The organism is Streptomyces sp. NPDC101234 (assembly GCF_044767525.1).
Taxonomy (GTDB): domain Bacteria; phylum Actinomycetota; class Actinomycetes; order Streptomycetales; family Streptomycetaceae; genus Streptomyces; species Streptomyces sasae.
This window is the reverse complement of the sequence record NZ_JBIWOA010000002.1, coordinates 1-57,671: the sequence shown is the minus strand read 5'-3', so window position 1 is coordinate 57,671 and position 57,671 is coordinate 1. Positions and strand designations below refer to the sequence as shown.

Annotated in this window: 47 protein-coding genes and 1 tRNA gene (1 of these 48 running past the window's edge); 23 read left to right on the top strand and 25 right to left on the bottom strand. The window is 68.8% G+C overall.

Annotated elements, in window-relative coordinates; all coding sequences use genetic code 11:
* A protein-coding gene (locus ACIRR9_RS03530; protein WP_365351107.1) for an amidohydrolase family protein crosses the window boundary here: on the bottom strand, positions 1-204 show its 5' end (the start). The gene continues 1,008 nt to the left of window position 1, outside the view; 204 of the gene's 1,212 nt are visible here — the first part of the coding sequence; the start codon lies at positions 202-204; the stop codon falls past the left edge of the window.
* A 184-nt stretch (positions 205-388) separates the two neighbouring features.
* Here ACIRR9_RS03530 and ACIRR9_RS03525 point away from each other — a divergent pair, with 184 nt between their 5' ends.
* The 5 genes from ACIRR9_RS03525 (at position 389) to ACIRR9_RS03505 (ending at position 6,385) form a co-directional block, all read left to right on the top strand.
* Positions 389-838, top strand: coding sequence for a DoxX family protein (locus tag ACIRR9_RS03525; RefSeq protein ID WP_385673461.1), 450 nt, complete (start codon positions 389-391; stop codon positions 836-838).
* A gap of 37 nt (positions 839-875) precedes the next feature.
* Positions 876-1,133, top strand: coding sequence for a hypothetical protein (locus ACIRR9_RS03520; protein WP_403747107.1), 258 nt, complete (start codon positions 876-878; stop codon positions 1,131-1,133).
* Positions 1,134-1,174: 41 nt separating this feature from the next.
* Positions 1,175-1,435, top strand: coding sequence for a hypothetical protein (locus tag ACIRR9_RS03515; protein WP_403747105.1), 261 nt, complete (start codon positions 1,175-1,177; stop codon positions 1,433-1,435).
* A 74-nt stretch (positions 1,436-1,509) separates the two neighbouring features.
* Positions 1,510-1,971 (top strand): hypothetical protein, encoded by a 462-nt coding sequence (locus ACIRR9_RS03510; protein WP_403747103.1) that lies wholly within the window; start codon positions 1,510-1,512, stop codon positions 1,969-1,971.
* A gap of 382 nt (positions 1,972-2,353) precedes the next feature.
* On the top strand, positions 2,354-6,385 hold the full coding sequence (locus ACIRR9_RS03505; RefSeq protein WP_403748151.1) for an AAA family ATPase: 4,032 nt from the start codon (positions 2,354-2,356) through the stop codon (positions 6,383-6,385).
* 145 nt (positions 6,386-6,530) lie between these two features.
* Here ACIRR9_RS03505 and ACIRR9_RS03500 read toward each other — a convergent pair whose 3' ends face one another.
* The 10 genes from ACIRR9_RS03500 to dnaA form a co-directional block, all read right to left on the bottom strand.
* Entirely contained in the window at positions 6,531-7,919 is a 1,389-nt protein-coding gene (locus ACIRR9_RS03500) for a PA14 domain-containing protein (protein WP_403747101.1), read from the bottom strand.
* 176 nt (positions 7,920-8,095) lie between these two features.
* Positions 8,096-8,172, bottom strand: a tRNA-Ile gene (locus ACIRR9_RS03495).
* A gap of 111 nt (positions 8,173-8,283) precedes the next feature.
* A complete protein-coding gene (locus tag ACIRR9_RS03490; RefSeq protein WP_365339296.1) occupies positions 8,284-9,072 on the bottom strand; it encodes a DUF3566 domain-containing protein in 789 nt (262 codons plus the stop codon).
* A 19-nt stretch (positions 9,073-9,091) separates the two neighbouring features.
* Positions 9,092-11,686: a DNA gyrase subunit A gene (gyrA, locus tag ACIRR9_RS03485; protein WP_385673472.1), complete on the bottom strand. Its 2,595-nt coding sequence runs from the start codon at positions 11,684-11,686 to the stop codon at positions 9,092-9,094.
* A 42-nt stretch (positions 11,687-11,728) separates the two neighbouring features.
* On the bottom strand, positions 11,729-13,792 hold the full coding sequence (gene gyrB, locus ACIRR9_RS03480) for a DNA topoisomerase (ATP-hydrolyzing) subunit B (RefSeq protein ID WP_123975713.1): 2,064 nt from the start codon (positions 13,790-13,792) through the stop codon (positions 11,729-11,731).
* A gap of 385 nt (positions 13,793-14,177) precedes the next feature.
* Complete coding sequence (locus ACIRR9_RS03475; RefSeq protein ID WP_403747098.1) at positions 14,178-14,717, bottom strand: DUF721 domain-containing protein; 540 nt, start codon at positions 14,715-14,717, stop codon at positions 14,178-14,180.
* Positions 14,714-15,835 carry a DNA replication/repair protein RecF gene (gene recF / locus ACIRR9_RS03470; RefSeq protein ID WP_403747096.1) on the bottom strand — a complete coding sequence of 374 codons (1,122 nt, stop codon included), beginning with the start codon at positions 15,833-15,835 and terminating at the stop codon, positions 14,714-14,716. The genes ACIRR9_RS03475 and recF overlap by 4 nt, the downstream gene beginning before the upstream one ends.
* Positions 15,836-15,875: 40 nt before the next feature.
* Positions 15,876-16,751, bottom strand: a complete 876-nt coding sequence (gnd, locus tag ACIRR9_RS03465) for a phosphogluconate dehydrogenase (NAD(+)-dependent, decarboxylating) (RefSeq protein ID WP_403747093.1) — start codon at positions 16,749-16,751, stop codon at positions 15,876-15,878.
* 179 nt (positions 16,752-16,930) lie between these two features.
* On the bottom strand, positions 16,931-18,061 hold the full coding sequence (gene dnaN, locus ACIRR9_RS03460; RefSeq protein ID WP_403747092.1) for a DNA polymerase III subunit beta: 1,131 nt from the start codon (positions 18,059-18,061) through the stop codon (positions 16,931-16,933).
* 958 nt (positions 18,062-19,019) lie between these two features.
* On the bottom strand, positions 19,020-20,966 hold the full coding sequence (gene dnaA / locus ACIRR9_RS03455; protein ID WP_403747089.1) for a chromosomal replication initiator protein DnaA: 1,947 nt from the start codon (positions 20,964-20,966) through the stop codon (positions 19,020-19,022).
* Positions 20,967-21,340: 374 nt separating this feature from the next.
* Between dnaA and rpmH the strand changes: the two genes are divergently transcribed.
* The 9 genes from rpmH (at position 21,341) to ACIRR9_RS03410 (ending at position 28,315) form a co-directional block, all read left to right on the top strand.
* Positions 21,341-21,478, top strand: a complete 138-nt coding sequence (gene rpmH, locus ACIRR9_RS03450; protein ID WP_015659252.1) for a 50S ribosomal protein L34 — start codon at positions 21,341-21,343, stop codon at positions 21,476-21,478.
* A 21-nt stretch (positions 21,479-21,499) separates the two neighbouring features.
* Positions 21,500-21,871 carry a ribonuclease P protein component gene (gene rnpA, locus ACIRR9_RS03445; protein ID WP_123975719.1) on the top strand — a complete coding sequence of 124 codons (372 nt, stop codon included), beginning with the start codon at positions 21,500-21,502 and terminating at the stop codon, positions 21,869-21,871.
* Positions 21,868-22,233, top strand: coding sequence for a membrane protein insertion efficiency factor YidD (gene yidD / locus ACIRR9_RS03440; RefSeq protein WP_123975720.1), 366 nt, complete (start codon positions 21,868-21,870; stop codon positions 22,231-22,233). The genes rnpA and yidD overlap by 4 nt, the downstream gene beginning before the upstream one ends.
* A gap of 3 nt (positions 22,234-22,236) precedes the next feature.
* A complete protein-coding gene (gene yidC, locus ACIRR9_RS03435; RefSeq protein ID WP_403747087.1) occupies positions 22,237-23,520 on the top strand; it encodes a membrane protein insertase YidC in 1,284 nt (427 codons plus the stop codon).
* A gap of 15 nt (positions 23,521-23,535) precedes the next feature.
* Positions 23,536-24,048 carry a R3H domain-containing nucleic acid-binding protein gene (locus tag ACIRR9_RS03430; protein WP_283287794.1) on the top strand — a complete coding sequence of 171 codons (513 nt, stop codon included), beginning with the start codon at positions 23,536-23,538 and terminating at the stop codon, positions 24,046-24,048.
* 116 nt (positions 24,049-24,164) lie between these two features.
* A complete protein-coding gene (gene rsmG, locus ACIRR9_RS03425) occupies positions 24,165-24,881 on the top strand; it encodes a 16S rRNA (guanine(527)-N(7))-methyltransferase RsmG (protein ID WP_365339278.1) in 717 nt (238 codons plus the stop codon).
* A gap of 298 nt (positions 24,882-25,179) precedes the next feature.
* The gene (locus ACIRR9_RS03420) at positions 25,180-26,253 is read left to right on the top strand and encodes a ParA family protein (protein ID WP_123975723.1); all 1,074 of its coding nucleotides are present in this window, start codon (positions 25,180-25,182) and stop codon (positions 26,251-26,253) included.
* Positions 26,250-27,362, top strand: a complete 1,113-nt coding sequence (locus tag ACIRR9_RS03415) for a ParB/RepB/Spo0J family partition protein (protein WP_384560816.1) — start codon at positions 26,250-26,252, stop codon at positions 27,360-27,362. Before ACIRR9_RS03420 ends, ACIRR9_RS03415 begins: the two co-directional genes overlap by 4 nt.
* 335 nt (positions 27,363-27,697) lie before the next feature.
* Entirely contained in the window at positions 27,698-28,315 is a 618-nt protein-coding gene (locus ACIRR9_RS03410) for a GNAT family N-acetyltransferase (protein WP_403747084.1), read from the top strand.
* Between the two features lie 104 nt (positions 28,316-28,419).
* Here ACIRR9_RS03410 and trxA read toward each other — a convergent pair whose 3' ends face one another.
* The 7 genes from trxA to ACIRR9_RS03375 form a co-directional block, all read right to left on the bottom strand.
* Positions 28,420-28,752: a thioredoxin gene (gene trxA / locus ACIRR9_RS03405; RefSeq protein WP_123975726.1), complete on the bottom strand. Its 333-nt coding sequence runs from the start codon at positions 28,750-28,752 to the stop codon at positions 28,420-28,422.
* A 47-nt stretch (positions 28,753-28,799) separates the two neighbouring features.
* Entirely contained in the window at positions 28,800-29,768 is a 969-nt protein-coding gene (gene trxB / locus ACIRR9_RS03400; RefSeq protein ID WP_403747082.1) for a thioredoxin-disulfide reductase, read from the bottom strand.
* 194 nt (positions 29,769-29,962) lie between these two features.
* Positions 29,963-30,868, bottom strand: coding sequence for an anti-sigma factor family protein (locus ACIRR9_RS03395; protein ID WP_403747080.1), 906 nt, complete (start codon positions 30,866-30,868; stop codon positions 29,963-29,965).
* Entirely contained in the window at positions 30,865-31,590 is a 726-nt protein-coding gene (sigM, locus tag ACIRR9_RS03390; protein ID WP_384560809.1) for an RNA polymerase sigma factor SigM, read from the bottom strand. Before sigM ends, ACIRR9_RS03395 begins: the two co-directional genes overlap by 4 nt.
* Positions 31,591-31,625: 35 nt before the next feature.
* On the bottom strand, positions 31,626-33,344 hold the full coding sequence (locus tag ACIRR9_RS03385; RefSeq protein ID WP_403747078.1) for a serine/threonine protein kinase: 1,719 nt from the start codon (positions 33,342-33,344) through the stop codon (positions 31,626-31,628).
* A 119-nt stretch (positions 33,345-33,463) separates the two neighbouring features.
* Positions 33,464-35,770 (bottom strand): murein biosynthesis integral membrane protein MurJ, encoded by a 2,307-nt coding sequence (gene murJ / locus ACIRR9_RS03380; RefSeq protein ID WP_403747076.1) that lies wholly within the window; start codon positions 35,768-35,770, stop codon positions 33,464-33,466.
* A 46-nt stretch (positions 35,771-35,816) separates the two neighbouring features.
* Positions 35,817-38,234, bottom strand: coding sequence for a DUF6049 family protein (locus tag ACIRR9_RS03375; RefSeq protein ID WP_403747074.1), 2,418 nt, complete (start codon positions 38,232-38,234; stop codon positions 35,817-35,819).
* Between the two features lie 288 nt (positions 38,235-38,522).
* Here ACIRR9_RS03375 and ACIRR9_RS03370 point away from each other — a divergent pair, with 288 nt between their 5' ends.
* Positions 38,523-39,989, top strand: a complete 1,467-nt coding sequence (locus ACIRR9_RS03370; protein ID WP_384560803.1) for a CCA tRNA nucleotidyltransferase — start codon at positions 38,523-38,525, stop codon at positions 39,987-39,989.
* 91 nt (positions 39,990-40,080) lie between these two features.
* Here ACIRR9_RS03370 and ACIRR9_RS03365 read toward each other — a convergent pair whose 3' ends face one another.
* The 3 genes from ACIRR9_RS03365 to ACIRR9_RS03355 all read right to left on the bottom strand — a co-directional run bounded on the left by ACIRR9_RS03365 (position 40,081) and on the right by ACIRR9_RS03355 (position 43,297).
* Entirely contained in the window at positions 40,081-41,358 is a 1,278-nt protein-coding gene (locus ACIRR9_RS03365; protein ID WP_403747072.1) for an MFS transporter, read from the bottom strand.
* 129 nt (positions 41,359-41,487) lie between these two features.
* Positions 41,488-42,570: an inositol-3-phosphate synthase gene (locus ACIRR9_RS03360; RefSeq protein ID WP_384560799.1), complete on the bottom strand. Its 1,083-nt coding sequence runs from the start codon at positions 42,568-42,570 to the stop codon at positions 41,488-41,490.
* 43 nt (positions 42,571-42,613) lie between these two features.
* Positions 42,614-43,297 carry a helix-turn-helix transcriptional regulator gene (locus ACIRR9_RS03355; protein ID WP_403747071.1) on the bottom strand — a complete coding sequence of 228 codons (684 nt, stop codon included), beginning with the start codon at positions 43,295-43,297 and terminating at the stop codon, positions 42,614-42,616.
* 363 nt (positions 43,298-43,660) lie between these two features.
* Here ACIRR9_RS03355 and ACIRR9_RS03350 point away from each other — a divergent pair, with 363 nt between their 5' ends.
* Both ACIRR9_RS03350 and ACIRR9_RS03345 read left to right on the top strand, forming a co-directional pair.
* On the top strand, positions 43,661-46,303 hold the full coding sequence (locus tag ACIRR9_RS03350) for a transglycosylase domain-containing protein (RefSeq protein ID WP_403747069.1): 2,643 nt from the start codon (positions 43,661-43,663) through the stop codon (positions 46,301-46,303).
* A gap of 133 nt (positions 46,304-46,436) precedes the next feature.
* On the top strand, positions 46,437-47,936 hold the full coding sequence (locus ACIRR9_RS03345) for a glycosyltransferase family 87 protein (protein WP_403747068.1): 1,500 nt from the start codon (positions 46,437-46,439) through the stop codon (positions 47,934-47,936).
* A gap of 87 nt (positions 47,937-48,023) precedes the next feature.
* Here ACIRR9_RS03345 and ACIRR9_RS03340 read toward each other — a convergent pair whose 3' ends face one another.
* The 3 genes from ACIRR9_RS03340 to ACIRR9_RS03330 all read right to left on the bottom strand — a co-directional run bounded on the left by ACIRR9_RS03340 (position 48,024) and on the right by ACIRR9_RS03330 (position 50,712).
* Complete coding sequence (locus tag ACIRR9_RS03340; RefSeq protein ID WP_365339250.1) at positions 48,024-49,055, bottom strand: alanine racemase; 1,032 nt, start codon at positions 49,053-49,055, stop codon at positions 48,024-48,026.
* A 68-nt stretch (positions 49,056-49,123) separates the two neighbouring features.
* Entirely contained in the window at positions 49,124-50,245 is a 1,122-nt protein-coding gene (gene femX, locus ACIRR9_RS03335; protein ID WP_123975739.1) for a peptidoglycan bridge formation glycyltransferase FemX, read from the bottom strand.
* Between the two features lie 164 nt (positions 50,246-50,409).
* A complete protein-coding gene (locus tag ACIRR9_RS03330) occupies positions 50,410-50,712 on the bottom strand; it encodes a hypothetical protein (RefSeq protein ID WP_403747065.1) in 303 nt (100 codons plus the stop codon).
* A gap of 264 nt (positions 50,713-50,976) precedes the next feature.
* On the opposite strand from ACIRR9_RS03330, the gene rpsF reads away from it, so the two are divergent.
* The 4 genes from rpsF to rplI all read left to right on the top strand — a co-directional run bounded on the left by rpsF (position 50,977) and on the right by rplI (position 52,688).
* Positions 50,977-51,267, top strand: a complete 291-nt coding sequence (gene rpsF / locus ACIRR9_RS03325) for a 30S ribosomal protein S6 (protein ID WP_005482942.1) — start codon at positions 50,977-50,979, stop codon at positions 51,265-51,267.
* A gap of 74 nt (positions 51,268-51,341) precedes the next feature.
* Positions 51,342-51,938, top strand: a complete 597-nt coding sequence (locus ACIRR9_RS03320) for a single-stranded DNA-binding protein (RefSeq protein ID WP_403747063.1) — start codon at positions 51,342-51,344, stop codon at positions 51,936-51,938.
* Between the two features lie 48 nt (positions 51,939-51,986).
* On the top strand, positions 51,987-52,223 hold the full coding sequence (rpsR, locus tag ACIRR9_RS03315; protein ID WP_006381652.1) for a 30S ribosomal protein S18: 237 nt from the start codon (positions 51,987-51,989) through the stop codon (positions 52,221-52,223).
* An 18-nt stretch (positions 52,224-52,241) separates the two neighbouring features.
* Positions 52,242-52,688 carry a 50S ribosomal protein L9 gene (rplI, locus tag ACIRR9_RS03310; RefSeq protein ID WP_123975742.1) on the top strand — a complete coding sequence of 149 codons (447 nt, stop codon included), beginning with the start codon at positions 52,242-52,244 and terminating at the stop codon, positions 52,686-52,688.
* 139 nt (positions 52,689-52,827) lie between these two features.
* Here rplI and ACIRR9_RS03305 read toward each other — a convergent pair whose 3' ends face one another.
* A complete protein-coding gene (locus tag ACIRR9_RS03305; RefSeq protein WP_403747061.1) occupies positions 52,828-54,165 on the bottom strand; it encodes an MATE family efflux transporter in 1,338 nt (445 codons plus the stop codon).
* 459 nt (positions 54,166-54,624) lie between these two features.
* On the opposite strand from ACIRR9_RS03305, the gene dnaB reads away from it, so the two are divergent.
* Both dnaB and ACIRR9_RS03295 read left to right on the top strand, forming a co-directional pair.
* Complete coding sequence (dnaB, locus tag ACIRR9_RS03300) at positions 54,625-56,100, top strand: replicative DNA helicase (protein WP_123975744.1); 1,476 nt, start codon at positions 54,625-54,627, stop codon at positions 56,098-56,100.
* A 58-nt stretch (positions 56,101-56,158) separates the two neighbouring features.
* The gene (locus ACIRR9_RS03295; RefSeq protein WP_403747059.1) at positions 56,159-57,544 is read left to right on the top strand and encodes a serine hydrolase domain-containing protein; all 1,386 of its coding nucleotides are present in this window, start codon (positions 56,159-56,161) and stop codon (positions 57,542-57,544) included.
* The last annotated feature ends 127 nt before the right edge of the window (positions 57,545-57,671 follow it).

The window sequence follows — 57,671 nt, the reverse complement described above, 5'->3', positions numbered from 1 at the left end:
GATCTGGCCCTCGGGGTCGGTGGTGAACCGGTACTTGCCGCCGACGTAGGCGAGTTCGCCGATGCCCGCGGTGAACGGCTTGGGTCCCTTGTCGCGGTACTTGCCCGGCAGCCACTTCTCGAAGAGGTGCGCGGGCTCGATCACGTGGTCGTCCACGCTCACGACCCTGGGCAGATCCTGGGTGCCGGTCGCGTTCTCTGCCATGCCTACCCCCTGCTGCCTGCTTGGACTCTCGATCAACTGACGGTCCATCAGATTCCGGTATGGCATTCAGGCTAGGCCCAGGAGCCGGTGCCAGCAAGGGCCGCCGGACCTCTTGCGACCCGCGCCGCCTTCCGCTGAACTGACGGATCGTCAGATGAGTTGGAGGATCCGGGAGGGGTGCGGGATGCGAACAGCCTTGCTGAGCGGTGCCGAATGGTTCGCGGTGCTCCGTATCGGGCTCGGTCTGTGGTGGCTGGAGAGCTGGCGGCACAAGGACAAGAAGCAGTGGTTCGGCGGCGGGGGCATCAGGTGGGCGGCCGGTGTCGCGGAGAAGCACCGCTGGCCCGTGGTCAGGCGGGGCTTCGACACCGTCGTCGCGCCACGGCCCCGGCTGATGGCCTACGTGGTGGCGTACGCGGAGCTCGCCCTGGGCCTCGGCCTGGTCTCCGGCTTCCTCACCCCGATCGCACTGGTGGCCGGGTTCCTGCTCAACCTGATCTACCTGGTCCTCATGATCCATGACTGGGCGGAGCAGGGGCAGAACCTGATGATGGCGCTGATCTCCCTGGTCGGCCTGTTCGCGGTCTGCTGGCAGAGCTGGTCGCTGGACTCGGCGCTGGGGCTGTTCGGGTAGCCTCACTGGTCGTCAGCGGGACACGGGGGAGGCCGAGTTGGGAGCCGGAGAGCAGCTGGTGACCGTGGGGGCGGTGCTGATCGGAGCCCTCTCCACTCATGTCACCAACCACCTCATGGAACGCAGCAGGAACCGCTACCAGCTGCTGACCCGCTGGGACGACAAGAAGGTCGAGGCGTACGGCGGCTATGTGGACGCGGCCAGGCTGCGGATCGCCGCCGCGGGCCGGGTCTACGAGCCCCGGAGGGGCTGCGCGAGGAACACCGGCCCGAGGAGGAACTGCGCGACGAGCTGACCGAGGCCAACCGGCGCTGGGGCTCGGCCTTCGAGCGGGTCATGCTGCTCGGCGGCGACGACGCCATCGAGGCGGGACACGAGCTGAACGCGGTGATCGCCGAGATCGAGTGGCAGGCCACCGGCCGGATCACCGGCACCCTGCCCGAGTGGCGTGAGCGGCACCGGACGGCCTTCCGGCTGATCAACGCCTTCCACGAGGCCGCCCGCGCCGACCTGGGCATACAGGGAAACGTCACCGGCGAGAAGCACCCACAGCGCGACCTGCTGCTGCCGGAGGCACCCAGGGCCCAGGAGAGCTGACGCCTCCGCCGTGTGTCTGGCTTCTTCACGGCCGGCATGGCACCCTGCCCGCGCCCGGGAACGAGGAGGCGGAGATGACCGGTCCTTCGGCGGAGCCGCTCAGCAAGCTGCACGCCACGCGTGCGCGCAGTGCGTACGAGCGTGCGGTGGCCGTCTGCCGGCACGCGGGGATCGGCCCTGACGCGGCGCAGACCGTCCCGACGAGCCCGGTCGGCCGGGCCGCGAACGCGCTGCGGCTGTCGGCCCGGTCCCTCGCCGCGCTCGGCGACACCGCACCCGACCCGGCGGCCGCCGCCCGCTGCGCCCGCAACGCCGCCGCCACCGCGGCACTGGCCGCACAGGTGGCCGGCGCCCTGGACGACCGTCCCGAGGCGGGTGCCGCGCTGCGCGCCGCCCTCACCGCGTCACAGGCGGCGGCGAAGGCGGCCGGCGGCGCGGCGGCAGGACAGGACCCGGCCCTGAACGAGGCGGCCGACGACGCTGAGGAGCACGCGGTCCGGACGGCACACGCGGCGGGCTGGACACGACAGGTCTGACATCCCGCCGACCCGTGTCGGCCGGTGGTCCCGTGCCGTTCGGCACCGGTCCCTCCCCACGTGGGGACCGGTGCCGAACGGCGCGGGTGGCGTCGGGCCGCGCCCTGTGGCGAAAGGGCCGCCCGGTCGGCGAGAGCGGCTGCGTCATCGCGCCACTCCGGCGGGTGACCGCCGGTGGAAGCTGACCGAGAACATGTGGTGCTGTGAGCCGTCTCTGGCTGTCTCTTCGAACGCTGAGCAGGTCGGCCTGTCCGGGCGCCGCCCGAGCACCGCGTCGCTGCGGCGAAATCCTGCCAGTCGAGGTGCATATCTGAGGAGGCCGGCCCGTCCGGTCCGGGGCTTCGCCGCAGGTCAGGCGTATAAAGTGAGTTTTCCGGTCCGGATGTCCGGCAGCGGCGGAAATAAGGGGTGGAGAACCTTGGGTCCCGACGCAGGGGCACGCACAGCTTTCGCGGAACGGCTCGCGTTGCTGTACAAGGAGGCCGGTAATCCTCCGCTCAAACGCGTCGCCGACGCGGTCGACCGACTGCATCGCGTCGACGAGCGGGGCCGTCCGGTGCGGGTCTCCGCCCAGCGGATCAGCGACTGGCGACGGGCGAAGAACGTACCCGCGCAGTTCGCCGCCCTCTCCGCCGTCCTCCATGTCCTCATCCCGCAGGCCCGGCGCTCCCAGCCGGCACCCGTCTCCTCCGGACTGTACGACCCGGCCCAGTGGCAGAAGCTGTGGGAGCGGGCCGTGGCCGACCCGGTCGGCGAACCGACCGAGCCGGAGACGGCGGAGGAGACGGAGGCACCGCCACCGGTCGACAGTGTCTGCCCGTACCGGGGTCTGGCCTCCTACCGGCGTGAGGACGCCCGCTGGTTCTTCGGCCGGGAGCGCAGCACCGACGCACTGGTCGCCCAGCTCCGCGCCACGAAGGACGGCGGCGGTCTGGTCGTACTGGTCGGCGCCTCGGGAGCGGGCAAGTCCTCGCTGCTGAACGCCGGTCTGGTCACCGCACTGCAGAACGGCGCCCTGGCCGACGAGGACGGCAACCGGCACAAGATCCTCCAGCTCGTGCCGGGAGCGGACCCGGTCAAGGAACTGACGCGCCGCATACCCGAGCTGGCCGATGTGACGGACCAGGACGATCCCGAGGCCGTACGGGAAGCCGTCACGGCCTGGGCCCGCCGTGAAACCGAGGATGTTTCACGTGAAACATCGCCCTCGGCGGCCGCCACCGCCCGTCCGGTCCTGATCGTGGACCAGTTCGAGGAGGCCTTCACCCTGTGCGCCGACGAGGCGGACCGGCGCACCTTCGTCCGCCTCCTCCACGCGGCCGGCAGGTCCGCCGGCCCCGCGGAACCCGCCCCCGCCCTGGTCGTCCTCGGCATCCGCGCCGACTTCTACGAGCAGTGCCTCGGCTACCCCGAACTGGCCGACGCGCTCCAGCACCGGCACATGGTGCTCGGCCCGCTGACCACCGCCGAGCTCCGTGAGGCCGTGACCGGTCCGGCCAGGGCGGTGGGCCTGGAACTGGAGCCGGGCCTCGCCGAACTGATCGTCCGGGAGGTGAGCGCCGACGGCCCGCGCGGTGCCCATGACGCCGGCGTCCTCCCCCTTCTCTCTCACGCCCTGCTCGCCACCTGGCAGCGCCGCAAGGCGGGCCGCCTGACCCTGGCCGGCTACCGGGCGGCCGGCGGCATCCAGGGCGCCGTCGCCGCGACCGCCGAGCGCGCCTGGTCCAGCCTCGACCCGGCCGCCCGCACCGCCGCCCGGCTGCTCCTGCTCCGTCTGGTCCGCCTGGGCGAGGACACCCAGGCGACCCGCAGACGCGGCACCCGGCGCCAGCTGGCCGCCGAGTCGACCGACCCGGGCAAGACGGAGGAGTCGCTCGAAGCCCTGGTCCGGGCCCGGCTGGTGACCCTCGACGCGGACACGGTCGAGATCACCCACGAGGCGCTGCTGCACGCCTGGCCCCGGCTGCGCGAGTGGCTCGACGAGGACCGCAACGGCAATCTGCTGCGCCAGCGCCTGGAGGAGGACGGCCGGGCCTGGGACGCCTCGGGCCACGACTCCGCGCTCCTCTACCGGGGCTCACGGCTCGAACAGGCCCACACCTGGGCGAAGTCGGCCGAGAACACCTCCCTGGCCCGCAGCGCGGTGGGGTTCCTGGCGGCCTCGGTACGGCTGCGCCGGCGCACGGTGTGGATCAGCCGGACCGCCGTCGCCGCACTGGTCGTACTGGCGGTGCTGGCCGCCGGCTCGGCGGTGATCGCCCGGCAGCAGCGGGACGACGCGATGTTCGAGCAGGTGGTCGCGGAGGCCGACCGGTTCCAGTACTCGGACCCCTCGCTCTCCGCCCAGCTCGACCTGGTCGCACACGGTCTGCGCAAGGACGACGAGGGCGCCAACAACCGCCTGGTGTCCATCGTCAACGCCCCGCTGGCCACCCCGCTGCTCGGCCACACCGGCGCCGTCTACCTCACCACCTTCAGCCCCGACGGCAAGGTCCTGGCCAGCGCCGCCTACGACCGCACGGTCCGGCTGTGGGACGTGAGCGACCCGACCCGGCCCAAGCCCCTCGGCAAGCCGCTGCTGGGCCACACCAGCTGGGTCTCCAGCGCGGTCTTCAGCCCGGACGGCAGGACGCTGGCCAGCGCCGGCGACGACGGCACCGTACGACTGTGGGACGTCTCCGACCCGAAGCACCCGGTGTCCCTGGGCACCCCGTCGACCGGCCACGACGGCACCGTCTACCTGGTCGCCTTCAGCCCCGACGGCCACACCCTGGCCGCCGCGGACGAGGACCGCACCGTACGTCTGTGGGACGTCCGCGACCCGCGCCACCCCGCGTCGCTGGGTACCCTGACCGGCCACACCGAGGCCGTGCGCTCCATCGCGTTCAGCCCCGACGGCCACACCCTGGCGGCCGGCGGCGACGACAACCTGATCCTCCTGTACGACGTCTCCGACCCCCGCCGGGCCCGGCGCATAGGCACCCCGCTGACCGGGCACACCGCGACCGTGCACTCCGTGGCCTTCAGCCCGGACGGCCACACCCTCGCCAGCGGCAGCAAGGACGACACCGTACGGCTGTGGGACGTCACGGACCCGAAGCACGGCAAGGCCCTCGGTGCCCCGCTCACCGGCCACACCGGGCCGGTCTGGTCGGTGGCCTTCAGCCCCGACGGCTCCATGCTCGCCGCGGGCAGCGCGGACTCCACGGCCAGCCTGTGGAACGTCGACAACCCGGCCTTCCCCTCCCAGGTGGGCGAGCCGCTCGCGGGCAGCAGCGGTGAGATGTACGCCGTCGGCTGGAGCCCCGACGGGCACACCCTCGCCACCGGCAGCGGGGACGGCAAGGTCCGGCTGTGGTCGATCCCGGGGTCGGACATGATCGGCGGGATCGGGACGTTCAGCCCGGACGGGCGGATCCTGGCCACGGGCGGCGGGGACGGCAGGGTCCGGCTGTGGAACGTGAGCGCCCCGGTGCGGCCCACGTCGCTGGGCGAGCCGTTCTCGGCCGTCGACCTGGACCTGCGGTCCATGGCGTTCACGCCCGACGGCCGCACCCTCGTCATCCTGACCGGCTCCGGCAACACGGTGCAGCTGTGGAACGTCGCCGACCCGGCCCACCCGGTCCGCTACAGCGAGCCCCTGGAGCTGCAAACCCGGTACGCGGGCGCCGACGCCCTGGCGCTGAGTCCCGACGGCCGCACCCTGGCCGCCGACTACGACGACCGCACGATCGAGCTTCTGGACATCAGCGACCCGGCTCACCCCCGGGCCCTGGGCAAGCACCTCACCGGCCACACCGGGTACGTCAACGCGCTCGCCTACAGCCCCGACGGCCGCACCCTGGCCAGCGGCAGCGCGGACGGCACGGTCCGCCTCTGGAACGTCTCCGACCCCGCCCGCGCCAGGTCCCTGGGCACCCCGCTCAAGGGCCATCTGGGCCCGGTCAACACTCTCGCCTACAGCCCCGACGGGGCCACCCTGGCCAGCGGCAGCGACGACGACACGGTCCGCCTGTGGAACGTCTCCGACCCGGCCCGGGCGACCCGCCTGGGCGCGGCCCTCACCGGCCACACCGAGGCGGTCGTGTCCCTGACCTTCAGCCCGGACGGCAGGACCCTGGCCAGCGGCGGCAACGACAACACGGTCCGCCTCTGGAACGTGTCGTCCCCGTCCTCCGCGCACCCCATCGGCCAGTCCATGAGCCCCAACGCCAAGACGGGCAACTTCCTCTCCTTCAGCCCGGAGAACCACATGCTGGGCGTCTCCAGCGGTGCCGACACGGTCCGCCTCTGGAGCCTGGACGTCGACCAGGCGGTCACCCGCATCTGCTCGGTCACCCACAACGTCCTGACCCCGGCCAAGTGGAGCGAGTACCTCCCCCGCCTCGCCTACGACCCGCCCTGCGGCACCTGACCGCGCTTGAGTGATCCCGATCACAACTGCTCACTACGGCCGAGAAGTTGACTCCCACCGCACAGGCCACCTTGTTAGGCTGGCCACAGCCCGATCGCTGGTGCATCCCCCGTCGCCAGCGGTCGGGTCTTTTCGTGCGCCGAACTCAGCCGACCGTCACGGTCGTGGCGAGGATGTCGCTCTGCGGCGAGTGGTTCCCGGCCGCGTCATAGCTGCGGGCCCGGTACTCGTAGGTGCGCCCGTCGCCGGGCAGCGCGTCGCAGACGGTGGCCGTGGCCGGGTCGAGGCGCGGGTCGAAGGCCTTGTGCAGCACGACCGACCAGGCGGCCGTCCCCGCCTCACGGCGCTCGACCTCGAAGCCGATGAAGTCACGGATCGGGGCCGGTGTGTAGTCGGTGACGGTCGCCTTCACCCCGCTCTCGCACGTGCCCAGGCTCAGGTTCGGGGCATAGGCGGGGGCGATGCCGTCGGGGATGTCCAGCCAGAGCTCGTTCACGGCGTCGGCGTCGAGCCAGTTGGGGTTGTAGGTGGTGGTGCCGCCGTCGTTGGTGACGAGGACCCGGTAGTGGCGGGTCTCGCCGTCGGGGGTGACGGGACCGGTGGTCCAGGTGCCGGCCTTGGTGGTGCCGAGCGGGACCCACTTGTAGGTGCCGTCCACCCGGTCGTTGCTGAGGACCGTGTAGTGGTCGAACTGCGGCTCGGTGTCAAGGGGCCACTTCAGGGTGACCTTGCCGGTCGCCCTGTCGTAGGTGCCGGTGAGGGAGGTGACCGCCGGCAGCGGCTCGACAATGGTGTCCTTGCTGCCCGTCGAGGTGTTGCCCGCCTTGTCCCCGGCACGGACCTCGTAGTAGTACGGCGTGCGGTCGTCGGGGTTGACCAGAGGGTCGGTGTAGCCGCGGGCGGTGGTCGTGGTGACCTTCGTCCAGGTGCCGGAGCCGACGGGCCGCCGGTAGAGCGAGTAGTTCGCCAGGTCCATCTCCCTGTTGGCGGACCAGGAGACGGTCGTCCTGCGGACCCTGGTGTCGTAAGCGGTCTTCACTCCCGTCGGGGCGAGCGGCTTCGTCCTGTCGTACGTCGCCGAAGTACGGGGCGTGTACGAGTACTTGATCTTCGCGGCACCGGTCCAGTTCACGTGGTCGACGCGAAGGGTGTGCCTGCCGGAGCCGACGGTGAGATCGACCTTCTTCGAGCGGGAGGTGTCACCGGTGTTCTTCCACAGGTCGATCCTGCGGACGCCGTCCAGGTAGACGCGGACGCCGTCGGTGGCCGAGACGGTGAACGTGAAGGGGCCGCCGGAGCCGAAGTCACGGGTCACCGACCAGCGGACGCCGAAGCCGTTCGACGGCACACCGGAGGCCGGGCTGCCGGACCAGCTCTCGCTGATCCCGCTGTCGCAGTCGGTCCGCACCGGGGAGCCGGAGAACGAGGTGTTCTTGTAGAACGTCCGCTGGTAGACGTTCGCGGAACAGGTGACACCGGCGGCCTCCGCCTGCGGAACGGCGGCCAGCAGACCGCCGAGGACGACGGCGGACATGACCCCACCGGTCCGGACTGCGGCAGGACTCTTCGGATACACGGAAACCCTTCACGCTGTACGGGCAGGACGCTCAGCGTGAAGACTCACCACCGGAAAACAAGGTTGCACGGCACACCGATGCCGACCGAAAACGCCGAAGGCCCCCGATCCGTCCGGACCGGGGGCCTTCGTACTGGTGGGGCTAACAGGATTTGAACCTGTGGCCTCATCCTTATCAGGGATGCGCTCTAACCAACTGAGCTATAGCCCCGCCGCGCTTTGCGGTGTGTGTCCCGCGCGCTGACTCCTGAAGATTAGCGCACGACCGGGGCAGTCCCAAAATCGGTTGTCGGGGGACCGTCACGAGAGGTTTGAACCCCGGTTACTCGTCCTCGGCCAAGGTCAGCTCGATGCCGCCGACGAAGCCCGCGGAGAGGTTGTAGATGAACGCGCCGAGGGTCGCCAGCGCCGTCGCGAGGACGACGTCGATGACCGCGATGATCGACGTGAACATCAGGACGTGCGGCAGGGAGAGGAACGACTGCAGGTCGAAACCGTTCGACTCGTTGGAGCCGGTCGCCTCCGAGATCGTGCCGCCGACCGTCGAGAACACACCCATCGCGTCCAGGACCATCCACAGCACCGCGGCCGCCACGATCGAGCAGATGCCGAGCGCGATGGAGAGCAGGAAGCTGACCTTCATCACCGACCAGGGATCCGCCTTGGCGACCCGCAGACGGGCCTTGCGGGTGCGCGGGGCGGTGGGACGCGCACCCGCACCGGTACGCGGCCGCCGTACCGCCTCCGCGGGCGCCGGCGCGGCCTGCGCCGCCGGGTAGGCCTGCGGCGGGTGGTAGGGCCCGGCAGGCTGCTCCGGGCGCCGCTCCCCGGGCAGCGGGGACGGGGCCTGCGCCGGCTGCGCGGGCGCCGTCCGGTCGCCCGGCGCGGCCTGGCCTCGGCTGTCGGTCACGGTTCCCCCCTGGGTCCCCTCCGCGTCCGGCGCGGACGCCTTCGCGGGCGCCTTGATCGCCTTCAGCTGGGTGGTGTGCGTGTCCATCGGCTGCGCACCGCCCTCGGTGCCCCCGCCGGACGCGGCGGAGCCACGGCCGCCGCCGTCCGCCTCCGTACCCGTCGAGGTACCGGCCGATCCGGCGCCCGTGGCTCCGCTCACGATGACTCACTCCTCGTGCCTACTCGGCCGAGGGCGCCTCACCCTCGTCCGTGCCGGTGGTCACGGCATCCTCGGCGGTCTCGTCCACGGCGTCCTCGCCGTCGACTTCCTCCGCCTCGCTGCCGGCCTCGGCGTTACGTGCGATACCGACGACGGCATCGCGCTTGCCCAGGTTGATCAGTTGGACGCCCATGGTGTCACGGCCCGTCTCCCTGACCTCGTTGACTCGCGTACGAATCACACCGCCGGACAGAGTGATGGCGAGGATCTCGTCGTTCTCCTCGACAACCAGCGCGCCAACGAGCGAACCCCGGTCCTCCACGATCTTGGCGGCCTTGATGCCGAGGCCGCCGCGGCCCTGGACGCGGTACTCGTCGACACGGGTCCGCTTCGCGTACCCCCCGTCGGTGGCAGTGAACACGAACGTACCGGGTCGAACAACATTCATCGACAGAAGTTCATCGCCCTCGCGGAAACTCATGCCCTTGACACCGGAGGTGGCCCGGCCCATGGGGCGCAGAGTGTCGTCGGAGGCGGTGAACCTGATCGACTGTGCCTTCTTGCTGATCAGAAGCAGATCGTCGTCGGCCGAGACCAGTTCGGCGCCGATCAGTTCGTCGTCGGAACCGTCCTCGCGCTCACGCAGGTTGATCGCGATCACACCGCCGGTTCGGGGCGAATCGTAATCCTTCAGAGGCGTCTTCTTGACCAGACCGCCCTTGGTGGCCAGCACCAGGTAGGGCGTCGCCTCGTAGTCGCGGATCGCGAGGATCTCGGCGATCGCCTCGTCGGGCTGGAAGGCCAGCAGGTTCGCCACGTGCTGACCGCGCGCGTCACGGCCGGCGTCCGGCAGCTCGTACGCCTTCGCCCGGTACACCCGGCCCTTGTTGGTGAAGAACAGCAGCCAGTGGTGCGTGGTCGAGACGAAGAAGTGGTCGACGATGTCGTCTTCCTTCAGCTTCGTACCGCGCACACCCTTGCCGCCGCGCTTCTGCGCCCGGTAGTCGACCGTCTTGGTCCGCTTGACGTAACCGCCGCGCGAGACCGTGACGACGATGTCCTCCTCGGCGATCAGGTCCTCGATGGACATGTCACCGTCGTAGGGCACCAGCATGGTCTTGCGGTCGTCGCCGAACTTCTCCACGATCGCGGCCAGCTCGGTGCTGACGATCGCGCGCTGGCGCTCCGGCGAGGCCAGGATCGCGTTGTACTCGGTGATCTTCGCCTGGAGCTCGTCGTGCTCCTGGATGATCTTCTGGCGCTCCAGGGCGGCCAGCCGGCGCAGCTGCATCTCCAGGATGGCGTTGGCCTGGATCTCGTCGATCTCCAGGAGCCCCATCAGGCCGGTGCGCGCGATCTCGACCGTCTCGCTGGCCCGGATCAGCGCGATGACCTCGTCGATCGCGTCCAGCGCCTTGAGCAGACCGCGCAGGATGTGCGCCCGCTCCTCGGCCTTGCGCAGCCGGAACTTCGTACGGCGGACGATGACCTCGATCTGGTGCGTCACCCAGTGCCGGATGAACGCGTCCAGAGACAGGGTGCGCGGCACACCGTCGACCAGCGCCAGCATGTTGGCGCCGAAGTTGGTCTGCAGGTCGGTGTGCTTGTAGAGGTTGTTGAGGACGACCTTGGCGACCGCGTCCCTCTTGAGCACGATGACGAGCCGCTGGCCCGTGCGCGACGAGGTCTCGTCACGGACGTCCGCGATACCGCCGACCTTGCCGTCCTTCACCAGGTCGGCGATCTTCTGCGCGAGGTTGTCGGGGTTCACCTGGTACGGCAGCTCCGTGACCACCAGGCACTGGCGGTTCTGGATCTCCTCGACCTCGACGACCGCCCGCATGGTGATCGAGCCACGGCCCGTGCGGTAGGCCTCCTCGATGCCCTTGCGGCCGACGACCAGCGCGCCGGTCGGGAAGTCGGGGCCCTTGATCCGCTCGATCAGCGCGTCCAGGAGCTCCTCGTGCGAGGCCTCCGGGTTCTCCAGGTACCACTGGGCGCCGGCCGCGACCTCGCGCAGGTTGTGCGGCGGGATGTTGGTCGCCATGCCGACCGCGATGCCGGCGGAGCCGTTGATCAGCAGGTTCGGGAAACGGGCGGGCAGGACGGTCGGCTCCTGGGAGCGGCCGTCGTAGTTGTCCGTGAAGTCGACGGTCTCCTCGTCGATGTCGCGGACCATCTCCATCGACAGCGGCGCGAGCTTGCACTCGGTGTACCGCATGGCCGCCGCCGGGTCGTTGCCCGGCGAGCCGAAGTTGCCGTTGGAGTCGACGAGCGGCATGCGCATCGACCAGGGCTGGGCGAGGCGGACCAGGGCGTCGTAGATCGAACTGTCACCGTGCGGGTGGTAGTTGCCCATCACGTCGCCGACCACGCGCGCGCACTTGTAGAAGCCGCGCTCGGGGCGGTAGCCGCCGTCGTACATGGCGTACAGCACCCGGCGGTGGACGGGCTTGAGACCGTCCCGGACGTCCGGCAGCGCCCGGGACACGATGACGGACATCGCGTAGTCCAGGTACGAGCGCTGCATCTCCGTCTCGAGCCCGACGGGCTCGACACGCATCGCCAGTTCGCCGCCCTCTTCAGGGGTGACGGGAGTGTTCTCGTCGGTCATTGCTGGTGAAGATCCTTCCCTGTGCGGTCAGCTGAGACCGACTCAGATGTCGAGGAAGCGGACGTCCTTGGCGTTGCGCTGGATGAACGCGCGGCGGGCCTCGACGTCCTCGCCCATCAGGACCGAGAACAGGTCGTCGGCCTGGGCTGCGTCGTCCAGGGTGACCTGGCCGAGGACCCGGTGCTCCTGGTCCATGGTGGTCACGCGCAGCTCCTCCGCGTTCATCTCGCCGAGACCCTTGAAGCGCTGGATCGAGTCCTCGCGGACCCGCTTGCCGCGCTGGCGGCCCATCTCGATGAGCGCGTCGCGTTCGCGGTCCGAGTACGCGTACTCGACGTCGTCCCGGCCCCACTTGATCTTGTAGAGCGGGGGGCGGGAGAGGTACACGTGCCCGGCCTCGACCAGCGGCCGCATGAAGCGGAACAGGAAGGTCAGCAGCAGGGTGGAGATGTGCTGGCCGTCGACGTCGGCGTCCGCCATCAGGATGATCTTGTGGTACCGGAGCTTCGAGATGTCGAAGTCCTCGTGCACACCGGTGCCGAACGCGGAGATCAGCGCCTGGATCTCCTGGTTCTGCAGGATCTTGTCGATCCGCGCCTTCTCGACGTTGAGGATCTTGCCGCGGATCGGGAGGATCGCCTGGTACTGCGGGTTGCGGCCGGACTTGGCCGAGCCGCCGGCGGAGTCACCCTCGACGATGAAGATCTCGCACTTGGTGGGGTCGTTCGACTGGCAGTCGGAGAGCTTGCCCGGCAGCGAGGCGCTCTCCAGGAGGCCCTTGCGACGGGTCAGGTCACGGGCCTTGCGGGCCGCCACGCGCGCGGTGGCCGCCTGGATGCCCTTGCGGATGATGTCCGCCGCCTCGACCGGGTTGCGGTCCAGCCAGTCGTTCAGGTGCTCGTAGACCGCCTTCTGCACGAAGGTCTTGGCCTCCGTGTTGCCCAGCTTGGTCTTCGTCTGGCCCTCGAACTGCGGCTCGCTCAGCTTCACCGAGATGATCGCGGTCAGACCCTCGCGGATGTCGTCACCGGTGAGGTTGTCGTCCTTCTCGCGGAGCAGCTTCTTGTCGCGCGCGTACTTGTTGATCAGCGAGGTCAGCGCCGCGCGGAAGCCCTCCTCGTGCGTACCGCCCTCATGCGTGTGGATGATGTTGGCGAACGAGTACACGCCCTCGCTGTAGCCGCTGTTCCACTGCATGGCGACCTCGAGGGACAGGCTCTTGTCCTTGTCCTCCGCCTCCAGGTCGATGACGGTCGGGTGCACCACGTCGCCCTTGCGGGAGTTGAGGTACTTCACGAAGTCGACGATGCCGCCCTCGTAGTGGTACGTGACCGTCTTGACCTCGGACTTCTCGTCCGCACCGGCCTCGTCCGCCCCGGCGACGGCCTTCGCCGACTCGCGCTCGTCGGTGAGCCGGATCGTCAGACCCTTGTTGAGGAACGCCATCTCCTGGAAACGCCGCGACAGCGTCTCGAAGGAGTACTCGGTGGTCTCGAAGATGTCCGGGTCCGCCCAGAACGTCACCGAGGTGCCGGTCTCGCCCGTCTCCTCGTGCTGCGCCAGCGGAGCCGTCGGGACGCCCAGCTTGTAGTCCTGCGTCCAGCGGTGGCCGTCGGTCCTGATCTCGACCGAGACCCGGGAGGAAAGGGCGTTCACGACGGAGACGCCGACGCCGTGCAGACCACCGGAGACCGCGTAACCGCCGCCGCCGAACTTGCCGCCCGCGTGCAGCACGGTCAGCACGACCTCGACGGCCGGCTTGCCCTCGGACGCCACGATGCCGACCGGGATGCCACGGCCGTTGTCGACGACGCGCACGCCGCCGTCGGCCAGGATCGTCACGTCGATCGTGTCCGCGTGGCCCGCCAGAGCCTCGTCGACGGAGTTGTCCACGACCTCGTACACGAGGTGGTGCAGACCGCGCTCGCCGGTGGAGCCGATGTACATACCGGGTCGCTTGCGGACCGCGTCCAGCCCTTCGAGGACGGTGATGGCGCTGGCGTCGTAGGAGGCGGTGACCTCACCGTTCGCGCCGGCGTCGGTGGACGGGATGTTCTCGTTGGGGTTGCCGGAATCGGCCACGAAGCGCCCTTTCTGGCACAGCACGAGCCAGGCTCGTCGGCGGGTTGCCGGAGCGGCTGCGGCATGTTGCGTTGGTAAGCCTTGATCAGCGTTGCTCAGCTTTTCCCGGGCGGTCCCCACGTTCGGGGCGGGATTGGCTTCCAGTCTACCGGTAGCGCCGACAGTGATGGGGGTTTGCCGGTACCTGAGTCCGCATGTGCCGCCCTGAACCCGCCTCCGCCGACTCCCGATATACGGATGGGGGCTCAAAGAGGCTCACGGCGGCACTCAGCGCTTCCGGCTGTCAACCCTTGGCTACTCCGGGGTCAGGTCACGATTCGCAACCGCGTGTGGTTGTACGACGATCAGCCGAGGGGGCCGCACGAAGGCTCCGCACCCGGCTCATGGCGTGACGTAAGTCACCCGCACGTCACCCGTAGGTATCGCCCGGACCGGTGCTCCCAGGGGCCCGCAACGGGCCGTAGCGCCGGGCCGGACCCCCCGGATTCAGCACCTTGATCATGCGCACGGTGCCGTGCCCGAGGTCCTCGTTCAGACGGGCCACCAGCGCCGGCGCGAGATGCCGCAACTGGGTCGCCCACGCCGTCGAGTCGCACTGCACGACCAGCACCCGCTCGTCCTCGTCGTACCGCTGCGGCACACAGTGCTTGGCCAGGTCCTCGCCCACGATCTGCGGCCAGCGGCCCATCACCCCGCCGACCGCGGCCGGCGTCTCCCAGCCCCGCTCGGTGATCAGCCGGTTGATGGCCGACCCGAGCGCCATGGGGTCACGCCCGTCGGCACGCGCGCCGGAGCGCAGACCGCCGCCACGGCGCGCCTGCTTCTTCTGCTGCGCCGCGTCACCACGCGCGCGTGCCGCCTCCTTAGCCGCACGCAGCGCCACGCGCGCGAGATCGACACCCGAAGGCTCTGTCCTGTCACCCTTGGGGACGGGTCCGTCGGTGCTCATACGCGCTCCACCGTCTCGTCCGCCACCGCATACCGCGTACCCGTGAGGATGTGCGGCACATCGTCGTCCACAGCAGCCGTCACCAGCACCTGCTCCCCGGGCGCGACCAGCTCCGCCAGCCGCTCCCGGCGCCGGGCGTCCAGCTCGGCGAACACGTCGTCGAGCACCAGCACCGGCTCGTTGCCCTCGGCGCGCAGCAGGTCGTACGACGCGAGGCGCAGCGCCAGCGCGTACGACCAGGACTCGCCGTGCGAGGCGTACCCCTTGGCCGGCAGCTGCCCGAGCTTGAGGACCAGGTCGTCGCGGTGCGGGCCGACCAGGGTCACCCCCCGCTCGATCTCCTGCTTGCGGGCGTCCGCCAGGGCCGCCATCAGCTGGCCGTACAGATCCTCACGGGTGTGGGCCTCACCGGGCGCGGACGGCTTGTACTCCAGCGCGACCGGACCGCCGCCCGGCGCCAGCTGCTCGTACGCCTTGTCCGCGAGCGGCTGGATCGCGGCGACCAGATCGAGCCGCTGGGCGAGCAGCTCGGCACCGGCCCGCGCGAGATGCTGGTCCCACACGTCGAGCGTGGACAGATCGGTGGACCGCCCGCCGTGCCGCCGCGCCAGGGCGGCGGTCTTCAAGAGGGTGTTCCGCTGCTTCAGCACCCGCTCGTAGTCGGACCGCACCCCCGCCATCCGCGGCGACCGCGCGGTGATCAGCTCGTCCAGGAAGCGCCGCCGCTCACCGGGATCGCCCTTCACCAGAGCCAGATCCTCGGGCGCGAACAGCACGGTCCGCACGATGCCCAGCACATCCCGCGGCCTGACCTGCGAGGACCTGTTGATGCGGGCACGGTTGGCCTTGCCCGGGTTCAGCTCCAGCTCGACCAGCTGCTGCCGGTCGCCCTGCCGGACCTGCGCCCGGATGATCGCGCGGTCGGCGCCCATCCGGACCAGGGGCGCGTCGGAGGCGACCCGGTGGCTGCCGAGGGTGGCGAGATAGCCGACCGCCTCGACGAGATTGGTCTTGCCCTGGCCGTTGGGGCCGACGAAGGCGGTGACGCCCGGGTCGAGCGGGACCTCGACCCGGGCATAGGAGCGGAAGTCGGCCAGCGACAGATGCGTGACGTGCATGGGTGTTTCGCCGACCTCCCCGTGACCTGCTACTTCTTCTCTACTTCGCCTCTACGGCGTGGCCGCCGAACTGGTTGCGCAGCGCGGCGATCATCTTCATCTGCGGCGAGTCCTCCTGCCGGGAGGCGAACCGCGCGAACAGCGAAGCGGTGATCGCGGGCAGCGGCACCGCGTTGTCTATGGCGGCCTCCACAGTCCACCGGCCCTCGCCGGAGTCCTGTGCAAAACCCTTCAGCCTGTCCAGGTGCTCGTCCTCGTCGAGGGCGTTCACCGCCAGGTCGAGCAGCCAGGAACGGATGACCGTGCCCTCCTGCCAGGAGCGGAAGACCTCGCGCACGTCCGTGACGGAGTCGACCTTCTCCAGGAGCTCCCAGCCCTCAGCGTAGGCCTGCATCATCGCGTACTCGATGCCGTTGTGGACCATCTTCGCGAAGTGGCCCGCGCCGACCTTGCCGGCGTGCACCGAACCGAAGTCGCCCTCGGGCTTCAGCGCGTCGAACACCGGCCGCACCTTCTCGACGTCCTCGGCGGCGCCGCCGTACATCAGCGCATAGCCGTTCTCCAGGCCCCAGACACCGCCGGAGACACCGCAGTCGATGAAGCCGATGCCCTTGGCCGCCAGCTCCTCCGCGTGCCGCTCGTCGTCCGTCCAGCGGGAGTTGCCGCCGTCGACGACCACGTCACCGGGCTCCAGCAACTCGGCCAGCTCGTCGATCGTGGACTGGGTGGGCGCCCCGGCCGGGACCATCACCCACACCACGCGGGGCCCGCTCAGCTTGCCCACAAGCTCTTCCAGGCTGTGGACATCGGCGAGGTCGGGGTTGCGGTCGTATCCGACGACGGTGTGGCCCGCGCGGCGGATCCGCTCGCGCATGTTGCCGCCCATCTTGCCGAGGCCGACGAGACCGAGCTCCATCAGTTGTGATCCTTAAGGTTGCGGTGTGGCAGGAGAGGCACTTGCGTACCCGCGCCGAGCCTAATCGCGACCCTTTGTGCACAGTTGTGGGGTATAGCCGCTCACCTGGGGAAACTCACCGGATCACGGTGCCGGTCACCCACAGGGAGCGACCCGCACCGTGCACAGCTGTGGACAACTCAGCCGCTGAGACGCACCGGCATGATCAGGTACTTGTACGCGTCGTCCGACTCCGCGTCCAGCGCCGGCTTGCCACTGAGCAGCGCGGGTTTGGTGGACGTCGTGAACGACAGCTGGGCCACCGGCGAGTCGATCGCGCTCAGGCCGTCCAGCAGGAAGGTCGGGTTGAAGGCGATGGAGACGTCGTCACCCTCCAGCTGCGCGTCGACCCGCTCCACAGCCTGTGCGTCGTCGCTGGAACCTGCCTCCAGGATCAGCACACCCTGCTCGAAGCTGAGCCGCACCGGGGTGTTCCGCTCGGCGACCAGGGCGACACGCTTGACGGCCTCCACGAAGGGGGCGGTCTCGATCACGGCCACGGAGTTGAACTCGGTCGGGAACAGCGACCGGTACTTCGGCAGGTCGCCCTCCAGCAGACGCGTGGTCGTACGGCGGCCCGCGCCCTCGAAACCGATGAGGCCCTCGCCCGCACCCGAGCCGGAGAGCGCCAGGATGACGCTGTCGCCGCTCGTGAGGGCCTTGGCGGTGTCCAGGAGCGTCTTGGCGGGCACCAGGGCGACCGCGGAGGCCTCCGGGTTCTCCGGCTTCCACAGGAACTCGCGGACCGCGAAGCGGTAGCGGTCGGTGGAGGCCAGGGTGACGGTGTCGCCCTCGATCTCGATCCGCACACCGGTCAGCACCGGCAGCGTGTCGTCACGGCCGGCGGCGATGGCCACCTGGGAGACGGCGGAGGCGAAGACCTCGCCGGGGACCGTGCCCGTCGCGTTCGGCATCTGCGGCAGCGAGGGGTACTCCTCCACAGGCAGTGTGTGCAGCGTGAACCGGGAGGATCCACAGACCACCGTGGCTCGTACACCGTCTGTGGAAATCTCCACCGGCCGGTTGGGGAGCGCACGGCAGATGTCGGCGAGCAGCCGGCCGGAGACCAGCACGGTGCCCTCCTCCTCGACCTCGGTCTCGACGCTGACCCGCGCGGAGACCTCGTAGTCGAAGCTGGACAGGCTCAGCTGGCCGTCCTCGGCCCTCAGGAGCAGGCCGGCGAGGACCGGCGCCGGCGGACGGGCCGGGAGGCTGCGTGCCGCCCAGGCCACTGCCTCCGCGAGTACGTCGCGTTCCACCCGGATCTTCACCTAAGCCGCCTCCTGCTGTTGCCGGCGCTTCTCGCCCTGCTTCGCCTTCGTCGTCTGACTCGGTGTCGTGAGCCCCGGGGAGGGGAAGAACACCGGGGACCAGTCTGACGCACCGCACTGACAGCTGGTGCCTCTCGGGGTCAAGTCGTGACGAGGCGCGGTCAGAGGCCGGAGGGCGAGTTGTGCACAGGGCCCTCTTCGAAACGGATTCCCAGCTCTCTCTAGTTGTCAGTAGTAGTAGGGGCTGTGGATACCGTGGATAACCTCGTTTGCCCAGCTCAGGGGCGATATTTTGTCCACTGCCCCTGTGGGTGGGACCGGTGGACAACTCGGTGTCTCTGTGGAGAACAGAAAGTTCTGCACACACCATGCACAGCCCGAGGGGACTTCTCCCCAGCGCCGTCCCCAGCTTTACCCACGTTTCCCACAGGCCAACCCGGCACCTTCGTGTGACGCCTTTCACTCGCCTCGGTGAGCAGGCGCGTCGCGTTGCCGAACAGTGGACAGCCATGTGGAGAAGCTGCGGATCGCTGGGGACAACCACCCCTCGCCCTGTGGGCTACCGGTGGACAACTTCATGCACACCCTGTGGATCATTTCGTCGTCCACAGCCTGTGGAGATCCGTCATCCACGATTCCACAGCCACTTGAGCTGCCCTGATGCTCTTTCAACCCCCAGCCTGTGGACGACGTTCGGGACAACTTCACAGTCCCCAGGGTGTGGACGCAAGAAAGTCAGCAAATCTGTGGAGGACGGCCGTAACCAGCGCTGTATTCGAACAGCGAGGGACGTTTCCTTCGCGACCCCGTTCGCTGAAGCGCCCCTCCAGGGGCGCGGGGAACTGCGCGACAAGCCCCCACCGGGCCCGCGGCGACCCACTGCCGAACCGCCCCAGGACACCAAAAGGCGCCCCCGGGATCTCTCCCAAGGGCGCCCTGGACGCCGTGGAACCGTCGGCTACCCGTTCTTGATGCGGTTGGTCAGCTCCGTCACCTGGTTGTAGATCGACCGCCGCTCGGCCATCAACGCCCGGATCTTCCGGTCGGCGTGCATCACGGTCGTGTGGTCCCGGTTGCCGAACTGCGCCCCGATCTTCGGCAGCGACAGGTCGGTCAGCTCCCGGCACAGGTACATGGCGATCTGCCGTGCCGTGACCAGTTGCCGGCCGCGCGAGCTCCCGCACAGGTCCTCGACGGTGAGGCCGAAGTAGTCGGCGGTCGAGGCCATGATGGCCGTCGCGGTGATCTCCGGCGTGGTGTCCTGGCCGCCGGGGATCAGGTCCTTGAGGACGATCTCCGTCAGCCCGAGATCCACCGGCTGCCGGTTGAGCGACGCGAACGCCGTCACCCGGATCAGCGCGCCCTCCAGCTCACGGATGTTGCGGGAGATGCGGGAGGCGATGAACTCCAGCACCTCCGGCGGTGCGTTCAGCTGCTCCTGCACCGCCTTCTTGCGGAGGATCGCGATACGCGTCTCCAGTTCCGGCGGCTGGACGTCGGTGATCAGACCCCACTCGAAACGGTTCCGCAGCCGGTCCTCCAGCGTGACCAGCTGCTTGGGCGGCCGGTCGCTGGAGAGCACGATCTGCTTGTTCGCGTTGTGGAGCGTGTTGAAGGTGTGGAAGAACTCCTCCTGCGTCGACTCCTTGTCCGCGAGGAACTGGATGTCGTCGACGAGCAGGATGTCCATCTCGCGGTAGCGCTTGCGGAAGCTGTCGCCCTTGCCGTCGCGGATCGAGTTGATGAACTCGTTGGTGAACTCCTCCGAGCTCACGTACCGCACGCGCGTTCCCGGGTAGAGGCTCCGCGCGTAGTGCCCGATCGCGTGCAGCAGGTGTGTCTTGCCGAGCCCGGACTCCCCGTAGATGAAGAGGGGGTTGTACGCCTTCGCGGGCGCCTCGGCGACGGCGACCGCGGCCGCGTGCGCGAAGCGGTTGGACGCGCCGATGACGAACGTGTCGAAGAGGTACTTCGGGTTCAGGCGCGCGGTCGGCTCGGCGGGCCCGCCGGCCGGTGCGGGCTTCGAGCCCAGCGAGCCGGGCCCGCCGGCGCCGGGCAGGTCCGGGCGTCCGGGACCGCCCCGGTGTGCCTGGCCGCCCCCGCCGGGGGGCTCGGGCAGGTCACGGCGGCCGGTGTCGCGCTGGTCGTAGTCGGACCGGTCGTAGTCGGGGCGCTTGTCGTAATCCGGGCGCTTGTCGTAATCCGGGCGCTTGTCGTAGTCGGAGCGCTTGTCGTAGTCGGGACGCGGCGGTTCGTACTCGGCGCGCTGCTGTTCGTACGGCGGCCGGTCCATCGGCTGCTGGGGCCGGTAGTCCTGGGAGTAGGAGTCGCCGTAGCCGTCCGAGCGGTAGGTGTCCTGGGACGGTGAGGCGTAGGGGTCGCGTTCGGGGAAGCCGAGCCGCGGCTGCTGCCAGCCGTACTCGTCCTGCCCGGGGCGCGGCCAGGCGCCGGGCTCGGGGCGCTGGTACTCCGAGGGGTAGGCCGGGCGGGCGGTGGGGAGCTGGTCCCGTCCGCCCTGGTCCTCGGCGCGGTGACGGCCGTAGCCGCCCTCGTACGGGGACGAGGGGAGCTCGGGCTCCTCGTATCGCTGCTGCTGCACGGGCGGGGCCGGCGGAGCCGGGGGCTCCCCCGCCGACTCGTCCACGGTGATCGCGATCCGGATCGGGCGGCCGCACTCGCGGCTCAGGGTCTCGCTGACGATGGGGGCGAGACGGCCCTCCAGTACGTTCTTCGCGAATTCGTTCGGTACGGCGAGCAGGGCGGTGTCCGCGACCAGCGCGAGCGGCTGGCAGCGCCGGATCCAGTGTTCGTCCTTTGCCTCCACACCCTGACCGCGGCCCTCACCGAGGAGCTGCTCCAGTACTCGTGGCCACACTGCGGCAAGATCGGCAGGTACGTCAGCCACAGGGCACGCTCTCTCACAGGTCCCACGAACGTGTGGTTCGAGGACGGGTCGGGATGAAAATCAGGTCGGGCGGGGATAAAGGAACGAATCGGAGTTCAGCCACGGTAGTCAGCGTGGCGGCTGCGGTTCAAGTTGTTGTCCCCAGCCTGTGGATAGTGTCTCTCCGTCACCGCTGGTTTGACCGAATGGCGTAGCCCCGCGTACCGTAACCAGGTCGAGTTGTCGATGGCTGCTGCCGCCTGCCTCCGATGGGCACAGATCGCTGAAGGTGATCGGGAAGCGGTGCACTCGGGCGTGATGCGAGCTACTCGTGGGCGCACGGTGACAGCCAGGACGGCACCCGCCACCACCGATTTGATTTCTGGAGCCCCCGAGTGAGCAAGCGCACCTTCCAGCCGAACAACCGTCGTCGCGCGAAGACCCACGGCTTCCGCCTTCGGATGCGTACCCGTGCCGGCCGCGCGATTCTCGCGAACCGTCGTGCCAAGGGTCGCGCCAGCCTTTCCGCCTGATCCTGATCAGGTCATGACGTCGTGCTGCCTACCGAGCATCGGCTGAGGCGGCGCGAGGACTTCGCGACCGCGGTACGACGGGGTCGCCGGGCTGGTCGCCCGTCTCTCGTCGTCCATCTTCGTAGCGGTGCCACGGACCCGCACGCGCCTGGGGAGAGCGCTCCCCCGACGCGTGCGGGTTTCGTCGTGAGCAAGGCGGTGGGTGGTGCGGTCGTGCGCAACAAAGTGAAGCGCAGACTGCGCCATCTGATGCGTGACCGAGTCGCCCTGTTTCCCCCCGGTAGCCTGGTAGTCGTACGAGCGCTGCCCGGAGCGGGCGACGCCGACCATGCACAGCTGGCCCGAGACCTGGATGCCGCCGTCGAGCGGCTGCTGGGAGGGGGCGCGCGATGAAGTACCCGCTGCTGGCTCTGATCAAGCTGTACCAGTGGACGATCAGTCCGCTGCTCGGGCCGGTGTGCAAGTACTACCCGTCGTGCTCCCACTACGGCTATACGGCCATCGACCGGCACGGTGCGATCAAGGGGACGGCACTCACGGCCTGGCGCATCCTGCGGTGCAACCCGTGGTCGCTGGGTGGTGTGGACCACGTCCCGCCGCGCAAGCGCCCGCGGTGGCACGAAATGCTGCGTGACGCCTGGCGTGCACGCAAGGGCGGGCCCTCCGCCGCCGAACCGGCCACCGAAGAGAAGGCTCTCTCCGATCTTCCTTCGAGCCCGGCCGCAGAGACTTCGTCCCATGCCCAAGGAGCATGATTAGTGGACACGATTGCCAGCCTGTTCAGCTTCATCACGACACCCGTTTCGTGGGTCATCGTCCAGTTCCATTCCGTGTACGGGAAGATCTTCGGTCCCGACACGGGCTGGGCCTGGGGCTTGTCCATCGTGTCCCTGGTGATCCTGATCCGCATCTGCCTGATCCCGCTCTTCGTGAAGCAGATCAAGGCGACCCGGGCCATGCAGACGCTGCAGCCCGAGATGAAGAAGATCCAGGAGCGCTACAAGAACGACAAGCAGCGTCAGTCCGAAGAGATGATGAAGCTGTACAAGGAGTCGGGTACCAACCCGCTCTCCTCGTGCCTTCCCATCCTGGCGCAGTCCCCGTTCTTCTTCGCCCTGTACCACGTGCTCAACGGCATCGCGACGGGCACCACGATCGGTGTCATCAACGAGTCGCTGCTCGCCAGCGCCCGTAAGGCGCACATCTTCGGTGCCCCGCTCGCTGCGAAGTTCACGGACGGTTCGTCGAAGGTGGAGGCGCTCGGCGCCTCCCTCACCGACGTCCGGGTCGTCACCGCAATCATGATCGTCCTGATGTCGGCGTCGCAGTTCTACACGCAGCGCCAGCTGATGACGAAGAACGTCGACACCACGGTGAAGACGCCCTTCATGCAGCAGCAGAAGATGATGATGTACGTCTTCCCGGTGATGTTCGCCGTCTTCGGCATCAACTTCCCGGTCGGTGTTCTCGTCTACTGGCTGACCACCAACGTGTGGACCATGGGCCAGCAGATGTACGTCATCCGCAACAACCCGACCCCGGGTTCCAAGGCGCAGGCCGCCTACCTGGAGCGCCTCACCAAGCACGTCACGCACCACGGCAAGACCCGTCGCCGCAGTGAGAAGACCATCATCAAGGCGATCGTCGCCAAGGGCCGCGACCGTAACGAGTTCGAGCGCAAGTTCATCAATGCGCTGACCAAGTCGGGTCTTGTGGCCCAGACCGACGGCACCGTGGTGAAGGGTGAGGCTCCGGCCGTCGAGCAGACCGAGGACGGCGTCACGACCGCTGCCACCGCCAAGCGTCAGCAGCCCAAGCGCCAGACCAAGGCCCAGCGTCAGTCCGGCGGCCCGAAGGCTGCCGACGACGCCACGTCGGACTCTGCGGAGAAGACCACTTCGCTGGAGAAGTCCGACGAGCCGCAGGACGCCAAGCCGGCCGCAGGGGAGTCGCCGAAGGCCGGTTCCAACGGCCGCAGCAGGGCCCAGTCCGGTCAGCGCAAGGGCGGTCCGCAGCGCCCCAAGTCCCCGTCCAAGAAGTAAGAAGGAGTCCATCCCGTGACGGAAGGCACCACCTCCGCCGCTGCCGAGGGTGCAGACACCCTCACCCGCCTGGAGCAGGAGGGTGAGATCGCGGCGGACTACCTTGAGGGTCTGCTGGACATCGCCGACCTCGACGGCGACATCGACATGGACGTCGAGGCCGACCGGGCCGCCGTGTCGATCATCAGCGACGCCGGCGGCCGCGACCTGCAGAAGCTGGTCGGCCGTGACGGCGAGGTGCTGGAGGCGCTCCAGGAGCTGACCCGCCTGGCCGTGCACCGGGAGACCGGTGACCGCAGCCGTCTGATGCTCGACATCGCGGGCTACCGTGCCAAGAAGCGCGCCGAGCTCTCCGAGCTGGGCGCCAAGGCCGCCGCCGAGGTGAAGAACACCGGCGAGCCCGTGAAGCTCAAGCCGATGACCCCGTTCGAGCGCAAGGTCGTGCACGACGCGGTCAAGTCCGCCGGACTGCGCAGCGAGTCGGAGGGCGAGGAGCCGCAGCGGTTCGTCGTCGTGCTTCCCGCCTGATCGGTCCCCACATTTCACCGGCCCCGTCTGCCCGCAGGCGGGGCCGAACTTTGTCAGCCTGGTAGTTCTGGTGGCCGGTGCACGGAGCACCGGCGCTGTACGGAAGGACGGTCCCCGTGACGGAGGCTGCGGAGCTCCCCCCGACGCCCGAGCAGGCGCGGGAAGTGTTCGGCGAGCGCTTCGCCGATGCGGTCCGCTACGCGGAGCTGCTCGCCGAGGCAGGCGTGCAGCGTGGTCTGATCGGCCCACGGGAAGTGCCCCGCCTGTGGGAGCGGCATCTGCTGAACTGCGCGGTGCTCTCGGAGGCCGTCCCCGAGGGGGTGACGGTGTGCGATGTGGGCTCCGGTGCCGGCCTGCCCGGTATTCCGCTGGCGTTGGTCCGGGAGGACCTCAACATCACCCTTTTGGAGCCTCTGCTCCGGCGGACCAACTTCCTCACCGAGGTCGTCGAACTGCTGGGCCTGGACCATGTGACTGTCGTGCGCGGTCGTGCCGAGGAGGTCATGGGCAAGCTGCCTCCGGTGCATGTGGTGACGGCCCGTGCCGTGGCCCCGCTGGACCGGCTGGCCGCCTGGGGTATCCCGCTGCTGCGTCCCTACGGCGAGATGCTCGCCCTGAAGGGGGACACGGCGGAGGAGGAGCTGAAGGCCGCGGCGACCGCCCTGACCAAGCTGGGAGCGGTCTCCACGTCGATCCTGCATGTGGGTGAGGGCGTGGTGGATCCGCTGTCGACCGTCGTGCGTGTGGAGGTCGGGGAAAGCCCGGGCGGTGTGCGTTTCGCGGCCAAGCGAGCGAAGGCCGCTCGTACGGGGAGGGCGCGTAGGCGCCGCTGATCCGTCCTGAGGACGTGACGTACTCCACACAAGCTGCCAAACCTACGCATGACGGAGTGTCGCGGCTTTTCGGTACCGCGCGCTGTGCATCGTGTTTCACGTGAAACGTCGCTCACTGCTGCACGGCATCATCGGTCGAACCCGCGCCGCGGCCGAACCACGCGACCGAAAATCTCTCGGAGCCCTCGGAGAGGGGGCCTCTGGTGACACTCCGTCCCCCTTGAGGGGCACGGAGTTGTCCACAGAGGTGGATTTCTCCACAGAACAACAGGCCTCACTGGTTCACGACCCCGAAGACATGGGAGGCTCTGTTCATTGCGAGCCTGAAGTCGAGGAGAGTGAATCCTTGCGGTCCGACGCCAACATCGCGGGACCGATGACCGATCCGGTCCCCGGTCCCCGTACCGAGTCGATGGGGGCGGATGTTTCACGTGAAACACCGCCTCCGATGGACGACACTCCCATCGGTCGTGCTGCCCAACTCGCGGTGGAGGCTCTGGGCCGCGCCGGCGAAGGTCTGCCACGTCCGGAGCAGACCAGAGTCATCGTGGTCGCCAACCAGAAGGGCGGTGTCGGCAAGACGACGACCACCGTCAACCTTGCTGCATCGCTGGCCCTCCATGGTGGCCGCGTCCTGGTGATCGATCTCGACCCTCAGGGCAATGCGTCCACTGCGCTGGGGATCGACCACCACGCCGAGGTTCCGTCCATCTACGACGTGTTGGTGGAGAGTAAGCCGCTGGCCGAGGTCGTCCAGCCGGTGGTGGACGTCGAGGGTCTCTTCTGCGCCCCCGCCACGATCGATCTCGCCGGTGCGGAGATCGAGCTGGTGTCCCTGGTGGCACGGGAGAGCCGGCTCCAGCGGGCGATCCTGGCGTACGAGCAGCCGCTCGACTACATCCTCATCGACTGCCCGCCCTCGCTCGGCCTGCTGACGGTCAATGCTCTGGTCGCGGGCGCCGAGGTGCTCATCCCGATCCAGTGCGAGTACTACGCGTTGGAGGGGCTCGGCCAGCTGCTGCGCAATGTCGACCTGGTACGGGGGCACCTCAACCCCGACCTGCATGTGTCGACCATCCTGCTCACCATGTACGACGGCCGGACGCGTCTCGCCTCCCAGGTCGCGGACGAGGTGCGCAGCCACTTCGGCGACGAGGTGCTGCGGACGAGCATTCCCCGCTCGGTCCGTATCTCCGAGGCTCCGAGCTACGGGCAGACGGTATTGACCTACGATCCTGGATCGAGCGGTGCCCTCTCCTACCTTGAGGCGGCCCGAGAAATCGCGCTGAGGGGTGTCGGTGTCAGCTACGACCCGACGCAGGCCCATATCGGCGCACAGACGAATCCGAGCATGGTGGAGGGGATCCAGTGAGCGACCGACGGAGGATTGGCTTGGGCCGTGGTCTCGGCGCACTGATCCCTGCTGCCCCGACGGAGCGGACCCCGGCTCAGACCGCTGTGGAGGAGGCGGCCGTCGCTGCCCCTTCAGCGGGCCCGTCGCTGGCCGACCGAGGGGTCGCTGCGGCCAAGGTGGCCATGCTGCCGCCTGTTTCTCAGGAGGCCGAGGAGCCGTCGGTGTTCGGCGGAGGCATGGAGACCCCCGCTCCTCCGATGGGTGCCCATTTCGCGGAGATCCCCCTCGACGACATCACGCCCAACCCGCGTCAGCCCCGTGAGGTCTTCGACGAGGACGCGCTGCACGAGTTGGTCACCTCCATCCAGGAAGTCGGCCTTCTCCAGCCTGTCGTCGTACGGCAGTTGGGTCCCGCGCGTTACGAGCTCATCATGGGTGAGCGGCGCTGGCGGGCCTGCCGTGAGGCCGGCCTGGAGGCGATCCCGGCGATCGTCCGGGCGACCGACGACGAGAAGCTCCTTCTGGACGCGCTGCTGGAGAACCTGCACCGGGCCCAGCTGAACCCGCTGGAAGAGGCTGCCGCCTACGACCAGTTGCTGAAGGACTTCAACTGCACCCATGACCAGCTGGCCGACCGCATCGGGCGCTCCCGCCCCCAGGTCTCCAACACCCTGCGGCTGCTGAAGCTCTCGCCGGCGGTCCAGCGTCGTGTTGCCGCCGGTGTCCTGTCGGCCGGGCACGCCCGGGCGCTGCTCTCCGTCGAGGACTCGGAGGAGCAGGACCGGCTCGCCCACCGGATCGTGGCCGAGGGGCTGTCGGTCCGGGCCGTCGAGGAGATCGTGACCCTGATGGGTTCGCGGCCCCAGTCGACACAGCGCGCCAAGGGGCCGCGGGCCGGTGCCCGGGTCTCCCCGGCGCTGACCGATCTCGCGACCCGGCTCTCGGACCGTTTCGAGACGCGGGTCAAGGTCGACCTGGGGCAGAAGAAGGGCAAGATCACCGTCGAGTTCGCCTCGATGGATGACCTTGAGCGGATCCTCGGCACGCTCGCCCCGGGCGAGGGGCCGGTGCTCCACCAGGGCATTCATGACGGCGACTCCGCAGGCTCCGAGGAGTCCGGGGACTGACCGCCCCGGGTGTTTCCCGCCCGGTCGGTGTTCTGTCGTTCAGAGAGCGGATCGTGTCCGGTGTGTACCGGACACGATCCGCTCTTTGCGTTCAGGCGGTATCGATGGAATCGCTGTGTGGATACGATGCGACGGGTATGGCGCATCCACCTGACAGCTGGCAGCACCTCTGAGTGGGAGGCGGGGGCCATGCGATCGATGAGCCGCATCGGACTGATGGGCGCAGGCCTGGGCTTGGGCGCTACCGTCGGATTCGTCGGCAGTCTGCTCAAGGAACACAGCGCTCTGACAGCCGCTCGTGGCGCTGCGGGCGAAGGAAGCGAGGAACAGCCTTCATGGGGCGTCGGCTCGTACCGCTCACCCTGGACAACCTTCAGGACCTTCCCAAGCGCTGTCGCTCGTGTGTCTTCTGGGAGCTGGACCCCGTCAGCGGCGAGGCAGCGGTAAGGGCGGGCACGCCCGCGATGGAGAAGGAAGCGTGGATCTCCGCCGTCCTGCTCGACTGGGGATCGTGCGGCCGGGTGGTCTACGTCGACGACGTACCGGTTGGCTTTGTGCTCTATGCTCCGCCCGCCTACGTCCCGGGTTCCACGGCGTTCCCCACGAGCCCGATCTCACCGGATGCCGTCCAGCTCATGACCGGCTTCATCATGCCCGGATATCAGGGGCAGGGGCTTGGACGTGTGATGGTCCAGACGGTCGCCAAGGATCTGCTGCGACGGGGCTTCAAGGCGATCGAGGCGTTCGGCGACGCCCGCTACAAGGAGCCGGCCTGCCTGCTGCCCGCCGAGCATCTGCTCGCCGTGGGCTTCAAGACGGTCCGGCAGCACCCTGCGCATCCCCGGCTGCGGCTGGAGCTGCGGACGACGCTCTCCTGGAAGGAAGACGTGGAGCTGGCGCTCGACCGGCTTCTGGGGGCCGTACAGAAGGAGCCGGCGCTGCGGCCGCTGTGACTGGTGTGTCGGATCGGCCTTGGGGAGCGGTGTTTCGCAGTCGGTCTTTCAAAGCGAATGGGCCAACCCGTGGGGGTTGGCCCATTCGTGTTTCACGTGAAACATCACTCGGCGATGAAGTCCTCGAGGTCGCGGACGAGCGCGGCCTTCGGCTTGGCGCCGACGATGGTCTTGGCGACCTCGCCACCCTGGTACACGTTCAGGGTCGGGATCGACATGACGCCGTACTTGGCCGCCGTCGTCGGGTTCTCGTCGATGTTCAGCTTGACGATCTCGATCTTCTCGCCGTGCTCGGCGGCGATCGCCTCGAGCGACGGGGCGATCTGGCGGCACGGGCCGCACCACTCGGCCCAGAAGTCCACCAGGACGGGCTTGTCGCTCTTGAGGACGACCTCTTCGAAGTCGGCGTCGGTCACATGCTTCAGGGTGCCGGCCACGGCGGGCTCCTTTTTCTTGATGGTGCGGTGGGGCGGAAGGGGGATGGTCAGACGGAGGTCTTCTCGGGCTCGGCCTTCTCCTCGTCCGCGAGGGCGGACAGGAAACGCTCGGCGTCGAGAGCGGCGGAGCAGCCGGTACCGGCCGCGGTGATCGCCTGGCGGTAGGTGTGGTCCACCACGTCACCGGCGGCGAACACACCCGTCAGGTTGGTGTGCGTCGAGGGCGAGGCGACCTTCAGGTAGCCCTCCTCGTCGAGGTCCAGCTGGCCCTTGAACAGTTCCGTGCGCGGGTCGTGGCCGATCGCGATGAACAGGCCGGTCACCGGCAGGTCGGAGAGCTCGCCGGTCTTGACGTTGCGCAGCTTCAGACCGGCCAGCTTCTGCTCGCCCTGGACCTCGGCGATCTCGCTGTCCCAGGCGAACTTGATCTTCGGGTCGGCGAAGGCACGCTCCTGCATCGCCTTGGAGGCGCGCAGGGTGTCCCGGCGGTGGACGATCGTCACGGACTTGGCGAACCGCGAGAGGAAGGTGGCCTCCTCCATCGCGGTGTCACCGCCGCCGATCACGGCGATGTCCTGGTCCTTGAAGAAGAACCCGTCACAGGTGGCGCACCAGGAGACACCGCGGCCGGAGAGCGCGTCCTCGTTCGGCAGGCCGAGCTTGCGGTGCTGGGAGCCCGTGGTGACGATGACTGCCTTCGCCTTGTGGACCGTGCCGGCGGTGTCCGTGACGGTCTTGATCTCACCGGTCAGGTCGACGGAGACGATGTCGTCCGGAACCAGCTCCGCACCGAAGCGCTCGGCCTGCGCACGCATGTTGTCCATGAGGTCGGGGCCCATGATGCCGTCGCGGAAGCCGGGGAAGTTCTCCACTTCGGTGGTGTTCATCAGCGCGCCGCCCGCGGTGACGGCGCCCTCGAACACGAGGGGCTTCAGCGACGCGCGCGCGGTGTAGAGCGCCGCCGTGTAGCCGGCGGGCCCGGAGCCGATGATGATCACGTTACGGACGTCGCTCACGGCTTGATTCCTCGTCTCTGGTCTACGTCATTCGACCGGTGGGAGTTTCTCTCGAAAGCTCTCACCCCACCCAACGGATCCTACGGGGCCCGCATTCCCGGTGTGTCCGGGCACACGGGCCTCCCATACCGTACGGATTTCCGCGCCGGGACGAGACGATGCGTTCCGCGCTCAGCGGCCGTGCCGGGGAACGCTCAGGGGTATGCCAGAGACTCCGTCAGCAGAACCTTGCCGGGGGAGGCGGACTGCTGGTCAACGCAGGAAGCATCCACCACGAAGGCCGTCACCCGGGTGTCGTCGGAGCTGTTGGGCAGCACGACGAGGTAGGCGTCCTTCCCCTCGTACGTCCCCTTCTTCGCGCCGAGGATGCTGCCGCTCTGGCTGATGCCGTGGCGTACACACACGGGCACCGACGCCGAGGGCTGGATCAGAGTGTTGGGGCTGTTGGTCGAACCGGGACCGGTGGACTGCCCCTCGATGTGGAAGTGAGGCTTCTGAGAGCCTCGGGGGGTGCTCTGCCTCGTGCCGAGGAGGCTCTTCACCTGACTCTGGAGGGTGCTCTCGGAGAAGGTTCCGGCGGAGCTCGTGGGTTTGCCCTGGGCTGTCGTCGGTGCATTGCCGCCGAGCGACTGGAGGAAGAAGGAACCAGCGCCCAGGACGGCGGCGGTGAATACGGTGCCGAGGACGACGGTCCGGCGGCGTCGGCCGCGGTCACGTCCATGGCCCTTACGGCCGGGGCCGGTGGAGGCACCCGGTCGCCCGGCAGGGCGGTCTCCCGGGGGTGACATCTCGCGGGGCGATGTTTCACGTGAAACATGCGTCTCGGCTGCCGTCTCGGATGTCGTCGTGCTCAGCAGCGCCTCGGCGGCGAGCGCGGCATCGATCCGGTCCGCGACATCGGCCGGCATCCGCGGCGGACCCGGCAGCGTACCCAGCAGACCCTGGATCTCCTCCAGCGAGGCGTGGACGTCGGTGCAGAGCTCGCACCCGTCCAGGTGCCGTCGTACCTCCGCGGTACGGGCAGGTGGGAGCAGGCCTTCGGCGAGGTCGGAGATCTCCGCGACGTCCGGGTGCCCGGTCGTGTCTGTCGTGGAAGTCACGCTCGCCCACCTCCGCCCTTCACTGCGGCTGAATCATTCGGCCCGGTGCTCTGTGGGCCCCTGTCCTGGGGCCCCGCTGCCGGTGGGACGGATGTCCCCTCCGCCCGGTTCCGTGCCGGGTCCGAATCATTTTCGTCACCGGTGTTTTCCGGCCGAAGGTGGGTGAGCAGCGGCAGGAGTCTGGCTCTGCCGCGAGCGCAGCGGCTCTTCACCGTCCCCGTGGGTACATCGAGGATCCGGGCCGCTTCGGCGACCGGATAGCCCTGCATGTCGACCAGGACGAGGGCGGCGCGCTGGTCGTGCGGCAGTGTGCCGAGAGCTTCGAGGAGCTGGCGGTGCAGATCGTTCCGCTCGGCCGGAGCGGAGGCCGATTCATGCGGCTCGAGCAGTTGCTCCAGCCGCTCGGTGTCATCGACGGGGGAGGTCTTCCGGGACGCCGCCTTGCGGGCCCGGTCGAGGCAGGCGTTCACCGTGATCCGGTGCAGCCAGGTCGTGACGGCCGACTGGCCCCGGAAGGTGTGGGCGGCCCGGTAGGCGGACACCAGGGCGTCCTGGACGGCGTCAGCGGCCTCCTCACGGTCCCCCAGGGTCCGCAGGGCGACCGCCCAGAGCCGGTCACGGTGCCGCCGCACGATCTCACCGAAGGCATCGGGGTCGCCTTCCACATGCCGGGCGAGCAGATCCTGATCGCTCACTCCGTCGTATCCGGCGCCTTCCGCCATCTGCCCCCTCCGCCTTCGGTGCCTCCGGTGAGACGTCAGCCTGTGAACTTCACTTCGGTGATGGCCTGCTTGTAGCCGGCCTGTGCGTACGCGGCGGAGTCCGGACCCGAATTCGGTACGGCGGTCATCCACACGAGCACGTACTGGCTCTTCACCTTCTTGGTGACCTTCACCGTGGCGGTGTCACCGGTGGTGGTGACGCTGCCGATCTTCGTCAACGAGCTGACCGGCCCCGGGGACAGCGAGTCGGCGGCGTACAGCGCGATCGTCGTGTGATCGCCAGAGTAGCGAAGGGAGACGGTTCCCGTGGCGAGTTCCTTCGCGGAGCCCAGGTCGTAGACGATGCCCACGCCTGGCTTGTACGGCGCCAGTTCCGGGCCTTTCAGGAAGGTGTTGGTCCTCCAGTACGTCGAGGTGCTGCCGTCGTACGTCTTGCCGACGTCGTTGGGATGCTGGGCCTCACCCTCGGCGATGTACTCCTGGGCGTTCTGGATCTTTATCGCGGCGGCGGGCGTGGGGCTGGGACTGCTCTTGTCGCCGTCGTCCGTGGTCTGGGTGTTGTTGCTGTCGGACTTGTCGCCCTGGTTCATCAGGGCGTCCGCGAGCTGCCAGCTGCCCAGGCCCAGGGCGGCGATCAGGAGGGCGGAGACCGCCCACTTGAGGGCCTTGCCGGTACGGCTCTGGAGCGGTGGCGGCGGTGCCTGGATGGGCTGCGTCACGCCGGGCGGCGTGGGGCGGCCGTAGGTGCCCTGCTGGTACGTGGTGCGCTGGTACTCGGGCGGTGCCGTGAACGCCGGCTCCGGCGGACGGATGCGGGGCATCTCGCCGATCGCCTTCACCAGTTCCTCCGGCGTGGTGCACGCGGACTCATGGCGGGAGGCGGTGGCGCCGTCGTTGACGAGAGCCCGCATGGCGAGCTCGGACAGGCCGCGGTGGACCCCGGCACGCACCTGGTCGGGTGCGATCAGGCCGACGTCCTTGGGCAGCCCGGCCAGACCGTAGGCGTCGCTCTCGTACGGCCAGCGCTGGGTCAGCGCCGCGTACAGCAGGGCGCCGATCGCCTCGGTGTCGGTGCGCTGCGGGGTGTCGGAACTGATGCCGCGCAGCGCCGCGTTCACCGCGAGGCCGCGGATACGCCACTGGCCGGTGGAGGTGCGCAGCACCGCGTTCGGGTTGAGACGGAGATGGGCCAGGCCTTCGCGGTGCGCGGCCGCCATGGCGGAGGCGATCTGACTGACCATCTGGTAGGCGTCGTGCGGCTCCAGCGGGCCGGCCGCCAGCAGCGCGGTCAGTTCCGTTGCGTCCGGCAGCCACTCGTGGACGACATAGACGAGGTCGTCCTCCTCGACCGCGTCCAGGACCTGCACGAACCGCGGGTCGCCGAGCAGCGCGGCGGAACGGGCGGCGGCCAGCACGGCACGAGTACGTGCGTGGTCGGAGGGCAGGATATGGACACCGACGGCACGCCGCAGTTTCTCGTCGACCGCACGCCAACTGCTGAAACCGTCCAGACGGGTGACGCACTCCTCGAGACGGTAGCGTCTGGCGAGTTTGTGACCGCTGTGCAGTTCGGGAGGTGAGGCCTTCCTTCCGGGGTCCGCGGGCGTGCCGCTCCCCTGTGCCTCGTCGCTGTCCGTGTCCCGCTCCGGGTTCTGTGCCACCCCGTCGGCCGTGGACTGCCCCGCCTTGGCGGTCAGCGGCTCGTCACCGCTGTTGTCTGCCACGTCGACGGCAGCTGTGCTCCGTTCCGCCACCGTCGTTCCCTGCCTCCCCATCCGTTGCACGCTGTCCGACGCCGAATCCAATTGTGCCCACAGTCCCCCGCTATGCACGACACGCGGCGGCGGACGATGGTTGTGCGCTTACCCCCGGCTCAGCGCCCCAGGCGCCCCCGCACCATACCCACGAGGGAGTTGAGTTCCTCGATGCGCATGCGGCGCGCGGCCACGTAGAAGACGCCGAGCAGGATGGCCCCGCCGGCCAGCAGCGCGGCGAAGGAACCGATCACACCCTGCCCCAGAGTGTGGCCGATGCCGTAGCAGGCCGCACCACTGAGCAGCGCGGCCGGTACGGAGGCGATGCACAGCCGGGCGTAGGTGCGGGTGACCCGGGAGCCGTCCAGGTCGCCGCCGAGCCGCTTGCGCAGCCGCTTCCAGGCGACCCCGACGCCGGTCGCGTAGGCGAGGCCGTAGGAGGCGGCCATGCCGGCCACCGCCCAGCGGGCCGGGAGCAGGAAGTAACAGGCGACCGAGGCACCCGCGTTGACCGCGGCGACGATGACCGTGTTGTAGAAGGGGGTGCGGGTGTCTTCGTACGCGTAGAAGGCACGCAGGACGACGTACTGCACCGAGTAGGGGATCAGGCCGAGGGCGAATGCCATCAGCATGAAGCCCATGTTGGTGGCCTCGCTGGTGCCCGAGGAGCCGAAGATCAGGGTGCACATCGGGATGCCGAGGGCCAGGAAGCCGAAGGCGATGGGGACGATCGCGACGGCAGTCGTCCTCAGGCCCTGGGAGATGTCGTCGCGGACGGCGCCCGTGTCGTTCTCGGCGGCCGAGCGGGAGATCCGCGGCAGCAGGGCCGCCATCAGGGAGACCGTGATGATGGCCTGCGGCAGGCCCCAGATCAGCTGGGCGTTGGCGTAGGCGGCGAAGCCGGTGCCGTCGACCGGGGAGTGCTTGCCGGCCGAGGTCGACAGCTGGGAGACGACGAGTGCGCCCGCCTGGTTGGCGAGGACGAACAGCACGGTCCACTTGGCGAGGGTGGCGGCCTTGCCGAGGCCGTGGCCCTTCCAGTCGAAGCGCAGCCGCAGCCGGAACCCGGTCTCGCGCAGATAGGGGATCATCGCCAGGGCCTGGACCACGAGGCCGAGCAGCACGCCGATGCCGAGCAGCCGCTGGCCCTCCGGCGGGATGGTGGTGACCTTCATCCCGGAGTGCGCGGCGGTGCCGTACACCCAGATGAACAGGCCGAGCGTGACGATGATGACGATGTTGTTGAGGACCGGGGTCCACATCATCGCGCCGAACTTGCCCCGCGCGTTGAGGATCTGACCCATCACCACGTGGATGCCCATGAAGAAGATCGAGGGCAGGAAGTAGCGGACGAAGGTGATGCCGACCGCGTTGGCCGCCGGGTCGCTGGCGACCGAGTCGGACAGCAGGCGGATGAGGAAGGGAGCGGCCGCGATGGTGGCCGCGGTGAGCAGGCCCAGCGCCACCATCACGAGGGTCAGCAGCCGGTTGGCGAACGCCTCTCCGCCGTCCTCGTCCTCCTTCATGGCGCGCACCAGCTGCGGCACGAAGACGGAGTTGAGGCCGCCGCCGACGGTCAGGATGTAGATCATCGTGGGCAGCTGGTAGGCGACCTGGAACGTGTCACCGAGCAGACCCACGCCCAGCGCGGAGACGATCAGTGCGGAGCGGACGAAGCCGGTGAGCCGGGAGACCATCGTGCCCGCCGCCATCACGGCGCTGGACTTCAGCAGCCCTGTCGCCTTCCCGCTCTTCTTCGCGGAGGCGGCCGCGGGGGCCGGCGGAGCCGTGGTCCGGGCGGGTGCCGGGGGCGCTGCGGGGGTGGCGCCGAGGTTCAGGGTCTGGGCGGTGGCGGGCGTCGGATACTGCGGCGCCAGGGACGGCCCACCCGGGGCGGCGGCCGGTCCCGGCACCGACGGGGGCTCCGGGGGCAGGTGTCCGCCGTCCTGCCGGGGATCCCGGTAGCCGCCCTGCTGCTGGTCCCTGAACAGGTGCGCGAAGGCGTCCGGCTCGTGGTGCTGCTCACCGGAGTGCGAGACCAGGTCGTCGACGCCCACGAACTGCGTCGTGCGCGGGTTGTCGCCGTAGGGCAGGTACTGGGACGGGCCCTCCGGCTCCGGCGCCGGGGTCTGGGCCCACACATGCGGGTCGGGGGCGTACGGCGACTGGGCGGGCTGTCCGTACAGCGGCTGCTGCGGGTAGGTGCCCGGGGGCGGCGGGGGGTGCGCGGCGCGGTCGTAGAGCGCCTCGGCGACCGGGTCCTGGGCGGAGAGGTCCTGCGCCCGGTAGGGGTCCTGGTCGTAGGCGTCCTGGAGGTACATGTCAGCCGCGTGCTGCGGCGGGACCTGGCCGGCCTCCGGCGGCGGCTCGGGGTAGCCCGAACCGGCCGCGCCTTGGCCGCGTTCACCGTCGTACGGCGCGTTCATGGTTACCCCACCTCATCGTCCCGGGCCACACCGGCCACGACATCGCTCAACGGTCCACTCTCTCACCCGTCCCGGACGGGTCGGTGCTTTCCGGTGCGGTGTCCGGCGTCGGGTCACTCGGCTGCTCCGGGTCGTCTGCCCCGGACCGCGCCTCGGACTCCCCCTGGTGGCGATGGTCACCTGCGTCGGGGTTCCCCGGCCCGCCGGTGCCCTCGGCGCCGTCGCTCTCCGGGGCGTCGGGGGCGTTCGGAGCGTCCGGGGTGTCGTCGCCGGCCGTGTCCGGGCCGTCGCCCTCCTCGGCCTGGCGGGCGGCCGCCCGCTTGCGCTGGGTGTACATCCGGAAGCCGGCGAGCACCAGCAGCAGCACCCCGCCGCCGATGACCAGCATCACGGTGGGCGTGACCTCGGTGACCTTCACGTCGAAGCGGACGGGGTCGCCGTACTCCTGGCCGTCCTCGGTGTAGAGCTGGGCGATGACCTCCACCCGGCCGTTGGCGTTGGCCGAGGTGGAGAACTTCACGGACTGACTGTGGCCGCCGGAGACCTCGACGCGCTGCTCGTAGTAGGGCTTGCCGCCGATCTCCAGGCGGGTCGGCATCGTCGAGGTGAGCCGCAGGACCAGGTGACCGACGCCCTGGACCAGGTTGTTCTGGACGGTCACCGGGATGGTGGCGCTGCGGCCGGAGAGCTTGGTCTCGGACTTGTCGATGAGCTTGACCTGGTCGGTGAGGCTGTCGAGCCAGGACTCCACGCCCGTGCGGAAGCTGTCCGCCTCGCTGCCGCCGCCCCGCCACGACGTGGACATCTCACGGTCTATGGCCCGCCCGAAGGGGGTCACCACCCGCGACTGGTTGGTGAGGATCACCTGGAAGTTGTCGAGCTTGTCCTGGGTGCGGGCGATCTGCTCGAAAGCCGTCCGGGGCAGTTCCTGCTTGCGCAGCGAGGAGGGGTAGGCGGACGACGAGGGGATCTTCGTGGTCGCGCCGGGGTCGGGCTTGTCCTTGGCGGCCGCGGCGAGGTCCTGGAACTGGGACCAGTTGCTGTCCTGCAGCGCGGTGATCGCCGTCGCCATCGCCTGGGCCTGGCTTGCCGACGGCATTCGCTGCGGGGCGACGACGATGCTGCGCTGTTTGTCGGTCTGGTCGTTCAGCGCCAGGCTCTGGGCCAGGAACTGCTGCACCGCGAGGGTGGCCGAGTCGGCCTTCGTGAGATCGCCCTCGAACGCCGTGGACAGCCGGGCATCCGCGACCACCGCGGTCGTACCGCCACCGATGGGGCGCGCCGCCGACGGTGTGTAGGACAGCCCGCCGGTCTCCTGGAGGCTGTCGCTGCGGGCGATCACCTTGTCGGCGCCGGCCGAGGTGGCGACCTTGATGATCGACGGGTCGACGGCGCCGTTCACGGGCCAGGCGAAGTCGGTGTTCGGTGTGACATGGAGCACGGTCTGTACGGTGGTGGTCGCGACGTCGGTGGCGTCCTTGAGGTGGCTCAGCGAGCCGGTGACGCTGGTGCCGTTGTGCGCGAGGGAGGCCAGGTCCGGGTCGGCGAAGGGAAGGGCCACGACCTCCTTGTCCGCCACCGCGTTTTGCAGGTCGGCCAGGAACTGCTTGGCCACCGCCTGATGGGTACCGGCCGTGGTGGTGTCGCCGGCGCCCTGGATCCGGTAGCTGCGCGTCATCGCGTCCACGGAGGCGAGCAGGTCCGGGTCGATCACCCAGGTGACGTCCAGGTCCTTGCCGAGCGCCAGCATCTGGGCCAGCCGGCCGCCGGGGGAGATCTCCTTGGTGAGGTCGTCGTCGAGGAAGACCGGCGTCTGCAGTTCGCCCGCCCCTGTCTTCGCCGTCACATGGACGGTGGAGATCAGCGGCCACAGATATGTGGCCTTCGTCTTCGTGTCGGCCTCGGAGTGCTGCCACGGCAGGAACGTGCGCTGGATGCCGAGCACCTGGTCCCACGGCTGTGCGGCCGTCTGGCCGGACAGCGAGACACCGAACTGGTACACCCCGTCCTGGCCGAGGTCGAGCTTGTCGACCGGCACGGAGAGGCTGAAGTGCTCGGCGACCCCCGGGGCGAGCGAGTCGAAGGACTCGGTGTACTTGCCGCCGACCGCGGTGCCGAGGCTCGACTGGAGGTCGTCGGGGTGCTGCGCGGCGGACTCGATCGCGGAGCGCGTGCTGAGCTGAGCACCCACCCGCAGGTCCACCTGGGCGTCCGTGACGGCCTGCTTGCCGTCGTTGGTCACCGTGCCGGAGACCGTCAGAGTGTCCCCGTCGGCGGGGGCGCTGGGGCTGAGAGAGTCCAGGGCGACGGACACCGTGTCGGAGCCGGCCGCCTGCGCCGGAGCCGCGGCGGGCAGCTGCATCAGACCGGCCAGCAGAGGCGCGCCCGCGAGCAGTGCCCCGGTCCGCCGCAGCCAGCGGCGGGCAGGTGAGGGCGTCCCCTGGAAGTCTGCCGCCTCGGCCACGCGCTCGTCCGTCCCTCGTCGTCGTCAGTGGTCGTCGGAATGTGCGTCCACGCATGGTAACGAGGCGCGCTGAATGGAAGTGCCGCGGTCTGCTCCACAAGATCGGGAGAGGAGACCGGCCCATCCCCTATGTTCAGTATTACGGGGAGATTCCGGTAAGCGCCTATCGCTGCTCTTGTGGGGATATGGAGTGAGCTGTCTCACCCTCTTTATGTGGAGGCGGTGTAAGGGGCGCCAGCGGAATATGGCGGCGCTTCGGGCGGCCCGGGCCACGTACCCTGTTCTGTTGTGCCGAACGCCAATGAAGACTCTTCCAATGCCCTGAGCCAGGCGCAGCAGCGCGCGGTGAGTGAGCTGCTGCGGGTGGCGCCCGTCGCCGACGACCTCGCCCGCCGATTCCAGGAGGCCGGGTTCTCGCTTGCCCTGGTCGGCGGCTCGGTTCGGGACGCGCTGCTGGGCCGGCTCGGCAACGACCTGGACTTCACCACCGACGCCCGCCCCGAGGACGTGCTGAAGATCGTCCGGCCCTGGGCGGACGCCGTCTGGGACGTCGGTATCGCTTTCGGCACGGTCGGGGCGCAGAAGGAAGCCCGCGTCGGAGACGCTGTTCGGCACTTTCAGATCGAGGTCACGACCTATCGTTCCGAGGCCTACGACCGCACCTCGCGCAAGCCCGAGGTGTCGTACGGGGACTCCATCGAGCAGGATCTCGTCCGGCGTGACTTCACGGTCAACGCAATGGCGGTGGCGCTTCCGGAGAAGGAATTCATCGACCCGCACGGCGGCCTCGAGGACCTGGCGCTCCGTGTGCTCCGCACCCCGGGGACGCCCGAGGAGTCCTTCTCGGACGACCCGCTGCGGATGATGCGGGCCGCCCGCTTCGCCGCACAGCTCGACTTCGAGGTCGCCCCCGAGGTCGTTGCCGCGATGACGGACATGGCCGGACGTCTGGAGATCGTCTCGGCCGAGCGGATCCGGGACGAGCTGAACAAGCTGGTCCTCTCAGCGAACCCCCGCAAGGGACTGACGCTGCTCGTCGACACGGGCCTCGCCGACCATGTCCTGCCCGAACTGCCGGCCCTGCGTCTGGAGAGCGACGAGCACCACCGGCACAAGGATGTCTACGACCACACGCTGATCGTCCTGGAGCAGGCGATGGCGCTGGAGGAGAACGGTCCCGATCTGACCCTCCGCCTTGCCGCGCTGCTGCACGACATCGGCAAGCCGCGCACCCGTCGTTTCGAGAAGGACGGCCGGGTCTCGTTCCACCACCATGAGGTGGTCGGGGCGAAGATGACCAAGAAGCGCATGACGGCCCTGAAGTACTCCAACGAACTGGTGAAGGACGTCTCACGGCTGGTCGAACTCCATCTGCGCTTCCACGGCTACGGGACCGGGGAGTGGACGGACTCGGCGGTCCGCCGCTATGTCCGCGACGCAGGACCGCTTCTTGACCGACTGCACAAGCTGACCAGGTCCGACTGCACCACCCGCAACAAGCGGAGGGCGGCGGCGCTCTCCCGCGCCTACGACGGCCTCGAAGAGCGCATCGCCGAACTGCAGGAGCGGGAGGAGCTGGACGCGATCCGTCCGGACCTCGACGGCAACCAGATCATGGAGATCCTGGGCATTCGGCCGGGCCCGGAGGTCGGCCAGGCCTACAAGCACATGCTGGAGCTCCGGCTGGAGAACGGGCCGATGGAGCATGACGCAGCGGTGACCGCGCTCAAGCAGTGGTGGGCCGAGCAGGGCTGAGCGTGTGGATCGAGGTCATGTTTCACGTGAAACATGACCTCGACGTGAACGGGGCGAGGGGCGATGTTTCACGTGAAACATGACCTCGCCGCTACTCCCGTACTTCGAGCAGTCCTTCGAAGCGGGCCATGGTCACAGCAACGGCTGCGTAGACGACGGCGACCGTGATGACGAGGCTCGCCGAGCGGCCGTCCGGCGGCAGCATCAGGGCGGCGACACCGGCGGCCCCGACGAAGGCGACGTTGAAGAGCACGTCGTACACGGAGAAGATCCGGCCGCGGAAGCCGTCGTCGACGGAGGACTGCACGATGGTGTCCGTGGAGATCTTCGCTCCTTGGGTGATCAGCCCCAGGACGAAGGCGGCGACCAGCATCGGGCCGGTCGTGAACGGGAGCCCCAGAGCCGGCACCAGGACGGTGGCGGACGCCGCGCACGCGACGATCCAGCGGCCGGGACCGAGTCGTCCCGCGGCATAGGGCGTCACCACCGCCGCCGCGAAGAAACCGGCGCCGGAGATCCCCAGTGCCAGCCCCAGCAGTCGCAGGCCGTCGTCCGGATTCGAGGCGAGGGCATAGCGGCACAGCATCAGCACCAGGACCAGCAGAGCGCCGTAGCAGAAGCGCATCAGCGTCATGGCGAACAGCGCCCAGGCCGCCTCGCGGCGCTCGGGCGCGGCGAGATGCCGTACCGCCGCCAGCAGGTCCCGGACGGTGGTGACGACGGCCGTGCCCAGGCGTGGCGGTGCCGACCGCCGGTCGGGGCCGAGCAGCCCGGGAGCCATGGTCAGTGAGGTGAGGGCCGCGCACAGGTATAGCGCGGCGCCCAGCACCACCACCGCGGCGTCGGAGTCCGAGGCCACCAGCCGTACAGCGAAGGCGAGTCCGCCGCCGGCGGTCGCGGCGAGGGTTCCGGCGGTCGGAGACAGGGAGTTGGCGAGCACCAGCCGATCGGTGTCGACCACCCGCGGCAGAGCGGCGGAGAGGCCCGAAAGAACGAAGCGGTTGACGGCCGTGACGCACAGGGCGGAGACATAGAAGAGCCAGTCGGGGACATGGCTCACCATCAGCGCGGCGGTGACCGAGGCCAGCAGCGCCCGCAGCAGATTGCCGTAGAGGAGGACCTGGCGGCGGCGCCAGCGGTCCAGCAGGACGCCGGCGAAGGGCCCCACGAGGGAGTACGGGAGGAGGAGGACCGCCATGGCGGAGGCGATCGCGGCCGGTGAGGTCTGCTTCTCCGGGGAGAAGACGACGTAGGCGGCCAGTGCGACCTGGTAGACGCCGTCGGCGCCCTGGGAGAGCAGGCGCACGGCGAGCAGACGGCGGAAGTTCCGCAGGCGCAGCAGGACACGCAGGTCGCGGACGACGGGCATGGGGCACAGCCTCACATATGGGACCGCACATAGGGGAAGGGTCCCCGGGTCGGATGACCCGGGGACCCTCACAGCCCTGGCAGGAGCGTTTTTTTGCGAGCTTTGGCTCTGGTGTGCGGTGGTGTCGGGTCAGCGCTCGACGTCGCCGCGGATGAACTTCTCCACGTTCTCGCGGGCCTCGTCGTCGAAGTACTGGACCGGCGGGGACTTCATGAAGTAGCTCGACGCGGAGAGGATCGGGCCGCCGATGCCGCGGTCCTTGGCGATCTTCGCGGCACGCACGGCGTCGATGATGACACCGGCCGAGTTCGGGGAGTCCCAGACCTCGAGCTTGTACTCCAGGTTCAGCGGGACGTCGCCGAAGGCGCGGCCCTCGAGGCGGACGTACGCCCACTTGCGGTCGTCGAGCCAGGCGACCCAGTCGGACGGGCCGATGTGGACGTTGCCCTCGCCGAGCTCGCGGTCGCGGATCTGGGAGGTGACGGCCTGCGTCTTGGAGATCTTCTTGGACTCCAGGCGCTCACGCTCGAGCATGTTCTTGAAGTCCATGTTGCCGCCGACGTTCAGCTGCATCGTGCGGTCCAGGACGACACCCCGGTCCTCGAACAGCTTCGCCATGACGCGGTGCGTGATGGTGGCGCCGACCTGCGACTTGATGTCGTCACCGACGATCGGGACACCGGCCTCGGTGAACTTGTCCGCCCACTCCTTGGTGCCGGCGATGAAGACCGGGAGGGCGTTGACGAAGGCGACCTTGGCGTCGATGGCGCACTGGGCGTAGAACTTCGCCGCGTCCTCGGAGCCGACGGGCAGGTAGCAGACGAGGACGTCGACCTGCTTGTCCTTGAGGACCTGGACGACGTCGACCGGCTCGGCCTCGGACTCCTCGATGGTCTGGCGGTAGTACTTGCCGAGGCCGTCGAGGGTGTGGCCGCGCTGCACGGTGACACCGGACGTGGGCACGTCGCAGATCTTGATGGTGTTGTTCTCGGAGGCGCCGATGGCGTCCGCAAGGTCAAGGCCGACCTTCTTGGCGTCCACGTCGAACGCGGCGACGAACTCGACGTCCTTGACGTGGTAGTCGCCGAACTGGACGTGCATCAGGCCGGGGACCCTGGACGCCGGGTCGGCGTCCTTGTAGTACTCGACTCCCTGCACCAGCGACGCGGCACAGTTGCCCACGCCGACGATGGCTACGCGAACCGAACCCATTCCGGTTGCTCCCTGTGTGTACGAGTGAGGCCCTGAGCGGGTCTCACGTGGCGGTGTCGTCGGGCAGATCCGGCCGGAGGAAATCCCCGGACCGGGGCAGGCCGCCCGGCGCTCCATTGGTGGTGTTCTGCTGAGCGGACCCCCCGGACGCAGAACCCTTCAGGTCCCGACCGGCCCGCTCGCTCTCGATGAGCTCGTTCAGCCAGCGCACTTCGCGCTCCACGGACTCCATCCCGTGGCGCTGGAGCTCAAGCGTGTAGTCGTCGAGGCGCTCCCGGGTACGCGTCAGCGAGACGCGCATCTTCTCCAGGCGCTCCTCCAGCCGGCTGCGGCGGCCCTCCAGCACGCGCATCCGTACATCGCGCGAGGTCTGCCCGAAGAAGGCGAACCGCGCGGCGAAGTGCTCGTCCTCGTACGCGTCGGGGCCGGTCTGGGAGAGGAGCTCCTCGAAGTGCTCCTTACCCTCGGCCGTCAACCGGTAGACGATCTTGGCGCGGCGGCCGGCGAGCGGCGCGGCGAGGGCGTCCTCGGTGGTGTTTCCCGGCTCCTCGATCAACCAGCCGTTGGCGACCAGCGTCTTGAGGCAGGGGTAGAGCGTCCCGTAGCTGAACGCCCGGAAGACGCCCAGTGATGTGTTGAGCCGTTTCCGCAGCTCATAGCCGTGCATCGGGGACTCGCGGAGCAGGCCGAGTACGGCGAACTCGAGGATGCCGGAGCGCCGGCTCATCGTCGCCTCCTTCTCGTCCGCTGGTCGCTTATCTCGCTCTGATGTATCGACTCGATACATCCCGACGATAGATCGGGCTGACCTATGCGACAAGAGGAACGGCGGTGAACGGGATCACATCACCGATTCGCAGGAGGCAAGTTGCCTGATTTGGTGTGAACTTCGGGGCCCGGCGGGTTTTGGCGGTGCGTAGTCTGTGCGGCATGCAGACCACCGGGAACCAAGTGACGCCGGGGGGCGTCGATGTCCTCGGTGCCGTACGGGTGAATGCAGGACCGACCACATCCGTACTTCGGGGGGACCGGAAACCAGCCGCCGTTTCCAGGCGCGCACGGGTGCGCCTGCCCGAGGAGTAATCGTTCGATGAGCGAGCACCGTCGCAAACCGCCGCAGCCGCAGGGAGGCGGAGACGGACGTGCCGCGGCCCGACGCGGCCAGTACGATCCGTCCTCCGGCCGCCGTGCGGCACCGCGAGGCGCCACCGGGTCTCCTTCCGACTATGGGTTCCGTTCCTCCGGGACGGACTCCCAGGGCTCGGGTGATGCGGAGCGCCCTTATGGCAGCCGTGCCGAGACACGCCGGGCGGCGCAGAGAAACACGGGAAGCCGCCGCAGAGCGGCCGACAACGGAAGTCATGGTCCGGGCGGTCCTGCCGGGCCAGGGCGTGGCAGAGGCCAGGCGTCGATGGCGCCCGGCAAGACGCGCCTCATCGACTACCCCAGGGCGCACAAGTTCGGCTGGCGCCGCTGGGTCCCCTCCTGGAAGCTCGTCTCGGGGCTGTCCCTCACCTTCCTGGGCAGTCTGGTCGCCCTGGTCGGTGTCGGCTACGCCATGGTGGGCGTCCCGAGCGAGAACACGGCAGCCCGGTCCCAGAACAACGTCTACTACTGGGGCAACGGTCAGCAGATGGTCGCGACCGGTACGGGCGTTAACCGGCAGAACGTCACCATCGACCAGATCCCCGAGGCCATGCAGTACGCGGTGATCTCGGCGGAGAACAAGAGCTTCTACACGGACTCGGGCGTCGACCCCATGGGTATCGCCCGCGCCCTGGTCAACATGGCCCGGGGTGGTCAGACGCAGGGTGGTTCGACGATCACCCAGCAGTTCGTCAAGAACACCTACCTCAGCCAGGACCAGACGATCACGCGCAAGTTCAAGGAGATGTTCATCTCCATCAAGGTGGGCACCAAGCTCACCAAGCCGGAGATCCTCCAGGGCTACCTGAACACCTCGTACTTCGGCCGGGGCGCGTACGGCATCCAGGCCGCCGCCCAGACCTACTACGGCGTGAACGCCAAGGACCTCACCCCGAGCCAGTGCGCGGTGCTGGCGGCGCTGCTCAAGGGTGCGACGTACTACGACCCCGCGGGCAACCGGGACATCGACCCCTCGGCCACCAAGGAGGCCAACTACAAGCGGTCGCACGAACGCTGGGGCTGGATCCTCGAGGAGATGCACAAGGACGGGCACCTCAACGACGCCGACTACCAGCAGGCCATAAAGACGTACCCCCTGCCCCAGGGCCGCAAGGCGGTCAAGGGCATGACCGGCCAGATCAGCTACCTCGCCGACACGGCCAAGAAGTACGTCCTCGCGCACTCCAACATCACCGAGGCGGAGTTCGACCAGGGCGGCTACCAGATCTACACGACCTTCGACAAGGCCAAGGTCAACGCGCTCAGCGCGGCCGTGGCGAAGGTGCAGAAAGCGCGCCTGGACCCGAAGAACCGCGAGAAGGACAAGTACGTCCAGTTCGGTGCCGCGTCGGTGGTGCCCAACGACGGCAAGATCGTGGCTCTGTACGGCGGCGCCGGCTACGAGAACAACCACTTCACCAACAACGCCGACACCTCCGGTGTCCCCGTCGGTTCGACGTGGAAGCCGTTCGTCCTGGCCGCGGCCATGCAGGACGGCACGTACAAGACCGACGGTGTCGGGGTGTCGCCGCTGAGCAAGTACAACGGCGACGACAACCTCAAGGTGCAGCGGCCGGACGGCACGTTCTACCTGAACAAGGACAACTCGATCTTCCGTCAGCGGAACGAGAGCACCCACGCCTGGGGCTACATCACCCTGCGCAAGGCGATGGAGCAGTCGATCAACACGCCGTTCGTGCAGCTGGGCGTGGACGTGGGACTCACGAAGGTCCGTGACATGGCCCACAACTCCGGGATCCTGACCGACAGCATGTTGCAGGGTCTGAACCCGTCGTTCGCCATCGGTACGTCCACCCCCAGCGCCATCCGCATGGCCGATGCCTATGCGACCTTCGCGGCGTCCGGTGAACACGTGGAGCCGTACTCCGTGACCGCGGTCAAGAAGGACGGGCAGGAGCTGCCTGGCTTCGACAAGCCGAAGGCGTCCAGGGCGATGGACGAGAACGTCGCCAACAACGTCACGGACGTCCTGCAGAACGTCATCCAGAACGGTACGGGTCAGAACGCCAAGGCCCTGGGCCGTACGGCGGCGGGCAAGACCGGTACCACCGACAGCAACAAGTCGGCCTGGTTCGTCGGCTACACCCGGCAGCTGGCGACGTCGGTGGCGATGTTCCGTGAGAACCCGAAGGACGCCGAGCTGCTCTCCATGAACGGCACCGCCGGCGTGGAGTCCATCCACGGTGGTGACATCCCGACCTCGGTGTGGACCGAGTACATGAAGGCCGCGCTGAAGAACTCCAACGACCTGGGCTTCCCCGAGGCGACCAAGATCGGTCAGATCTCCGACGAGGCGGGGGCTCCCTCGCCGACGCCGACGATCAGCATCACGCCGAGCGAGACACCGAGCGAGACGCCCAGCGCCACGCCCAGTGAGACGGTCACCGCACCGTCGCCCAGCGCGACCGAGACCTGCCAGTTCGCCTGGAACTGCTCGACCGACGGCGGCGACACCGGCAGCACGTCCGGCACGACGTCCTCGCCGACAGCCACGGAGACGACCGGCAACGGAAACACCAGAGGCAATGGCAATGGCGGAAACCTCTTCGGCGGGTCGACCGGCTAACCGCGAGACCCTTGACCGGTTGGTGGCCATTTCGCCCGCCGAAGCATGTTTCACGTGAAACAGGGGCCGCCGCATCCGACGAGGTGCGGCGGCCCTCGGCGTATTCCTAGAGAGGTACGGCAGGATGGGCCCCATGCCCAGTGCAGAGACGACGCCCGCGGGCGTGCGCGAGCCGGAGCCGGTGCGGCCGACCAGGGAAGACGAGATCGCCGCGGCAGGCAGTGAGCTGATCGGTGGCCCCATCGGGCGGCGTGCGCTGCTCGGGACGTCCTGGTGGACGCCCCTGCGGGTCGTGGTGCTCGTGGCGATCGGGATGTTCGCCCTCGGAATGGTCCAGAAGGTGCCCTGCTACGACAGTGGCTGGTTCTTCGGGGCGAGTTCCCAGTACACCCACGCCTGCTACTCGGACATCCCGCACCTCTACCAGGGGCGGGGCTTCGCCGACGGCCTGGTGCCCTACTTCGACAAGCTCCCGGGCGACATGGACTACCTCGAATACCCGGTGCTGACCGGTGTGTTCATGGAGGTGGCGGCGTGGCTCACGCCGGGCAGCGGCAGTATCCAGCTTCAGGAGCAGGTGTACTGGTTCGTCAACGCCGGGATGCTGATGGTGTGCACCGCCGTCATCGCGGTGTGCGTGGTCCGTACGCACCGCCGGCGCCCCTGGGACGGTCTGCTGGTCGCCCTGGCGCCCGCCTTCGCACTGACCGCCACCATCAACTGGGACCTCCTGGCGGTCGCTCTGACGGCCGTGGCGATGCTGATGTGGTCCCGGAGCCGTCCCCTCGCCTTCGGGGTCCTCCTGGGGCTTGCCACGGCCGCCAAGCTGTATCCCGTGTTCCTGCTGGGGCCGCTGTTCCTGCTGTGCTGGCGCGCGGGCAAATGGCGGGAGTTCTGGATCGCCACGGGCGGCGCGGTGGCCGCCTGGCTCGTCGTGAACCTGCCGGTGATGCTCTTCGCCTTCGACGGCTGGTCGAAGTTCTACACCTTCAGCCACGACCGGGGCGTCGACTTCGGCTCGTTCTGGCTGATCTGGGCGCAGAACACGACCACTCCGCCGTCCACCGGCTTCGTGAACAACGCGGCCATGGCCCTGGTGCTGCTCTGCTTCGTGGGCATCGCCGCCCTGGTCCTCACCGCCCCGCGGCGGCCGCGCTTCGCCCAGCTGGCCTTCCTCGTGGTGGCGGCCTTCATCCTCACCAACAAGGTCTACTCCCCCCAGTACGTCCTGTGGCTGGTGCCGCTGGCCGTCCTCGCCCGGCCGAAGTGGCGGGACTTCCTGATCTGGCAGGCGTGCGAGGTGGCGTACTTCCTGGGGATCTGGATGTACCTCGCGTACACGACCAGCGGAGACGCCCACAAGGGTCTGCCGACCAACGGCTACCACTGGGCGATCGCCGTGCATCTGCTGGGCACGCTCTACCTGTGCGCGATGGTCGTACGCGACATCCTCATGCCCGAGCGGGACGTGGTGCGCCGCTCCGGTGACGACGACCCCTCGGGCGGGGTGCTGGACGGCGCGGAGGACGTCTTCGTGCTCGGCTCCGCGGCCCGTCCTCCACGCCACGCCGTCCAGTTCGAGGGGCCGCAGGTGGAATGGGGAAGCCGATCCTCCGAGGACAGTTCGCTCTGAGCGAACACCTCTTCCCGCCGGCCGAGGGCGAAGGAAAGGGCCGTACACGGAAGTCCGTGTACGGCCCTTTTCGCTGTCCTTCAAACCTCAGCGGTCCACGAGGCGGTCGAACTGGGTGGTGGTGTGCCGCAGATGGGCCACCAGCTCCTCACCGACCTTGGGCTCCGGGGCGTCCGAGGGTACGAACAGGATCGACACCTGCATGTGCGGCGGCTCCGCGAACCAGCGCTGCTTGCCACCCCAGACGAACGGAGAAAGGTTCCGGTTCACCGTGGCCAGACCGGCCCGTGCGACGCCCTTGGCGCGCGGCATGACGCCGTGCAGGGCCTTCGGGGCCTCCAGGCCCACCCCGTGCGACGTACCGCCCGCCACGACCACCAGGAAGCCGTCCGAGGCCGACTTCTGCTGCCGGTAGCCGAACCGGTCGCCCTTGGCCACCCGAGTGACGTCCAGGACCGCCCCGCGGTACTCCGTGGCGTCGTGGTCCCCGAGCCACAGCCGGGTGCCGATCCGGGCCCGGAACCGGGTCTGCGGGAACTGCTGCTGGAGCCGGGCGAGTTCGTCGGCCTTGAGATGGCTGACGAACATCGTGTGCAGCGGCAGCCGGGCCGCACGCAGCCGGTCCATCCAGCCGATGACCTCCTCGACGGCGTCCGAGCCGTCGGTGCGGTCCAGCGGCAGATGGATAGCGAAGCCCTCCAGCCGGACGTTCTCTATGGCGGAGTGCAGCTGCGGCAGGTCCTGCTCGCTGATGCCGTGCCGCTTCATCGTGGACATCACCTCGATGACCACCCGGGCACCCACCAGGCCGTACACGCCGTCGATCGACGACACCGAGCGGATGACGCGGTCGGGCAGCGGGACGGGCTCCTCGCCGCGCCGGTACGGCGTCAGCACCAGCAGGTCACCGCCGAACCAGTCCTTGATCCGTGCGGCCTCGTACGTCGTGCCGACGGCGAGGACGTCCGAGCCCAGACGCGTGGCCTCCTCCGCCAGCCGTTCGTGCCCGAAGCCGTAGCCGTTGCCCTTGCAGACCGGGACCAGGCCCGGGAACTGCTCCTGCACGTGCTTGTGGTGCGCACGCCAGCGCGCGGTGTCGACGTAGAGCGTGAGCGCCATGGCCGGACCCGGAACCCTTCTTGATGGCAGCGGTGTGTGTCAGAGGTATCGAAGCACTGAACGCGACGTCAGCGGCGCGACATGTAGATGTCGAGCGCCTTATGGAGCAGCTTGTTCAGCGGGAAGTCCCACTCGCCGAGGTACTCGGCGGCCTGGCCGCCGGTGCCCACCTTGAACTGGATCAGGCCGAAGAGGTGGTCCGTCTCGTCCAGCGAGTCGGAGATGCCACGCAGGTCGTAGACGGTGGCGCCGAGCGCGTAGGCGTCGCGCAGCATCGTCCACTGCATCGCGTTCGAGGGCCGCACCTCACGGCCGATGTTGTCGGAGGCGCCGTAGGAGTACCAGACGTGCCCGCCGACGACCAGCATGGTCGCCGCGGACAGGTTCACCCCGTTGTGCCGGGCGAAGTACAGCCGCATCCGGTTCGGGTCCTCGGTGTTGAGGGCCGTCCACATGCGCTGGAAGTACGACAGCGGGCGCGGCCGGAAGTGGTCGCGCACGGCGGTGATCTCGTACAGCCGCTGCCACTCCGCCAGGTCCTGGTAGCCGCCCTGGACGACCTCGACACCGGCCTTCTCGGCCTTCTTGATGTTGCGCCGCCACAACTGGTTGAAGTTCTTGTGGACCTCTTCCAGGGAACGGTTCGCCAGCGGCACCTGGAAGACATAGCGCGGCTGCACGTCGCCGAAGCCGGCGCCGCCGTCCTCGCCCTGCTGCCAGCCCATCCGGCGCAGCTTGTCGGCCACCTCGAAGGCGCGCGGCTCGATGAAGTCGGCCTCGATGTCGCGCAGCCGCTTCACGTCCGGGCTCTGGATGCCCTGCTTGATGGAGTTGGCCTCCCAGCGCCGGATGATCACCGGCGGGCCCATCTTCACCGAGAACGCGCCCTGCTGCTTGAGATGGGCCAGCATCGGCTGGAGCCACTCGTCCAGATTCGGCGCGAACCAGTTGATGACCGGGCCCTCGGGCAGGTACGCGAGGTAGCGCTTGATCTTGGGCAGCTGGCGGTACAGCACCAGGCCCGCGCCGACCATTTCGCCGGTGCGCTCGTCGAACCATCCCAGGTTCTCCGAACGCCACTCCGCCTTGACATCGGCCCAGGCCGGGACCTGCATGTGGCTAGCCGCCGGCAGGCTCTGGATGTACGCCAGATGCTGTTCGCGGCTGATGGTCCTCAGGGTCAGGCTCATGTCGGGGCGCTCCTCGGGCTGGTGTGTCCCCATGGGTACAGGGGCTCCGGCTCTCGCGCCGAAGCCTACTGCGCCTTGCCCGCGGCCCGACCGGCCGTACGGTGCCTACGCCCCGGCCCTTGTGCGGCCGGGGCGTTCCGCGGTGGTGCGGGGGTGCCGGAGGCCTACCCGAACAGCCCGCCGTTCGCCATGCCGATGAAGAAGCCGACGCCCGAGGCACCGAGACCCAGGATCAGACCGAAACGCTCGCGCGTGGTGATCGAGATCCACTGCCCGTACAGGCCGGTGAAGAGGCCGATCAGGCCGGTCCAGGAGCTGAGCAGGTGCAGGCCGTGGAAGAACGACGTGATGAAGGCGATCAACCCGAGCGCCAGGGTCACTGCCATCAGCGAGTCCTGGAGCGGATGGGTCCTGCCGTCAGTGGCGAACAGGGATCCGGCGGTGTTGGGTCGCAATGCCTGTGCCATAGGGCACCTCCTGCGGAAGGCGGCGCATCGTAGCGCCGTACACACCCGATGTGTACAGATTGAGGGCCCCGGCCGCCGGATTTCAACCGGAAGCGGGTGTGCGGGTACTCTTTACCGTCTGCACCGGTGTCTGCCCAGGCCGCGACAGGGGATCCCGAGGGAACCCCCCGAATGTCAGTGGCGGCCGATACCGTTGCGTACGCATCACAACCCTCCTGCCACGGAACGACCGTGGCCGCTGAGTCCAAAGGAGGTGGGTTCCACATGCGTCACTACGAGGTGATGGTCATCCTCGACCCCGATCTGGAGGAGCGCGCTGTCGCCCCCCTGATCGAGAACTTCCTCTCCGTCGTCCGCGAGGGCAACGGCAAGGTGGAGAAGGTCGACACCTGGGGCCGTCGTCGTCTCTCGTACGAGATCAAGAAGAAGCCCGAGGGCATCTACTCGGTCATCGACCTGCAGGCCGAGCCTGCGGTCGTGAAGGAGCTCGACCGCCAGATGAACCTGAACGAGTCGGTCCTCCGGACCAAGGTCCTCCGCCCCGAGACCCACTGAGCTTCCAGCTCAGCTGATCTCGGGTTTCGAGTAGCAGTAAGCAGCCAGCAGCAAACCCGCCGAGAGGTTCCCCCATGGCAGGCGAGACCGTCATCACGGTCGTCGGCAATCTTGTCGACGACCCCGAGCTGCGCTTCACCCCGTCCGGTGCGGCGGTCGCGAAGTTCCGCGTCGCGTCCACTCCCCGCACCTTCGACCGCCAGACGAACGAGTGGAAGGACGGCGAAAGCCTCTTCCTGACCTGCTCGGTCTGGCGGCAGGCGGCGGAGAACGTCGCCGAGTCGCTCCAGCGAGGCATGCGCGTCATCGTGCAGGGCCGACTGAAGCAGCGGTCCTACGAGGACCGCGACGGTGTCAAGCGCACGGTCTACGAGCTGGACGTCGAGGAAGTCGGCGCCAGCCTGCGGAGCGCCACGGCCAAGGTCACCAAGGCCGCCGGTGGTGGCGGCCGCGGTGGCCAGGGCGGTTACGGCGGCGGCGGCGGTGGCGGCCAGGGTGGCGGCGGCTGGGGCGGCGGCTCCGGTGGCGGCCAGCAGGGCGGCGCTCCCAACGACGACCCCTGGGCCTCCGGTGCTCCCGCCGGTGGCGGCAACCAGAGCGGCGGCGGTTGGGGCGGCGGCTCCGGCGGCAGCGGCGGCGGTGGCGGCTACTCGGACGAGCCCCCCTTCTAGGGGTCAAGGGCTCGCATCCCCACTTCTTGATCACACAGGAGAAACACCATGGCGAAGCCGCCTGTGCGCAAGCCTAAGAAGAAGGTCTGCGCTTTCTGCAAGGACAAGGTCCAGTACGTGGACTACAAGGACACGAACATGCTGCGGAAGTTCATTTCCGACCGCGGCAAGATCCGTGCCCGCCGCGTGACCGGCAACTGCACGCAGCACCAGCGTGACGTCGCCACGGCCGTCAAGAACAGCCGTGAGATGGCGCTGCTGCCCTACACGTCCACCGCGCGCTAAGGGAAGGGTGACCGAAACATGAAGATCATCCTCACCCACGAGGTCTCCGGCCTCGGTGCTGCCGGCGACGTCGTCGACGTCAAGGACGGCTACGCTCGCAACTACCTGATCCCGCGGAAGTTCGCTATCCGCTGGACCAAGGGCGGCGAGAAGGACGTCGAGCAGATCCGTCGTGCTCGCAAGATCCACGAGATCCAGACCATCGAGCAGGCCAACCAGGTGAAGGCCCAGCTCGAGGGCGTCAAGGTCCGCCTGGCCGTGCGTGCCGGCGACGCCGGTCGCCTCTTCGGTTCCGTCACCCAGGCCGACATCGCTTCGGCGATCAAGGCTGCCGGTGGCCCCGAGGTCGACAAGCGTCGCATCGAGGTCGCTTCGGCGATCAAGACCCTGGGCGCCCACGCGACGTCCGTGCGTCTGCACCCCGAGGTTGCCGCCACGGTCAACATCGAGGTCGTCGCGGCCTGACGCTGCGCTCGGCTTGAGCAGTAGCTGAAAGGGGCCGCACCCGTGAGGGTGCGGCCCCTTTGGTTTGGCAGGGCCGGCGTGTTTCACGTGAAACATGGCGGCTCGTGGTGTTTCACGTGAAACACCACCAGTGCATCGGTCAGCGCGTCGCGCCCGTCACGATCCAGCGTCCCGAGCGGGCGCGCAGCCAGAGCGTGAGCATCCGCACGGTCATCATCAGCGTCATGGCTGCCCAGAGGGGAGCGAGTCCGCCGCCGAATGCGGGGACGAGCAGAGCCACCGGCGTGAAGACCGCGAGGGTCACGACCATGGCTCCCGCGAGATACGGCCCGTCTCCGGCGCCCATCAGTACGCCGTCGAGGACGAAGACCACGCCGGAGATCGGCTGGGAGAGCGCCACGATGAGCAGTGCGGGCAGTGCGGTGTCTGTCACGGCGGGGTCACTGGTGAACAGCGGAAGGAACAGTGGCCGGGTGGCCATCACAAGCAGGCCCAGGGCCACTCCGATGGCGATGCCCCACTGGACCATGCGTCGGCAGGCCTCGCGGGCACCCACCACGTCCCCCGCACCGAGAAAGCGGCCGATGATGGCCTGCCCGGCGATTGCTATGGCGTCCAGGGCAAAGGCCAGCAGGCTCCACAACGACAGCACGATCTGGTGGGCGGCGATATCGGCATCGCCCAGCCGCGCCGCCACAGCCGTGGCGATCATGAGGATGGCCCGCAGTGAGAGCGTCCGGATGAGCAATGGCACGCCGGCCTGTGCCGAGGCCCGTATTCCGAAGGCGTTGGGGCGAAGCGACGCACCGTGCTTACGGGCTCCCCGGACCACGACGGTCAGATAGACCACCGCCATCCCGCACTGGGCGATGACGGTGCCCCAGGCGGAGCCGGCGATGCCCAGTCCGGCGCCGTAGACGAGCCCTGCGTTGAGTCCGGCGTTCGCGACGAAGCCGGCGACGGCGACGTACAGCGGGGTCCGGGTGTCCTGGAGGCCGCGCAGAACGCCGGTGGCGGCGAGTACGACCAGCATGGCCGGGATGCCGAACGAGGAGATCCTCAGATAGGTCGTCGCGTAGGGGGCCGCGGTGGTCGAGGCGCCGAAGACGTCCACGATGCCGGGAGCCAGGGGCAGGACGACGGCGATGACCGCGGCACCGAGCAGCAGCGCCAGCCAGATGCCGTCCATGCCCTGACGGATGGCCGCCGGGAGATCGCCGGCGCCGACCCGGCGGGCGACGGCGGCCGTGGTGGCATAGGCGAGGAAGACGAAGACGCTCACCGCGGTGGTGAGGAGGGCTGAGGCGACCCCGAGACCGGCGAGCTGCGCGGTGCCGAGATGGCCGACGATCGCGCTGTCGGCCAGGACGAAAAGCGGCTCGGCGACGAGTGCGCCGAAGGCCGGGACGGCCAGTGCGACGATCTCTCGGTCGTGCCGCCGCCGGGTGGCCTGGGGGATCGCGGGAGCCTGTGGCATGGGCACCAATGTAATCGTCCACAGGTAAGAGATGCAACTGGATACTGACCCTTACTCTGTGCTGTGTGGTCTGCACGTTCGCGCACCGTTCGAAGCGATCTTGATCCGAGTGGGGAAGTTTTTCTTCTGCACAGCCGGTGGATGGGAAAGCTGCAGGTCAGCGGTGTTTGTGGACGGAGATCGAGGGCTTGTTCACAGCACTGTCCACCGCGTCGTGCACAGGTTTTGGTGAGTTCTCCACAGCATACGGACCGTCGTCCACATGGCCTGTGGATAACCAGATTGGCTGACGGTGCCCGCGGGCCTAACGTGGTCCGGCGCCCGCTCCTTGTCACGGCCTCGGAAACCTCATAAAACCGACGCGTCCAGAACCGGAATGGGACGACTTAGTTGTCAGTGCCGTGCCGTACAAAAGAGGGCACGGCGAGGTCCGCCGAGCGGACGGGAGGAGGTGGCTCGGTGAGCATTTCCGAGCCCTTGGACGATCCGTGGGCCGACGCCGGTCCCAGTGATCGTCTGCCCGCTTCCCGTCGGCGCGGTGAGGGCGGCCGGGGCAGGGACGACCGGCACGACCGGGGCCGGGACAACGGGGACTGGGACGGCGGCGGCGCCACCTTCGAGCGGGTTCCCCCGCAGGACCTGGACGCCGAACAGTCCGTGCTCGGCGGCATGCTGCTGTCCAAGGACGCGATCGCCGACGTCGTCGAGATCCTCAAGGGCCACGACTTCTACAAGCCCGCCCACGAGACGATCTACCAGGCGATCCTCGACGTCTACGCGAAGGGTGAGCCGGCCGACCCCATCACCATCGCCGCCGAGCTGACCAAGCGCGGCGAGATCAACAAGGTCGGCGGCGCCTCCTATCTGCACACCCTCGTCCAGACGGTCCCGACGGCGGCGAACGCCGAGTACTACGCGGAGATCGTCCACGAGCGGGCCGTACTGCGCCGTCTGGTCGAGGCCGGGACACGCATCACACAGATGGGATACGCGGCCGACGGCGACATCGACGAGATCGTCAACAGCGCCCAGGCGGAGATCTACGCCGTCACCGAGCAGCGGACCAGCGAGGACTACCTGCCGCTCGGCGACATCATGGAGGGCGCCCTCGACGAGATCGAGGCGATCGGCTCCCGCACCGGCGAGATGACCGGCGTGCCCACCGGCTTCACGGACCTGGACTCGCTCACCAACGGCCTGCACCCGGGCCAGATGATCGTCATCGCCGCGCGTCCCGCCATGGGTAAGTCCACCCTCGCGCTGGACTTCGCCCGGGCCGCGTCCATCAAGAACAACCTGCCCAGCGTCATCTTCTCCCTCGAAATGGGCCGCAACGAGATCGCGATGCGTCTGCTGTCCGCCGAGGCGAGGGTCGCCCTGCACCACATGCGGTCCGGCACGATGACGGACGAGGACTGGACCCGGCTGGCCCGCCGGATGCCGGACGTCTCGGCGGCCCCGCTCTACATCGACGACTCCCCGAACCTGTCGATGATGGAGATCCGTGCCAAGTGCCGCCGGCTCAAGCAGCGCAACGACATCAAGCTCGTGATCATCGACTATCTGCAGCTGATGCAGTCGGGCGGCAAGCGCTCCGAGAGCCGTCAGCAGGAGGTGTCGGACATGTCGCGAAACCTCAAGCTGCTGGCCAAGGAGCTGGAGGTCCCGGTGATCGCGCTCTCGCAGCTGAACCGTGGCCCCGAGCAGCGTACGGACAAGAAGCCGATGGTCTCCGACCTGCGTGAGTCCGGCTCCATCGAGCAGGACGCCGACATGGTCATCCTGCTCCACCGCGAGGACGCCTACGAGAAGGAGTCACCGCGCGCGGGCGAGGCGGACATCATCGTCGGCAAGCACCGAAACGGCCCGACTGCGACGATCACCGTGGCCTTCCAGGGCCACTACTCCCGCTTCGTGGACATGGCTCAGACCTGATCAGCGCTGCCGGCGAAATGAACTCGACGCCGGTCCGTCCACCGGGTGGACTGGGAGCATGACGACATCCCAGGAAGAGCTGCTCCCCGCCACCCGACGGGCGCTGCTGCATCGGATCGCCCTTGCCCAGGCGGAAGGACGGGCGCCGTCACTGGTGGCGGCGGTCGTGCGGGGCGGGCGAGCCGTCTGGCACGGGGCGCGGACCTCGGTGGACGGGCACGGACCCGATGAGAACGTGCAGTACCGGATCGGCTCGATCACCAAGACGTTCACGGCCGTTCTGGTGCTCCGGCTGCGGGACGAAGGACTGCTCGACCTCGGCGATCCGCTGGAGAAGCATCTGCCGGGCACCGGTGCGGGGGAGGCGACGATCGCCGAACTCCTGGCGCACACCGGCGGGCTGGCGGCCGAGTCGCCCGCGCCCTGGTGGGAGCGCACGCCGGGCTCGCTCCGGCCGGAGCTGAGCGACGTCCTCGGTGAACAGCCTCTCCTGCACCCCGTCGGCCGCCGCCACCACTACTCCAACCCCGGTTACACCCTGCTCGGTGCGTTGGTCGAGGAACTCCGCGCTGCCCCCTGGGAGGAGGTGCTCCGGCGTGAGGTGCTCGAACCCCTGGAGCTCGACCGTACGAGCGCCCAGCCGCAGGCGCCGCACGCGGGCGGCTGGGCGGTGCATCCCTGGGCCGACGCGATGCTCCCGGAACCGCTGGAGGACCTCGGCCGGATGGCGCCTGCCGGGCAGCTCTGGTCGACCACCGGTGACCTGGCCCGCTTCGCCGTGTTCCTGGCAGCCGGTGACGACCGGGTGCTGAGCGCCGAATCGGTACGGGAGATGCGCACCCCGGCGGCTCCCGCCGAGCCCTCCGACGTACTGGACGGTGCCACCTACGGCCTCGGTATGCAGATCCAGCGCCGCGACGGCAGGCTGCTCGTAGGGCACTCCGGCTCACTGCCCGGCTTCCTGGCCGGCCTCACCATCAGCGTGGAGGAGGACGTGGCGGCCGTGGTACTGGCGAACTGCACCTCCGGCCCGCTGCTGTCGGCCGTTGGAGCCGACCTCGTCCGTATTGTCGCGGAGGCCGAACCGCGCATCCCCGATCCCTGGCGTCCCCTGCCCCAAGTCGATTCGTCCGTGCTGGAGTTGGCGGGCCAGTGGTACTGGGGCACCCATGCCTTCGCGCTGCGGGTGACGGCCGACGGGCTTGTCTCGCTGGGACCGCTGTCGGGCGCAGGCCGCCGGGCACGCTTCCGGGGCAACGGCGACAGCACCTGGACCGGTCTGGAGGGCTACTACGCCGGAGAGCTTCTACGGCCCGTACGGCGGCCGGACGGCACTGTGAGCCACCTGGACCTCGGTTCGTTCGTGTTCACGCGTCAGCCGTACGACGAGACGGCTCCTGTGCCCGGTGGGGTGGACCCCGAGGGGTGGCGGGGGATCGGCTGACGGCCGACGGGTGGGGGGTGGGGGGGGTTTTACGGTAAAAACCCCCCCCCCCCCCCGTTAGAATTAGATCAAGTAAAACCAGGTTGTTGCGGGGGAGCCCACCCCCGACGATAAAAACGGGGGCAAC

Excerpts from the sequence above, each read along its gene's own strand:
- ACIRR9_RS03525 (WP_385673461.1), top strand. The coding sequence starts at position 389 with ATGCGAACAGCCTTGCTGAGCGGTGCCGAATGGTTCGCGGTGCTCCGT.
- ACIRR9_RS03515 (WP_403747105.1), top strand. The coding sequence starts at position 1,175 with ATGCTGCTCGGCGGCGACGACGCCATCGAGGCGGGACACGAGCTGAAC.
- ACIRR9_RS03510 (WP_403747103.1), top strand. The coding sequence starts at position 1,510 with ATGACCGGTCCTTCGGCGGAGCCGCTCAGCAAGCTGCACGCCACGCGT.
- ACIRR9_RS03505 (WP_403748151.1), top strand. The coding sequence starts at position 2,354 with ATGTCCGGCAGCGGCGGAAATAAGGGGTGGAGAACCTTGGGTCCCGAC.
- ACIRR9_RS03500 (WP_403747101.1), bottom strand. The coding sequence starts at position 7,919 with ATGTCCGCCGTCGTCCTCGGCGGTCTGCTGGCCGCCGTTCCGCAGGCG.
- gyrA (WP_385673472.1), bottom strand. The coding sequence starts at position 11,686 with ATGACCGACGAGAACACTCCCGTCACCCCTGAAGAGGGCGGCGAACTG.
- ACIRR9_RS03475 (WP_403747098.1), bottom strand. The coding sequence starts at position 14,717 with ATGAGCACCGACGGACCCGTCCCCAAGGGTGACAGGACAGAGCCTTCG.
- recF (WP_403747096.1), bottom strand. The coding sequence starts at position 15,835 with ATGCACGTCACGCATCTGTCGCTGGCCGACTTCCGCTCCTATGCCCGG.
- gnd (WP_403747093.1), bottom strand. The coding sequence starts at position 16,751 with ATGGAGCTCGGTCTCGTCGGCCTCGGCAAGATGGGCGGCAACATGCGC.
- yidD (WP_123975720.1), top strand. The coding sequence starts at position 21,868 with ATGAAGTACCCGCTGCTGGCTCTGATCAAGCTGTACCAGTGGACGATC.
- ACIRR9_RS03420 (WP_123975723.1), top strand. The coding sequence starts at position 25,180 with ATGGGAGGCTCTGTTCATTGCGAGCCTGAAGTCGAGGAGAGTGAATCC.
- ACIRR9_RS03410 (WP_403747084.1), top strand. The coding sequence starts at position 27,698 with ATGGGGCGTCGGCTCGTACCGCTCACCCTGGACAACCTTCAGGACCTT.
- sigM (WP_384560809.1), bottom strand. The coding sequence starts at position 31,590 with ATGGCGGAAGGCGCCGGATACGACGGAGTGAGCGATCAGGATCTGCTC.
- murJ (WP_403747076.1), bottom strand. The coding sequence starts at position 35,770 with ATGAACGCGCCGTACGACGGTGAACGCGGCCAAGGCGCGGCCGGTTCG.
- ACIRR9_RS03365 (WP_403747072.1), bottom strand. The coding sequence starts at position 41,358 with ATGCCCGTCGTCCGCGACCTGCGTGTCCTGCTGCGCCTGCGGAACTTC.
- ACIRR9_RS03360 (WP_384560799.1), bottom strand. The coding sequence starts at position 42,570 with ATGGGTTCGGTTCGCGTAGCCATCGTCGGCGTGGGCAACTGTGCCGCG.
- ACIRR9_RS03355 (WP_403747071.1), bottom strand. The coding sequence starts at position 43,297 with ATGAGCCGGCGCTCCGGCATCCTCGAGTTCGCCGTACTCGGCCTGCTC.
- ACIRR9_RS03350 (WP_403747069.1), top strand. The coding sequence starts at position 43,661 with ATGAGCGAGCACCGTCGCAAACCGCCGCAGCCGCAGGGAGGCGGAGAC.
- ACIRR9_RS03345 (WP_403747068.1), top strand. The coding sequence starts at position 46,437 with ATGCCCAGTGCAGAGACGACGCCCGCGGGCGTGCGCGAGCCGGAGCCG.
- ACIRR9_RS03340 (WP_365339250.1), bottom strand. The coding sequence starts at position 49,055 with ATGGCGCTCACGCTCTACGTCGACACCGCGCGCTGGCGTGCGCACCAC.
- femX (WP_123975739.1), bottom strand. The coding sequence starts at position 50,245 with ATGAGCCTGACCCTGAGGACCATCAGCCGCGAACAGCATCTGGCGTAC.
- ACIRR9_RS03330 (WP_403747065.1), bottom strand. The coding sequence starts at position 50,712 with ATGGCACAGGCATTGCGACCCAACACCGCCGGATCCCTGTTCGCCACT.
- rpsF (WP_005482942.1), top strand. The coding sequence starts at position 50,977 with ATGCGTCACTACGAGGTGATGGTCATCCTCGACCCCGATCTGGAGGAG.
- ACIRR9_RS03320 (WP_403747063.1), top strand. The coding sequence starts at position 51,342 with ATGGCAGGCGAGACCGTCATCACGGTCGTCGGCAATCTTGTCGACGAC.
- rpsR (WP_006381652.1), top strand. The coding sequence starts at position 51,987 with ATGGCGAAGCCGCCTGTGCGCAAGCCTAAGAAGAAGGTCTGCGCTTTC.
- rplI (WP_123975742.1), top strand. The coding sequence starts at position 52,242 with ATGAAGATCATCCTCACCCACGAGGTCTCCGGCCTCGGTGCTGCCGGC.
- ACIRR9_RS03305 (WP_403747061.1), bottom strand. The coding sequence starts at position 54,165 with ATGCCACAGGCTCCCGCGATCCCCCAGGCCACCCGGCGGCGGCACGAC.
- ACIRR9_RS03295 (WP_403747059.1), top strand. The coding sequence starts at position 56,159 with ATGACGACATCCCAGGAAGAGCTGCTCCCCGCCACCCGACGGGCGCTG.